A 57,671-nucleotide genomic window follows, 5' to 3' on the forward strand; every position below is an offset into this window, starting at 1 on the left:
AACGCGGGTGCGGTCAGTTTCCCTTTCATAGCCTTCGGCGATATTCGAGGGCACGGAAAGTGCCGCCCTCGTGATTTGATCCTTGAAGCTGTATTCCCGGCAGTCCGCCAGGGTCTGGTACAACCTGACTGACAGCCGGCAGGCCCGTTTCCAGACATCCAGGCTCTCGAGCGCATCCATGCCCCTTCCTCCTTGAAGTCCGTGCTTTTCCTCGTGACTCGTCCCTCGTCACTCGGCCCTGCGTAAAAAACGCCGCAGCGTTTTTAACGCTTGGAGTACTGAGGACGTTTACGCGCCTTGTGCAGACCGACTTTCTTGCGTTCGACTTCGCGGGCGTCGCGGGTGACGTAGCCGGCGCGGCGCAGCGTGGGACGCAGGGTCTCTTCGTATTTCATCAGGGCGCGGGTAATGCCGTGACGAATGGCGCCGGCCTGCCCGGTGTTGCCGCCGCCGCGAACGAAGACTTTGACATCGAAGGTACCGGTGTTCTCGGTCAGCTCGAGCGGCTGGCGAACCACCATGCGGGCGGTTTCACGGCCAAAATATTCGTCCAGGGGACGCTTGTTGACGCTGATGCTGCCGTTACCGGGGGTCAGGTAGACCCGTGCGGTGGAGTTCTTGCGACGGCCGGTGCTGTAGTAAGTATCTGCCATGATATTTCCTGCTTAGAGTTCCAGTGCCTTGGGCTGTTGAGCCGCATGGTTGTGTTCTGCGCCGCGATAGACCTTGAGTTTGCGGAACATGGCCCGGCCCAGCGGGTTTTTGGGCAGCATGCCGCGCACGGCGGATTCGATAATCCGTTCCGGATGCTTGGCGCGCTGCTTGTCCAGGGAGACGGACTTGATGCCACCCGGGTAACCGGTGTGGTGGTAGTACATCTTGTCCCACTCTTTCTGTCCGGTGACCGCGATCTTGTCGGCGTTAATGACAATAATATAGTCACCGGTGTCCACGTGCGGGGTGTATTCCGGCTTGTGCTTGCCGCGCAGGCGGCGGGCGATCTCGGTAGCGACGCGACCCAGAACTTTGTCTGTCGCATCAATCACATACCAGTCGCGTTTCACGGTTTCCGGCTTGGCGCTAAAGGTTTTCATCGACTCGAGCCTTAAGTTATTAAACTACTGCAAAAAAGAGGCGGAATCTTACAGAAATCGGGGGCCCCTGACAAGAGCCGCCGTGCGGACGGGCTATTTTTTACGGACAAAAAAAAGGCGCGGTAAAGGGGGGAACCGCGCCACAAATACCACCATAAGGAGGATGGAGGAGTCTAAAAACTGTATTTCAGTGTTTGCTAATATAACGGAACTCTAATCAGGGATCAAGCCCGATTTCTGATTTTTTTAGCCGGGAAATACCTCATAAATCATAGGGATGGGGGGGGCTGAGTTCTGAGTTCTGAGTTCTGAGTTCTGAGTTCTGAGTCAGATTGTCATTCCGGCGAACGCCGGAATCCAGGACGGCGAGTTGTGACCAGAGGGACTGGATCCCGGCTGTGCGCCGGGATGATTGCCTCAAAATTCAGGGATTCGGTGCATGGGACGTGCCCTGCGGTGACCTCCGGACATCAGGACAAGGAAAATATCTTAATCTTGCAGGGTACGTTTTACGCACCATCACTCTCTGGCACGGAACATTTTAATTCTTCGTGGCTTCGAGCCTTCGTGGTAAATATCTTCCTCGTCACTCGTCCCTCGTACCTCGGCCCTGAGCTGTCGCCGCTGGCGACAGCGCCGGCCATTCCTCAATCACCGCCTCCCGCACCTCATTCAATCGCCCGTGAAAGAAGTGGCTGGCGCCGTCGAGCCAGATGAGCCGGGGCGGGTTGTCGGTCTGGCGGGCGACCCAGTCTCGGACCCGGGCGGCGTCGATGACTTCATCCTCGCTGCCCTGGATGACCAGCCAGGGGATCGCGATCCCGGGCAGATCATCGGTGCCGTAAAGGGACAGGGGCGGCGCCGCGACCAGCAGCCGCTCGGCCCCCACCTGCGCGTGCATTTTGAGCGCGACCTGGGCGCCGAAGGAGAAGCCGCCCAGCCACAGCGGCGCGCCGGGATACTGTTCCCGCACCCACTCGACCACGGCGCGCAGGTCGTCGAGCTCGCCGATCATATTGTCGAACTCGCCCTGCGAGCGCCCCACGCCGCGGAAATTGAAGCGCACCGTTGTCGCGCCCAGGCGGTTCATGGTCGCGGCGAGAATATGCACCACCTTGTTGGTCAGCGTGCCACCGTGCAGCGGATGGGGATGGCAGAGTACCGCCACCGCACCGCCGGGGGCCGGGTTATCGGGTTCCTCGACCTTCACTTCCAGCTTTCCGACCGGACCTTCAATTAATTGATTTTGACTCATGAATAATCCTTACCCTTCGGGGAGTGACGAGGGACGAGTTACGAGGGACGAGGAAAAGCTTCATAACCGTAAACTACGGGAGCGCCTCCGGCGCGATAGACCGTACAGCCCGATAGATTGTCGCGGCTGGGTCACTCTCGGCTCACTGTAGAACCCCTTCGGGTTTCATTCAGTATTACTTCGCGTTGCTCAGGTCATCCTGCCTCCCGCGACATTAGTACATATATGGACGTCAAGCCCCTCCCACAATGACCTGGCTTTGTGGGAGGCGATTACATCGGCGACTGATCGTGCCGTACAGCGAGGCCTATCGCGGCGCAGCTGCTCCTGCCATCCCATTTCACGATTTTCGATTTTCGATTTCCGATTTCCGATTTCCGATTTCCGATTTCCGATTTCCGATTTCCGATTTCCGATTTCCGATTTCCGACTACGAACTGCCGACTGCCGACTTTGCTTTCTATATTTTTAACCGCTCCACGACTCTGCCGTTCAGCAGATGTTCCTCGATGATCTCGTCAATATCTTCCTCGTCGACGTAGGTGTACCAGATCTCGTCGGGATAGACGACGATCACCGGGCCTTCCTCGCAGCGGTCCAGGCAGCCGGCGTTGTTGATGCGGATCTCGCCCTTGCCGTGCAGGCCGAGATCCTTGACCCGCTGCTTGGCGTAGTCGCGCAGTTTCTGGGCGCCGAAGTTGGCGCAGCAGGTTTCGCCCTCTTCACGCTGATTGACGCAGAAAAAGACATGGTGCTTGTAAAAGGACATAAACAACTCCTCATCGCCAGGGGAATAGTTACGAGTTACGAGGAAAACCGTCATGGCCGAAAACGGCAGGAGCGCCTCCGGCGTGAAAGACCGTGCAGCCCGATCGAGTGTCGCGGCTGAAAGCCCCTCCCACAATACTAAAACAGCCCCTTGCTTTGTGGGAGGCGATTTCATCGGCGACGACCCTGCCCGCACGGCAAGGTCTATCGCGGCGCAGCCGCTCCAGCCGTGCAGGGAACCAGGATTTTGATCTTCCCCGTCTCTCGTAACCCGTCCCTGTTATTTAAGATTATGTCATACATCGGGCTGAAACCGGATGCCGGAACAGGGTAGACTTGCCGGACCATGCAGCCCGACGATTTTGACTCCCCGTCTCTTTCCCGACAGATCGATCAGCTGGCCGATCAGTGCGTCAAGTGCGGGCTGTGTCTGCCCCATTGCCCGACCTATCAGGCCGAACTGACCGAAAACGAGTCCCCGCGCGGGCGTATCGCCCTGCTGCAGGCGCTGGCCAACGGCCAGCTGGAGGCCGCACCCAGACTGCGTGCGCATATTGACCACTGCCTGCTGTGTCGCCGCTGTGAGCGGGTTTGTCCCTCGGGCGTGGAATATGGCCGGCTGTTCGACCTGGGCCAGCAACTGCTGGAACAGAATCGCCGCCCCGCACGCGCGGTACGGCTGGGACTGGCCCTGGTCACCCGTCCCGCCTGGTTGCGGACTCTTGCCCGACTGATCGTCTTGAGTCAGCGCAGCGGGCTGGCCGAGCTGGGCCGTCGCCTGGGACCGGGCCGGGGCCCGGTCCTGTTGCGCCGGGGACTGAGCCTGCCACGGCTGCCCTGGCCCCGCTCCCTCGCGTCCCACTACCCGGCTACAAGCCAAAAGCGAGGCCGGGTCGCCCTGTTCACAGGCTGCGTCAGCGCGGCCGTCGACAGCCGGACCCTGAGCGATACCATCGCGGTACTACGCTATTTCGGTTTTGAGGTGAGCGTTCCCGCCGCGCAACAATGCTGCGGCGCCCTGCACGCCCATGGCGGACAGCACGCACAGGCTGAACAGCTGGCGACGCTCAACCGTGGCGCTTTCGCCGGCGACTTCGAGGCGATCATCGTCACCGCCTCCGGCTGCGCCAGCCAGCTTCTGGAGGCGGCCCTGCCTGTACCGGTACGCGATGCGGTCAGCTTTATCGCGGAACAGCCCTGGCCCGACTCGCTGCGGATTCGCGCCGGGGATGAAACCGTGGCCGTGCATGAACCCTGCAGCGCGCAGAATGTGCTGCGTTCCAGTGGCGACATCTACCCGCTGCTGGCCCACATTCCCGGCCTGCAGGTCATGCCGTTGGGGGACAACACCACCTGCTGTGGCGCCGCCGGCAGTTATCTGCTGCGCTATCCCGCCTTTGCCGATCAACTGCGCGCAAACAAGCTGGCAAGCATTAAAGACCAGCCCCCCGATCGCATTGTCACGACCAACATCGGCTGTGCCCTGCATTTGCAATCGGGGCTGGTCGAACAGCACAATTTTATTCCGGTCATCCATCCACTCACCCTGTTACGGGAATATATCGAGGCCCCGACATGATTCATCGACGACAATACCTCTGGTTACTGTTACTGGTGGCCGTGACGACTTCGGCGACAGCCAGAGACAAAGACCATTTCTCGGTAAAACTCGGTACCCTGCAGCATGAGGACCCGGCTTATGATCCGGCAATGAACCTGGGATTGACCATAGGCGGCAGCCTGTTACGTGGCCAGTACGCCGATCTCGGACTGCAACTGGAGATCAATACCTCGGTGATCGAAGGCGACACTTCGACCATTCGCAAAGAGTGGGAGATGGACAACCACGCGCTCTACACCACCCTGCATCTCGGCCAGCGTCATTATCTCAAGCTCAAGGCCGGCTACATCGACTGGCAGGTACGCTACGACACCGAAGCCGAACGCAACGGCAATGGCCTGACCTGGGGCATCGGTTATGGCTATCCGCTGGACAACGGGCATACCCTGGAGCTGGAATACACCCTGCTCAGCGACAATGAAGACTACAACATCAGTTACATCAGCCTGGGTTACTATTTTTAAATTATTACTTCTCAACGCAGAGGCGCAAAGGCGCAGAGAACGCAAAACTTTTAAATAAAACTGTTCGTTCGGACTATGCTGTTACCTGCACCCTGTTTGTGAGCAAGACATATACAGCACAAGACTATTGAAGGTATAGAACCAAACATCACAACCGGAGCAAATCTGACCCAAATCGCCCGAGCCGTTTCCGCAAGCGCTACTATCTTGAATTAAAATTAATGCCTCTCTGCGACCTTTGCGTCTTTGCGCCTCTGCGGTGGGTTTTTATTCTCGTCAATCTGGGGTATCTTAATTAGTATGGAACAACGTCATTACAGCCCGGTGGATCATTTTCTGATGAATGTCGATCTCGGCCTGCGCACACTGGTTGGCCGGCCGATGGTGACCGAACGCGCCAATCCGGCTGAGGCGGTCGGGGAGGCGGAACAGGATGAGAAGCAGAAAGTTCTCGCTGCGCGGCTCATGCGGATCAACCATGCCGGCGAGGTCTCGGCCCAGGGGCTGTACCAGGGCCAGGCACTGACCGCCCGGCTGCCGGAAGTGCGCGACAAGATGGAGCGCGCCGCGCTGGAGGAAAACGATCACCTGGCCTGGTGCGAATCACGCATCAACCAGCTGGGCGGGCACAAGAGCTATCTCAACCCGCTGTGGTATGCCGGTTCGGTAAGTATCGGCGCCCTGGCCGGCCTGGCCGGTGACAAATGGAGCCTCGGCTTCGTTGCCGAAACCGAGCACCAGGTGGTGCGGCACCTCGACAGTCATCTTGAACAACTGGATGAGCGCGACGCCAAGTCCCGCGCCATTCTGGAACAAATGAAAGAAGACGAAGGCCACCACGCCACCACCGCCCTGCAGGCCGGCGGCGCCGAACTGCCCTTCCCCGTCAAAAAGCTCATGCAGCTGACCTCGAAGATCATGACCCGCACCACCTATTGGATTTAAAAGCAAAACACCAAGACGCCAAGACTCGAAGGATTAAAGACTAAAAACTTCGTGTCTTCGAGCCTTCGTGGTTAATTTATTTATATCGGAATTACGAATGAGGGGGGGCGGGTTTTGATCTTCCTCGTTACTCGTCCCTCGTACCTCGTCCCTTACTTGGAAAGTTTAGGCATGTTCTGGGCGTAGAAGATTTCCAGCATCTCTTTTTGCAGGCGCTGATGCAATTGTTTGCGTTTGTTTTCGGGCAGGTCTCTGGCGTTGACGTCAAACAGATAATTGTCCAGGTCGAACTCTTTGAGAATCATCTTGGTATGAAAGATGTTTTCCTGGTACATGTTCACGTCCACCATCTGGTAGAGGTTCTTGGTATCCTTGGCAAGGAAGTTCTGGATCGAGTTGATCTTATGATCGATGTAATGTTTCTTGCCGCGCACATCACGGGTGAAGCCACGCACGCGGTAATCCATGATCACGATGTCCGACTCGAAGCTGTGAATCAGATAGTTCAATGCGCGCAGAGGTGAGATGCGCCCGCAAGTGGAGACATCGATATCCGCACGAAAAGTGCTGATGCCGTTATCGGGGTGGCTCTCCGGATAGGTGTGCACGGTAATGTGGCTCTTGTCGAGATGCCCGACAACCGATTCGGGCAACGGACCCGGGGCCGCATTGGTGTCGAGATCTTCTTCCGGAATGACCGGCTCTTCGGAGATCAGCATGGTCACGCTGGCGCCCATCGGGTCATAGTCCTGACGCGCCACGTTGAGGACATTGGCACCAATGATGTTACTGACCTCGGTGAGGATACCGGTCAGGCGCTCGGCATTGTACTCTTCATCGATATACTCGATATAGGCCGCCTGTTGCTCGGCCGTATCGGCATAGTTGACATCGTAGATATTGAAACTCAGAGTTTTGGTGAGGTTATTAAACCCCATCAGACGAATCTTTCTGCTGTGTTTTTTATCCAACAGCTTACCTCTCATTACGCTTTTGCCAGTGGCGGGTGATAGATCATCTGTACCACGTTGCCGTCCGGATCATAGCAATAGAAACTGCGGGCACCGTCGCGGTGGGTCTTGGGTTTGGTGCGCATTAATACCTCATTGGCGAGCAGGAATGCGTACCATTCATCCACCGCTTCGGGCATATCGAGGATGAAACCGATGTGATCCAGGTGTTGCGGTCCATCGAAGTCCTCCTCGCTGCGATGCAAGGCGAGGTTATCGTTGCCCGAGGTGAGATAAAGGTTGGCGGGGTCCGGTCGCCACTCCTCGCGCATCCCGAGCAGCTCTACATAGAACCGCTCGCAGGCGTCGAATTCCCGGACATACAGGGCGACATGACGCAAACCGGCAGTGGCAACGGGACGTTTCATCACATTCTCCTTATGGGCGCGATCGGGAAAAACAACCATTTTAAACCAACCACACAGGGTCGTCAGGCGTTTTTGTCCCTGAGCCGATACGCCCCGGCTGCATCGATTATGGTGTCAAATCAGTCAGTAGCCAGCCGGCAACCGTTCAGACGTCCTTTTCGGTTGCCGGTTCGGTGAAGATACTGCGTTGGACGCTGTCCCAGACCGGCCTGCCGAACTGGCTGCGGATTACATACGGCAGACCGATGGACCCTTCCGCCAGCAGTCGATCGTGGAAGGATTTGAGCTCAAAGGGGCTCTCCAGCTGCGATAATCGATCGCGAGTCTCGTTAATCAGGGCCCAGCCGGTGGCGTATCCCATGGGCACGGTCGGTGCGTGGGTATACCAGCCCAGATCAGCCAGCGCCTGTTCGCGCGTGAAACCCAGCCACTGCTCCATCCGCTCTGCCGCTTGCGCGATCGAAAGACCCCGGGTGTGCAACTCCACATCCAGCATGATGCGCAATGCGCGCCACAGCCGGTCCTTGAGCAAAACGAAACGCGACTCCGGCGTGTCGAGGAAACCCTGTTCCTGCATTAACTGCTCGCAATAAAGCGCCCAGCCTTCATACAGTGTCGCTGATGGATTGACCAGGCGCGGCAAGCTACTCGAACGATAGCCCCGGTTGGCGGTGACAAATTGCAAGTGATGACCGGGCCAGGCTTCATGCACGCAGGTATGACGCAAACTGACCCGGTTGTGCTCACCCAGCGCCGGCAGATTCTCGACCGGGGTGACATAGTAATAGCCCTGTTGCTCCGGATCGTTAAACGGGGGTTCCATATAGGCAGCAAAGGGAATTTCATGACGCAAAAAGGTCGGCGTCTCAACCACCTTCAGCGATTCTTTGCCCGGCAGGCTGACCAGGTCTTGCTCGGCAACAAAGGTCTGTGCGGCCTGCATGTTCAGTCGGTATTGTTCCAACAGTTCTTCCGCTGCGGGGTGACTGGACTGAATCTTTTTCGTTAATTGCCGGATATCCTCGTCCCCCTGCAACTCGAGGGTTGTGGCCTTCAGTTCGGCTAACGTCTCGGCAAACAATCGCTCGCCCAGAGCGTGCAACTGCCGCGCACTCACCGGCAGGGCATGGCGATGATGTAACAGGCGTTCAAACCGGGCTGTACCACAGGCAAAATCCCCCGCCGCCTTCGACTGCAGTTCGTTCTCCATGAAATGGGCAAACTCGTCAACAGCATGCGCGGCCTGTTCCAGTTCCGCGTTGAGCCTGTGCTGGATAAAGACCGGGTGCTTGCGCAGGCTGCGCAGATAGCCCGCACCCTGCACGGCCTCGGTATGCGCGGCCTCCAGCCACAGGGACGGTATCGCCTCGGGTTCACTCTGCAGATTGGACTGTGCGTTACGCAAATGGCGCGGGATGGCCTGCAGCCGGTTTTGCAAGTGCTGTTTGTTTAATTTGAGGTCGTGCAGTGTTAATTGATAGATAGCATGGATCGGCAGATAACGCGCCGGATCCCGGTAACGCCAGTCATGCTCAATCAGTTCGGATGATTCGATAACAGCAGCGCCGTACATCACTTCCCGATCAATCACCTGTGCAGCAGTCAACGCCGAGATATTGATTTCATCGAGCGCGTCGATCAGTTTTTCATTCAACGCCTTCAGGGCACCGATATCATCGTCGGCAAACGGCATCAGTTGCGATTCAAAACCACGTACACCCAGGTCTACCGCGGTCTCGGGGTGAAAACGGAACCAGGCCTGATAATAACTGTGCACGAGGCCAGGGAAGTCAGCCATAAAAATTATTCCTTGGGGTTCAATTCAGTTAGCGTTGCGATCATTCATCTTCCGGTTCGAGTACTTCGTAGTCATGGCTGATTTCAACGCCACCGTTGGCAAGCATAATTGAAGCCGAGCAGTATTTCCCGGCCGACAGTTCCACGGCCCGTTTGACATGTTTCTCACTGAGTCCTTTGCCGGTAATAACAAAATGGACATGGATGTGAGTAAAAACCTTCGGTTCTGTTTCGGCCCGTTCGGCATACAGCTCGGCAAAGCAGTCGCGAACCGGCTGGCGGGATTTTTTCAGAATATTGATCACGTCAAAGCTGGTACAACCGCCCATGCCCAGCAGCAGCATTTCCATGGGGCGAATGCCGAGATTGCGACCGCCATGTTCCGGCGGACCATCCATCACCACCGCATGACCGCTGCCCGACTCCCCGACAAAAGTGGCATCCTGGACCCATTTAATCCGCGCTTTCATTTGGCTGTCATCCTCCCGAATCACACTGTGTAGAACCGGCCGGTATTGCCTGTAACCCGGTCGGCGACTGCAAAACCTCTGCCGCTTCAGCATCCCGGCAGGTGACGGCATTCTCAAATCGACGAGGAAAACCGCCGGCTCTATTGTAAATACCTTTTATTGGTATACCATAGGCGGGAACCGACGTCAGCAGACTATATAAGGAAAAGCATGGTTCAGGCCAAGGTTGAAAATACGGGCATTCCCACGCTGGATCGCTTCCTGGAGCATTGCCACCGGCGCCAGTACCCTGCCAAAAGCGTCATCATCTATGCCGAGGACGATTCTGAAGTTCTCTACTATATTGTGGACGGCTCGGTTTCGGTTCTGATTGAAGATGAGGAAGGCCGGGAGATCGTGTTGGCCTATCTCAACAAGGGCGATTTCTTCGGCGAAATGGGCCTGTTTGACGAGGAGCGCAACCGCAGCGCCTGGGTCCGCGCCCGCACTACCTGCGAAGTCGCCGAGATCAGCTATGCCAAATTCCGTCAGCTGTACCAGGAACACCCGGACATTCTGTTCGCCATGGCCCGCCAGATGGCCACCCGTCTGCGCGACACCAGTCGCAAGGTCAGCGACCTGGCCTTTATGGATGTCACCGGCCGCGTCGCCCGCACCCTGCTGGATCTGTGCAAGCAACCCGATGCCATGACCCACCCCGACGGCATGCAGATCCGCATCACCCGCCAGGAAGTCGGCCGCATCGTCGGCTGCTCCCGCGAAATGGTCGGTCGCGTACTCAAGACCATGGAAGAGCAGGGGCTAATCTACGTCAAGGGCAAGACTATCGTCGTCTTCGGCACCCGCTAAGTGCCACTTTTCAGGGTTGCTGGAAAATAACGCGGAGATCGCAGAGGCGCGGAGCCGCAGAGTTTTCTGTTTTATATTTCGATTTGATCGCAGTTAACTTTTTACTTCTACGTGACAGCGCGTATTGGTCCCGAAAATACCTTTATCCCAACAGCAAATCACTGCCCGATTTTTGAAACCAAAGCTGCGATACAGCTATAACTCCACAAAATTATTTTCTCCGCACCTCTGCGTTTTATTTCCACAGAACCATCTATTTACTCGAACAGGGCCTTGAGCCGGGCACCGGGATCGTCGACGACCATGAAGGCTTCGCCGACGAGGAAGGTATGGACGTGGTTATCGCGCAGGAGTTTGACGTCGTCCGGGGTGTGAACGCCGCTTTCGGTGACGACGAGACGATCGTCGGGGATCGAATCCAGCAGTTCAAGCGTCGTTTCCAGTCGCGTTCCGAAGGTCCGCAGATCGCGATTATTAATTCCGATCAGCGGTGTTTCAAGTTTCAGGGCCCGCTGTAGTTCTTTGGCATCATGCACTTCTACCAGTACAGCCATGCCCAGCTGGCGGGCCAGGTCATGCAGCGCGCGCATCTGTGTATCGTCAAGCACGGCAACAATCAGCAAGATGCAATCGGCACCGATCGCTCGTGCCTCATAGACCTGATACGGGTCGATCATGAAATCCTTGCGCAATACCGGCAGGGCACAGGCATTACGTGCCTGTTGCAGGTAGTCATCACTGCCCTGGAAAAAATCCACATCGGTCAACACCGACAGACAGGCCGCACCGCCCTGCTCGTAAGACCCGGCGATCTCGGCGGGCATGAACGGATCGCGCATCACGCCCTTGCTGGGCGAGGCTTTTTTAATCTCGGCGATCACCGCCGGCCGGTGGTTCGCCAGACGCTGTTCGATTGCCTGAACAAAGCCCCGTACCGGTGACCCGTCCCCCGCGCGCTGTTGCTGTTCCGACAACGGAATGATTGCCTGGCGTTCGGCCACCTCCTGCCGCTTGCGCTCGATGATTTTTTTCAGAATGTCGGGAGTATTTGTCACGATATTACAGGTTCCTGGAAATTCAGTTTTACCGCAGAGGAACAGACAACGAGAATATAATTTTGAATGTTAAGTTTTAAATGATGAATTAAGGCCATAGCTTTTTAATTCAAAATTAAAAACTCGAAATTAATCATTGCTTTATATCTCTGCGTTTCTCTGCGCCTCTGGGTTAAAGCTTTATCTCAAAATGATTTGGACAATTTCACCAGTTCGTCGAGCCTGGCGGCGGCAGACCCATCGGCAATCACTTCGGCCGCGCGTTTGACGCCGGCCTCCAGACTGGATACCAGATCGGCGGCATAGATCGCCGCGCCGGCGTTGAGCTGGACAATATCCCGGGCCGGGCCAGGCTGGTTGTTGAACAGGTTTTTGATTATCGCCAACGATTCTTCGGCAGTCGTCACTTTCAGCCTGGCCACATCCGTGCGCGGCAGGCCGAACTGTTCCGGGGTGATGCTATAGCTACTGATCTTCCCGTCTTTCAACTCCGCCACGTGGGTCGGTGCGCCAGTGCTGATCTCGTCCATGCCGTCTTCGGCGTGTACCACCAGCACATGTTTACTGCCCAGTTTCTTCAGTACCTCGGCCAGAGGTATCAGCAGTCGATCGGAGAAAACTCCGAGCACCTGACAAGGCGCCCCGGCCGGATTGGTCAATGGACCCAGGATATTGAAAATCGTGCGGACCCCCATTTCGCGGCGCGGCCCAATCGCATGCTTCATGGCACTGTGATGCAGGGGCGCGAACATGAAACCCACCCCGATGTCATCAACACAGCGTGCTACCTGCCCGGGGCTCAGTTCCAGATTCACCCCCGCCGTTTCCAGAACATCGGCGCTGCCGCAGCGGCTGGAAACCGAGCGATTACCGTGCTTGGCTACCTGCCCGCCGGCAGCCGCCACTACAAAAGCACTGGCGGTGGAGATATTAAAGGTACTGGCCGCATCACCGCCGGTCCCGCAGGTATCAACCAGATGCTCGCCCTGTACCGAAACCCGGGTTGCCAGCTCCCGCATCACACCGGCGGCCGCAGCGATCTCGTCTACCGTCTCGCCCTTCATGCGCAATCCCACCAGGAAGCCACCGATCTGTGCCTGGGTCGCCTCCCCGGTCATGATCTGCCGCATCACCTGGGTCATTTCCTCGCCGCTCAGATCGCGGTTCTCGGTCACCGCTTTGATTGCCGTTGGCATATCCATCTGATGCCTCCTGGTTTATTGTTTTCTTTTGCTTGTCTGGTTCGTTTACACCGTCGCGGGTAACCAGTAATTCAAGAGGAGCTAGATACCAGTGACTAGCAACTAGAACCTGTTAATCCAAGGATCAACCTTGAGTCTGTACACACCACGCTTACCGGTTCTTTTCCTGTGGGAGGCGATTCCATCGGCGACCGGCCTCTGCTAAAGGAATATATCGCAGCTAAAAGCCCCTTCCACAACAATCCTGTATCAGCCCGGCAGATTCTTGCTCTGGACTGCAGGCCACGCTTACCGGTTCTGTTCCAGAAAATTTCGCAACATATCATGACCGTGTTCGGTCAGAATTGATTCGGGGTGGAACTGAATCCCCTCGATGGTCATCTCTTTGTGTCGCACGCCCATGATCTCATCCAGCTCGCCATTGTCCTGCCGGGTCCAGGCGGTGATTTCAAGGCAATCGGGCAATGAGTTTTTATCGATAACCAGCGAATGATAGCGGGTCGCTTCCAGCGGATTGTCCAGCCCTTTGAAAACCCCGATATCGTGATGGTGGATCATCGAGGTCTTGCCGTGCATGATGCTGCCGGCATGCACCACCTTGCCCCCGAAAGCCTGGCCGATCGCCTGATGCCCCAGACAAACACCCAGGATAGGCAGCTTGCCGGCAAACCGGCAAATCGCCTCCACCGACACCCCGGCCTCGTTCGGCGTACAGGGGCCCGGGGAGATCACCAGGTATTCCGGTTTCAACTGGGCAATCTTGTCCAGCGCAATTTGATCATTACGATAAACCTGCACCTCCACACCCAGCTCCCCGAAATACTGGACCAGGTTGTAGGTAAACGAATCGTAATTGTCTATCATCAACAACATAAGATACTCCCTGCGAAAAACGCAGAGGACGCGGAGGCGCGGAGACGCGGAGAACTACAATTTATTTGCAACACGATATATACCGTTCTTAATCAATGACGTCCTGAAATTAATAAGCAACCCCAGTTTCCTGCCTGTCAGTCTTAAATAGGTTAGAACCTGAGATTTATGTATATCTTTAATTTCCTCTAGCGATTTCAATTCGATAACCACCTTGTTATCTACCATAAAGTCAGCTCTATAAACCTGATCAACCACGATACCCTTGTATACCAGGGGAATTGGAAGCTCCGACTCATATCCGATACCTCGAATCCGGAATTCATGTTTCAGGTATTCATGATACGCCGATTCCAGCAGTCCCGGGCCAAGTATCCGATGCACCTCTATTGCTGCACCGATTATTTCTCCAGCAAGGTCATTTTCGTGCATATGCAACTCCTTTGCATTACTGATTTTCTCCGCGACTCTGCGTCCTCCGCGTTAAATATACCAGCCTAACGGTGCGTACCGTCCAGGCCGGCTTCGGCCAGGGCCACGGCGCGGAATATGGCGCGGCCTTTGTTCATGGTTTCGTCCCATTCGTTGCGCGGGACAGAATCGTGGACGATGCCGGCGCCGGCCTGGATGTGCAGTTGTTTGTCCTTGATCACGGCAGTGCGGATGGCAATGGCAGTATCCATATTGCCGGACCAGGAAAGGTAGCCCACCGCGCCGGCGTAGACACCGCGCTTGACCGGTTCAAGTTCGTCGATGATCTCCATGGCGCGAATCTTGGGTGCACCGGAGACGGTGCCGGCCGGGAAGGTGGCGCGCAACACGTCCATGTTGGACATGCCCGCCTGGATCTTGCCGGTAACATTGGAGACGATATGCATGACGTGCGAATAACGTTCCACGGCCATGTTTTCGGTCACCTGGACGCTGCCGGTTTCGGCAATACGCCCGACATCGTTGCGCCCCAGATCGATCAACATCAGGTGTTCGGCCCGCTCCTTGGGATCGGCCAGCAATTCGGCTTCCAGGGCCCGATCTTCTTCGTCGCTCCTGCCCCGCGGCCGGGTGCCGGCAATCGGGCGCACGGTAACCGTCTCGTCTTCCACCCGCACCAGGATCTCCGGCGAGGAACCAACGATGTGAAAATCATCCAGATCCAGATAGAACATGTAGGGCGAGGGATTGAGGCTGCGCAGGGCACGATACAGATCCAGCGGCTGCGCCTCGTAGGGAATCGACAGGCGCTGCGACAGTACCACCTGCATCACATCCCCGTCGACAATGTACTGCTTGGCCCTCGTAACCGCTGACTCGAAGCCTTGCTGTGTGAAGCCGGAAACAAAATCGTCTTCATTGATCTTCAGCGAGCGCGTTTTCGGCGGCCGTGGCGGAGTTTCCTGCAAGCGGGCGATCAACTGATCCAGCCGTTCCTGTCCCTGTCGATAAGCATTATTCTGGTCCGGGTCGACGTAGATCACGACATATAACTTGCCGGAAAGATTATCAAACACCACGATCTCGTCGGAGACCATCAGCAGGATATCCGGCAGTTGCAGTGCATCGTCGTTGGGGCAGTTTGCCAGTCGCGGTTCGATGTAGCGAATCGTGTCGTAACCAAAGTAACCGACCAGGCCGCCATTGAAGCGCGGCAAGCGATCGTCTTCGAGGACCCGGTAGCGGGCATAAAAGGCTTCGATCCAGGCCAACGGATCGTCCGCCTGTTCCTGTTCAATGATCTCGCTGTTGTGGTAAAGACGAATGTCGTGGCCGTGAATACGCAGGACCGTCTGGCAGGGCAGACCAATGATGGAATAACGGCCCCATTTCTCGCCCCCCTGCACCGATTCGAACAGGTAGCTGTAGGGTCCGTCCGCCAGCTTGATATAGGTACTTAAGGGAGTGTCGAGATCGGCCAGCACCTCCCGCACCAGCGGGACGCGATTATAGCCCTGATTGGCGTACGCCTGAAATTGTGTCTCGTTCATATACTGTCACCTGAAGAGTTGCCATCATATACCAAAAACCGCTGTCACTACCTCACCAGTGGCGCCATCGGTTAGTGGTAATGTTTATCGGACGTTTCATCTTCAGGTCACAGTCAGAATCAGGCCGCGCCACGCGCCGCCTGTTTGAGCAAATCGGGCAGTTCAGCCATGGAGTCGATCACTGCGTCGGGATTGGCCTCGCGGATGTCGATGCCGTGGTTATAGCCATAGCTCATACAGACAATCTGAAAACCGGCGGCCCGCGCGGCAGTGACGTCGCTGATCGAATCGCCGATCATCAGTGACTGCTCCGGCTTGATGCCGAAAAACCCGGCCACGTGCAGCAGCGGCAGAGGATCCGGTTTTTTCTTCGCCAGAGTGTCACCGCTGACCACGATCTCGAAATCATCATAGACCCCGAGCGTTTTGAGCAGCGGTACGGTGAACTGTTCCGCCTTGTTGGTCACGCACCCCAGCCGGTAGCCGGCCTGCTTGAGCCAGGCCACCCCCTCTTTGACGCCGGGATACAGCTGGCTGCGCTTGCTGGTATTGTCGGCATACAGGTTTAGAAAAATCGGGTAGGCCTTTTCGAACAGGGCGTCATCCGGCTCACCCTCGAGCTGCCCCGTCAGGGCCCGACGAACCAGGCGCTCGACACCATTACCAACCCACTCGCGGACTTTCGCCTCACCATGCTCCGGCATGCCAAGCTGTTTCATCATCTCGTCCACGCACCAGGCCAGATCCGGCACACTGTCCACCAGCGTTCCATCCACATCGATCAAGACCATTTCCGGTTTTCGCAACATATAAAAGTCTCAACGCAAAGACGCGAAGGCGTCAGGTTTACTTACCCGCCCTGGCCAGCTCATCCCGCATTGTTTTGAGGATGGAGTCGTAGCGATTCGGATCGGAATCCTGGCCCTTGCCGAAGATGCCGGAACCGGAGACGAAGGTATCGGCGCCGGCGGCGGCGATTTCCTGGATATTATCGGCCTTCACACCGCCGTCGATTTCCAGGCGAATGTCACGTCCGGATTCGTCGATCAGTTTGCGCGCCTCGCGCAGCTTGTCGAGGGTGGCCGGGATGAAGGACTGGCCACCGAAGCCGGGGTTGACCGACATCAGCAGTATCATGTCGACCTTGTCCATAACGTATTGCAGATAGTCCAGCGGGGTGGCCGGGTTGAACACCAGGCCGGACTTGCAGCCGCTGTCACGCACCAGCTGCAGCGTGCGGTCGATATGATCGGACGCTTCCGGATGGAAGGTAATATAAGTGGCACCGGCCTCGGCGAAGTCGGGAATGATGCGATCCACCGGCTTGACCATCAGATGCACGTCGATAGGAGCGGTGACCCCATGCTTGCGCAGCGCCTCGCAAACCAGCGGGCCAATGGTCAGATTCGGCACATAGTGGTTATCCATGACATCGAAATGGACAATGTCCGCACCAGCTTTCAGTACGTTGTCTACTTCTTCGCCCAGGCGGGCAAAATCCGCGGACAGGATGGACGGGGCAATTTGATAATCGGCCATGGTTTCGCCTCTTCGCTTGGTTATATGTTGGGTTACAGGTAAAGTGTCGCCGGCCCTGCCGTGGCACGACCTGCTGAAAAATGAACCGCAGACTTTACCTGATCGGATCGGATTTTTCAGCCTTTTGTGGCAATATGAATGCGGATTTGAACTCCACCAGGCGTTGCCCCCTGGCGAGCGAGCGAACAAAAGCCTCTTTGATTACAAGGGATTACAATGCGCAACTTGTCTATCGCTTTATTCATCAGCCTCGCGCTGGCCGGCGCGCCCGTGGCAGCCTCCGACAAGGCCAAGGAACAGCGCTGGGCAGATCAGATCGTCGACTCCTTGATGGTGGGCGAGGCCCTCTGGCTGGAACCCGGCGGGGAGCCGATGCTGGCACTGGCCACCGAACACACCACCGAAGAAGCCCGGGGGGCCGCCATCGTGGTACACGGCATCGGCGCCCATCCCAACTGGCCGGAGGTCATCCATCCGCTGCGCAGCCGGCTGCCCGACCATGGCTGGACGACCCTCTCGATCCAGATGCCGATTCTCGAAAACCAGGCCGACGCCCGGGACTATGAACCGTTGTTCGAGGAGGTGACCCCGCGTTTTAACGCCGCCATCGACTATCTGCGGGAACAGGGGATCGAAAACATCGTCATTCTCGCCCATAGCATGGGCGCGGCGATGAGCACCCATTACCTGGCCGATAACCCTGACCATCCGATCCGGGCCTTTGTCGGCATCGGTATGAATCAGAGCAACGTGGATATCATGGACAACGCCAGTAATCTGGAAAAGATCACCATTCCGGTACTCGATCTGTATGGCAGCCAGGATCTGGACGGGGTCCTGGCCTCGGTGAAACAGCGCGCCACGGGCGCCGCCCGGTCCGGCAACGACAACTACCGCCAGGTGGAAATCGAAGGCGCGGATCATTTCTTCAACGGGCGAGCCGATACCCTGGTCAAGCGGGTCTATAGCTGGATCGACCGTCATGCACCGGGGGAGGAAGTGGCACGATAATTTTGAATGTTAAATTTTGAGTTTTGAATTAAATGCAATCCCATCATTTAAAATTCAACATTGTGCACTTTGCAGTGCCTCTGCACTAAAAAAATTTAAATAACGAGGTCTAAACGATGAATATGAACAGTATCCTGATCGCCCTGCACCTGCTCTCCGCCGTTATCTGGGTCGGCGGGATGTTCTTTGCCTACATGTGTCTGCGGCCAGTGGCCGCCACACAGCTGGAGCCGCCGATTCGGCTGACCCTGTGGGTCGGCACCTTTGGCAAATTTTTCCCCTGGGTCTGGGCATCTGTCATCCTGTTGCCGCTGACCGGCTACTGGATGCTGTTCAGCCTGTATGGCGGGTTTGCCAATGCCCCGATCTTTATCCATCTGATGAACGGTATCGGCATCATCATGATCCTGATCTACCTGCATGTCTTCTTTGCCCCTTACCGGCGACTGAAACAGGCTGTGCTCAGCCAGGACTGGCCGACTGGTGGCCAGAAGCTCGGACAAATCCGGATGCTGGTGGGGCTCAATACGCTACTGGGGATCATTACCGTGGCCATTGCCAGCGGCGGGCGCTACTTCGGCTGAACCTGAAACATTAAGGGCTTAACCACGAAGACACCAAGACACGAAGAAAATAAATATTTGAATACTTCGAGCCATCGAGTATTCGTGGTTAAGATGTTGATGTTTCTCGTTCAGCCGAAATAGCCAGGTAGGCCCGATGTAGCGCAGCGGTATCGGGCATCTCTGTTGTGCCGGACACCGCTACGCTCAGTCCGGCCTACTGGCCGGTCTGACCACAGAGGACGCAAAGGGCACAAAGAAGCCAAAGGTCTTAATAATTATTCTTCTTCGTGTCTTTGTGTCTTGGTGGTTTGCTTTTATTTCACAAACGTTATGCAGGCTTTTCAATTTTCACGTGATTTTTTGATCAACTCGTAGGCTTCCTTGATCTCCTGGGCCTTTTCATTGGCGATCTTGACCATCTCCTCCGGCATGCCCCGGGCCACGAGCTTGTCCGGGTGGTGCTGGTTCATCTGCCGTCGATAGGCCTTTTTGATCTCGCTGTCACTGGCACTGTCAGTCACGCCCAGCAGTTCATAGGCCTGCTTTAACTGCTCGGCCGATGAACGCCCTGCCCGGGCCCCACCACCTGCACCGGCATGCTGCTGATGGAACTGCCGCTGGGCCTGAACCAGGCCAAGCAATTGTTCGAACGCACTGCCGCTGAAGCCCAGCCGCTGGCCGATATGCCGCAACACGTTCTGTTCGGCAGGATGCATGACGCCATCAGCGTAGGCGGCATGGATCAGGATCTCCATGAACATCTGCAGTACCGTGCGACGCCGGCGGGCTTCCTGGCGGAACTGTTCCAGCACGCCATCCAGATCAAAGTCGGTCTGCTTGCCCTGATTGAACAGGTCGATCGCGGCGCGCTTCTGCTGTTCGTCGAGACGCATCTGCTGCATAACCCCGCGGGCCATTTCGATCTCGTTTTGGCTCACCCGCCCGTCGGCCTTGGCCACGTGGCCCATGGTAGAGAACAGTGCCGTGAAAAACGCCATCTGTACCCGTTCCTGATCACCCTGGCGAAACGGCCCGCCGAGCTGATCCTGCAGACGCAGCCCCTTGTCGAACTGATGACCCAGCACCGCTCCCAGTAATGCACCCAGCGGCCCGCCCAGCATGAAACCGAACGCCCCGCCAACGACCTTGCCCCACCAGCTCATAAGAACAGGACCGAGGGACGAGTTACGAGTGACGAGGAAAAATGCCTCGGGGAATAATATTTTTTCTGAAACATATTCATTTTCTGATGTGCCTGTATAAATATTTTAACCACGAAGACACGAAGCCTCGAAGTTATAAATAATATTTTCTTCGTGTCTTCGCGTCTTCGTGGTTTGTTTTTTCCTTATTTCACGCCCTGCTCGAGACTCCAGAATGACGGTGCGTGGAACGCACCCTACCCCTGGTCGCGCCGGAGCGCTCCTACAGTTAAAATGTTTTCCTCGTCACTCGTAACTTGGCCCTCGGCCCTTCGTCGTCATATGACGACGAGCGTACCACGGTACATTTGCATCTGGCAGGTGAAGTCGTATTCGCCTTGTTCCTGTGGCGTGAGGGTAACTTCCTTGTATTCATCCACCGGCAGTTCGGCACTGATGTCGAAGTCGGGAAAGATCACCTGTTCGGCGCAGGGGCTGGGGTCCTTGCGTAAAAAGCGCAGGGTGATCGGCTGCCTGGCGGGGACTTCGATGCGCGAGGGGGTATAAACGCCATCCTCGACCAGAATATCAACCCGGTCGCTGTCACCACGGCGTTGCACGCCGGGAGGTTTGGCCAGCCAGAACCACCAGACGATCGCCAGCATCAGTACCAGCCCCAGAAGATTCACCAGCCAGATCATGAGCGGGCTCCCGATTTGAACCAGCGCAGACGATTGGCATTACTCACCACGGTGACCGAGGACATGGCCATAGCCGCGCCGGCGATCATCGGATTAAGCATGACTCCCATGATTGGATAGAGAATCCCGGCGGCGATGGGAATGCCCAGGCTGTTATAGATAAAGGCACCGAACAGGTTCTGCTTGATATTGCGCAGGGTGGCATGAGAGATCGCGATGGCGTCAGCCACGCCGTGCAGGGAGCCGCGCATCAGGGTCACGTCGGCGCTTTCGATTGCCACGTCGGTGCCGCTGCCGATGGCAAAGCCCACATCGGCCTGGGCCAGCGCCGGGGCATCGTTGATGCCATCGCCGACCATGGCCACCACCTCGCCGCGTTGCTGCAGTTGTTCGATGTGCCGGTTCTTGTCCTGTGGCAGTACCCCGGCGATCACTTCATCGATCCCCACCTGGCGGGCGACCGCATGCGCTGTCGCCTCGCTGTCGCCGGTAAGCATGATCACCTTGAGTCCCAGCTGTTGCAGACGCCGAACCGCGGCACTCGAATCGTCTTTGACCGGATCGGCTACAGCGATGATGCCCACCAGCTGCTCTCCCCGGGCCAGGTACATGGGCGTTTGTGCCTGCCCGGCCAGTTGTTGCGCCCGCTCCTGCAGCTCGCTCATATCGATGCCCTGGCTTTGCATCAGACGCGCATTGCCCAGATAACACGGCACGTCGTCAAGCCGGGCGCTCACTCCCTGTCCGGTGATTGCCTCGAACTGCCGGACGTCGAACAAGGTGATCTCGCGCTGTTTTGCCGCCTCGACGATGGCATGGGCCAGCGGGTGTTCGGATCCCTGCTCCAGGCTGGCAGCCAGTTGCAGCAATTGCTCCTCACTGGTGTCGGATGCAGGCACCAGCTGGGTCACGCCCGGGCGCCCGACTGTCACGGTCCCGGTCTTGTCCAGGACAATCGCCTCCAGTTTGCCCGCCTGTTGCAGGGCCTCACCGTTGCGAATCAGGATGCCGTATTCGGCGGCCTTGCCCACGCCGACCATGATGGAAATGGGCGTGGCCAGACCCAGGGCGCAGGGACAGGCGATGATCAATACAGTCACGGTGGCGACGATGGCATGGCTCAACAGCACCTCGCCGCCAAGATTGAACCAGATCAGAAAGGTGGCCACCGCCACCAGCAGGACCGCCGGCACGAAGACCGCCGCGACTTTGTCGGCCAGGCGACCGATGGCCGGTTTGCTGGACTGGGCGCGGCGCACCATCTCGATAATCTGCGCCAGCACGGTATCGGCACCGATCCGTTTGGACTGGAACAGGAAGGTGCCACTGACGTTTATGGTGCCCGCCGCCACCTCGTCGCCCACCTTTTTGGACACGGGCAGCGGCTCGCCGGTAAGCATCGACTCGTCGACGCTGGAATGGCCATCGATAATGTCGCCGTCCACCGGGATGCGCTCGCCGGGGCGGATACGCAGCGTCTCGCCCAGACCAACCTCGTCGATGGCGATATCCTGCTCCTGGCCGTCGCGCACCACCCGTGCGGTCCTTGGCTGCAGGCCGATGAGCCGGCGAATCGCCTCGGAGGTCTTGCCCCGGGCACGCATCTCCAGCGCCCCGCCCAGATTCACCAGGGCGATGATGACCACCGCCGCCTCAAAATAGGCGTGCCGGGCGAGCGTCGGGACGGTATCGGGAAACAGCACCACCACCATGGAATAAACCCAGGCGGCACCCGTACCCAGGGCGATCAGGGTGTCCATGTTGGCGTTGTGCCCCCGAAAGGCTTTCCAGGCGCCGGTGAAAAAATGACCGCCGGCGTAGAGCATGACTCCGAGAGTAAGCAGGCCCAGCAGCAGCCAGATCGGCTGACCGAGCTCGGTGTCCAGCGCGGGCAGCAGTCCGCCCATATCGCCAATCACCAGCGGTACTCCGAGCACCGCCGCTACGGCGGTCTTGCGCAACAGGCGGCGATAGTGGGCCATCTCGGCCGCTTCCTTGTCGACCTCGGCATTCTGCCCTTTCATCTCGGCCGCGTCATAACCGGCCTGTTTTACCGCCTCTACCAGTTTGTCAGCACTTACATCTCCTTCAATCGTGGCGGTATGTTCGGCGAAATTGACCTCGGCCTGCTCGACACCGGGCACCGCCTGCAGTGCCTGTTCGACACTGGCGACGCAGCCGGCACAGCTCATGCCACTGATAGAAAGACGAGTTGCTGACATCGGTGGACTTTCTCCCGGGACTGTCGAATCCCTGTGACGGCCAATTTACCCTTACCAAACAAATGTGAACTCGTTCACATTTATATCTGGTTACGGTACCGGCGAAAAATCTATAATCAAGTTTGCGGTCTTTTGTGCCGACAGCAAACTACCAAATCCCACTAATTTCATCGCAGAGAACTCTCTCACTCATATGACGACGAGCACCCCACAGACGCTGATCCAGGAACACCGCGAGCTGGTCTCGCTGCCGGTCATCGTCACCCGTCTGAATGAAATGATCAACGATCCGGCCTGCTCGGCAGCCGATATCGCCGAAACACTCGGCCAGGATGCTGCTCTGGCGGCCCGACTGCTGAAAATTGTGAACAGTCCGTTTTACGGCTTCCCTTCCCGGATCGAGACCATCTCCATGGCGGTCACCATCGTCGGCACCCGCCAGCTACGGGACCTGACTATGGCAACACTGGTGGTCAACAAGTTCAACCGACTGCCTGAAGAGCTGGTTACACCGCAGCACTTCTGGCGCCACAATGTTGCGGTCGCCTGTGCCGCCCGGACCCTGGCCGAGCGGCTGCAGATTACCCATACCGAACGACTGTTTATCACTGGCCTGTTGCACGATATTGGCAAGCTGGTCATGTATCTGACCCGCCCCGAAACTTCGGCCCGCTTACTGACCCGTTCTCGCGAGGAAAACCAGGCTCTGGGTAAACTGGAGCATAACGAATTCGGTTTCGATCACGCCGAACTGGGTGCTGAACTGCTGCGCCAGTGGCATTTGCCCGAATCCCTCGTCGAACCGGTGGCCCGTCATCATCAGCCCGCTCTGGCAACACAATATCAGCGCGAGGCCGCCATCATCCATCTGGCCAATGCGATTGGCAATACCATTGAGTCCATTCTCACCGCTGACGACGATCTGCCGATTGATACGCGGGTCTGGCAAATGCTCGATCTCAGTCCGGGGGAGCTGGACGAGCTGACAGCCAAATCCGATCTCACCCTGAAACACGCCTTGCAGGTAATGTTTGTCGAAATTGCCGCCTAGCCCTTCGGGCCGGGGTTCTGAGTGCTGAGTGCTGAGTGCTGAGTGCTGGGTGCTGGGTGCTGGGTGCTGGGTGCTGGGTGCTGAGTGCTGAGTGCTGAGTCACGCAGGTTACGCTGGCGAAGCCTGCGTGACTTTGATGCCCCGACTTCCGACTTCCGACTCGCGACTTAGAACTCAGAACTCAGAACTCACAACAGGTCACCGCAGGCCAGGAATGTTATGATCGCGTTTTGGTTATCGTGAGCCTTGGTATAAATGGAAATCGCCCTGGTCAGTGCCTTTATCGTCGGTTTGTTCAGCGCGGTGCACTGTATCGGGATGTGTGGTGGCATTATCGGGGCGTTGACCTTCAGCCTGCCGGTGGAAATCCGTCAGCATCGCTGGCGTCTGCTGCCCTATATCTCGGCCTATAATCTCGGTCGCATTACCAGTTATACCGCCGCCGGTGCCTTGCTGGGCTGGCTGGGCGACAGCCTGTTCAATCTCATCAGCCCCGATTCGGGTCACCTGATTCTGCAGGGTGTTGCCAGCGCCATGATGGTCGGCATCGGCCTGTACCTGGCCGGCTGGTTTCCCCGTTTCGCCATGATCGAACATCTGGGCAAACCACTCTGGAACCGATTGCAACCCTGGGGACAGAAACTTATTCCGGTGCGCTCGCCCGGACAGGCCTGGCTGTTCGGCGTGGTCTGGGGCTGGCTGCCGTGCGGGCTGGTCTATTCCGCACTGATTATCTCAGGCACTGCAGGTGAGGCATTGTATGGCGCCCTGTTCATGCTGAGTTTTGGCGCCGGCACTTTGCCTTCGGTGATGGCTGCGGGTATATTAACCGGATGGATGGCAAGGTTGTCCCGCTTGAGCCAGATCAAAACGGCGGTGGGACTCCTGCTGATAGTATTGGCCGTAATCAGCTTTTACCTGACGTGGTCTCACGGCCATCAACATTTTGCTGCAGGGCAACACGTATGAACAACAGTGCATTCGACCATCTGCTGGGCCAGGCACCCGAATTTCTTGCCACCCTGCGCTCGGCGCAACTGATTGCCGCGACCGACGTTACAACTTTGATTACCGGCGAAACCGGCACCGGCAAAGAGCTGCTTGCCCAATCGATGCACGAAAGCAGTCGCCGACATGGCAGAGAGATGACCACGATCAACTGCGCTGCCCTGCCCGAGAATCTGGTCGAGGCCGAACTGTTCGGCTATCGACGGGGCGCCTTCACCGACGCCCGCCAGGATCAGCCGGGCAAATTCAAGGCCGCCGATGGAACAACCCTGTTCCTGGACGAAGTGGCTGAACTACCCCTGGCGGCCCAGGTCAAATTGCTGCGAGTACTCGAATCAGGGGAGATTCAACCCCTGGGACAGACAACGGCCGACAAGGTGGATGTTCGGGTCATTGCCGCGACCAACCGGGACCTGTACGAACTGGTTCAGCAAGGCCGTTTCCGTGAAGACCTCTATTATCGTCTGAATGTCGTGCCACTGCATCTGCCACCATTGCGTGAACGTTTTGCCGACATCGAGTTGTTACTGGGCAGACTGACGGCCCGACTGGCTATCTATCATCGTCTGGATGCGCCGCGCTATACGACTCTGGCACTTGAGGCCTTGCAGGCCTATGCCTGGCCCGGCAATGTCCGCGAACTACGCAACTTCTGTGAACGCATGCTGGTGCTGATGCCCGGCAAGTCGATCGACGTTAGCAATCTTCCTGCCGATATAACCCGCCAGCAACCACAGGGGGATGCATTACAATTGCCTTCCCGTGGCGTCCAACTCGACAAACTTGAGGCCTGCATGATTCGCCAGGCCCTGGAGCGGGTCAAAAGCAATCAGAGCAAGGCCGCCCGTCTGCTCGGCATCACCCGCAGCGCGCTGATCTATCGCATGAAAAAATACGCGATCGAATCCTAGTCACCAGGAACTAAATAGAGGTTCCGAATACCCGATCACTTTGTTCAAAAGATTGCTTCGCTTCGCTCGCAATGACCCAAAATAGAGAGGTCATTGCGAGGAACAACGTGACGAAGCAATCTCTCTGGACTGGTATTCGGAACCTCTATTTAGTCACCCGGTTAGAAGCGTAATTATCCTGTTGCCGCACTCCGTACTGCGGCAAAACATTCGATTTAGAATACAATATTCACCTTGGCCCAGTAGGAGCGCCCCGGCTCGTTGACCTGGATGACGGTGGTATCAAAGGCACTGGGCTTGTTCAGGTGTTCGGCATAGGTCTTGTCGGTGACGTTATCGATACCGAAGCTGACGGTTTTCTGCTTGGCAAATTGATAGTGGCCATACAGGTTATAAACAGCAAACCCCGGTGTCTGCCCGGCATCGAGACCGCTGCCGGTATTGATGTCATCGTCCACCCGGGTCTGCTGGGCAACAGCCCGAACTTCACCGCCGAACATCCAAACCGCCTCACGATATTCCAGGCTGACGGTACCTTCCAGCGGCGGTGTCTGGGCGATGGGACGTGAGTCGGTGGTATTGGTGGCATGCACATAAGCCACGTTAAGATCGCTCCTCCAACGTTTGTTCCACTGGTAAGTGCCTTCCAGGTCGATACCGTAAAGTTCCGCATCCACATTACGATAGATGGTAGCCAGATCCGATAGCAGTATCCCGCCCTGGCCCCGGGCCCGATCCCGCAAGATGTAATCGTTGACCTGATCGTAATAAACAGTCAGTGAACCACGGTATTGCTCTGCCTGATGTTCCAGACCGACATCCAGCTGATGATGAGCTTCAGGGTCCAGGGTTGGATTACCCACCCACCTCTTGCTGGCCGTACTGTTGGTTGCCGCCATAAACCGTTCGGTCGCATCGGCGGTCCGCATGGTCCGGCTCAGGCCGGCAAACAGGGTAGTGCTGTTGTTTGCCAATTGATGCTCAAAACGCAGCAGTGCACCCACATTGGTTTCATCCTGCGGCGTTGCCGTGGTCCCGTAGTAGTTATTGTAGAGGGTATTCGGACTGACGGCCCATGGCATTGAATTCATGGGATCCAGACTCGCCTTGCTGGCCGAGGCATCCACCTGATCGACCCGCAATCCCATAATGTAACGCTGTTGCGGTGTGATTTCCGCGGCATACTCGGCGACCACGCCCCATTGCTCGATACTGACGCCTGGCCACATGTAGGCACTGATCACAGTCGGCACCGTACCGGCAGAAGCCATATAGCGGGCCGCATCGCGGTCATTTTGCATGACATCCAGTCCCAGCGTGAGCAGGCCATCGCCCAGCACCAGATCACCTTTGATCTTGCCACCCGCGGTATCCGACGCGGAAGACACTCGCGCCCACATCATGGTATTGGTCCGCAATGAATAGTTATCCATTACATGTTCGATGGCCGAGCTGTACAGCTCGGTTTCGATACCGCTGAAACTTCCCGGTCCGGTTTGTGATTCGTAACCCAGCGTGATCAGGTCGTGGTCAGTGACAGGCGCATCCATCCCGGCACCGGCATAGAGAATATCCTCACCCCGGACCGCCTCGGCACTCAGCGACAATTTACTGACGGCATCGGGACGCCAGGCGAGTTCCACCAGGGCACTGTTTTCATCGTACCCGGAGCGCACTTCATTGCCGTCACCATCCTCATAGGGATCGGCGGATTTGCCGGCAATGATACCGCGCATATAGCCCTTTTCCCCTCCGCTGGCGACGTCGGCATGCGCGTTCCAGGCATCTCCATTGCTGACATACCCGGCGCCAAGTTCGATACGGCTGTTCTCGCCCGGTTCGAACTCGGGATCCTGGCGCTCGAATAACACCGTGCCGCCTGAACCACCGGCACCGTATAACAGGCTCTGGACTCCCCTGATGACCGTCAGTTGATCATACCTGGCCGTACCGGCATACGCCGAGGCCGGGTCCATGCGATTGGGACAGCCACCGAAGACATAGGCACCATCGAGCAACACGTTAAGCTGATTATGCTTATGTCCGCGGATTACCGGATCGATGCCGTGCCCGCCCATCTTGACGCCGGTAATACCGGGTATGGAGCTCAACCAGTCGCCACCATCGGCGGGACTGCGGCCGGAGATGTCGTCGGCCAAAAGCACACGAGTCCCCGGTGTAACTGTTCTTGATGCTTCAACAACCACTTCCGATACGCCCGTTGTTTCGGACAAAGCCACCCCTGTGTTGACGAACAGTGCGATAAATAAAATTTTTTTATACATCTTCACTCCTGCTGACTTGAATTATCATTCATCTCGTAATAAGAACCTCACCGGCACCTCGACCGAGGTCGAGACGGCATCGTCCTGACGCCGGGCAGGGCGAAACTTCCAGCGTTCCACAGCACGAATCGCGGAATTGTCGAGCACACGATAACCGGAACTTTGAGACACGCTGACACTGGACACCTCTCCTTTGGCCGTCACTTGCACAAGTAAAATGACCGTTCCTTCCATCCCTCGTCGACGTGCTGATATAGGGAAAACAGGTTTGGGGTTATGCATGGCGAAGGGTTTGCTATCCGCCTGTACGAAGGTATTTGCTGCCACGTGTTTCTTTTCAGGTTTGTCCTCGACGCTGGCATTTTCAGAATTGACGATATCAGCCTTCTTTTCGGTTTTCGTCTGTCGGGGTTCAGGTGTTACTTCTTTTTCTTCTCTGCTTTCTATGGCAGATTCCTTCTCGTGCTTTTTTTGATTTTGTGTCGTATCCGGTTCATGCTGGTTATCTTCCACTTGCGGTTTTTCGCTCTCTTCCAGCCCGGCAACCAGATTGACATTAAGCCAGCCCGGGAACTCGGGCGCCTGAACAGGTTTCAATGGCCACCAGTAAAGTAACACCAGCACATGAATCGCTATTGCCACCAAAAGAGCAATACTGATGCGAAAAATCGGCGGCGCGGAATAACTGTGAAAGCAGAGATTTGTTCCTAAATCCACTTCTTCCTCCACCATCTCATCAATCCTGTGACGACAAGAATGATGGCCAGGATGGCGAACAGATCATTGACCCATTTCCACTGCTTGTGGATTAAAACACCGCTATGCAAACCATCGACAATGTAATACCAGGGAACGTATTTCAGATCCGGAAAGTGTGGCGAAACACGTTCAAAGCTACCGCCAATAGTCCCTTTGCGTAACCCGTCTCGATTGAGGATCAGCCACGTTTGGTCATCGAGCCAGACAGCATCGCTTGGCATGTGTCCGGCGCCGCTAACGACACGCCACGCGCTGGTATGGTCTTCCCGATACAGATTAGGCCCGCCCATACCGCCCAGAAATAATCCTGCATCACTGCGGGTCAGGCTCCAGACAAACCATGATCTGCCCTCGGGGAAGCGTTCCCTTATCCAGGTCTCACCATTATCTTTACTGGTGAACATACCCAGGCGCGTACCAATACTGAGATGTTGCGCCTGATCCGGATAGGCGGTAACGCTGTATATTTCCTGATCAAGACTTCGAAGTGTATAGACCGGCGGCTGCCACGGGCGAGAGATCGTGGTTTGTTTCATCCAGCCGATCAAGGCATCGTTGTGGTCCAGAAAGATACCAGTAATCGATAAATAAATAATCGGAATAAAGGTTACCAGCCCCAGCAACGGCGCATGCAGGCGGAACAGCCAGCGGATCGTCTGTTTCTTATGCTGTCGTCCTACAGTGATTCCCTGTCGTTTTTTCTTGCGCCAGTACTTCGGCAAGAAGAAAAACAACACTCCGCTCAATGGGATCAAAAACATCGCCACTCCCGCGGCATCACTCCACCATAACGAGAATGGCGCAGTGAAAACACCCCGTCCATAGTGCAAGTCTCGGACAAAGCGGGATAACGTGATTGAATCTGGCAATTGTTTTTGGTCCGGCGCGACAGGGTCGATAAAGACGACATGACCATCGATTGCGTCGAATCGAAACAACTGTGAACGATTAACAACACCAATCAGTTCTGAAGCCTCACTTCCCAGGGCCAGGTCGGTGACACGCTGCCCGTTCAAAACGGAACGAGCTGCTGTCAATCCACAATCATCGGAACGCCACATCCCCGAGTCTGTTGCCAGCCATAATACGGCATCAGGTTCCTTCCCGATGAACTGCGCTGCATACAATTGCGGTTGTTCAGTTCTGCCGATAAAATCGGTCCGGTTCCAGATTTTCCCACCATCGCGACTTCCCCATGTCCCATGCTGGCCACCGGTGATATGACAATCATCGAGCTGCGGGTTAACCTGATAAATTTTGAATGGTGCGCTCCGGGCCCGCTCACGAATATTTTCCGGCAGTACAGTCGGATTGAGCCCCGATTGCCACAACCAGGCCCAGGTATCCCGGTGATCCAGCAGCAGACCGGTGATTCCGAGCACCGTCAGCCAGAGTGCCGCGAACAATCCCAGCCATTTGTGGATGCGATGCAGCGTCCACTTTTTCATTATCCTGCTGCCGGCATTCAAAAGCTATAGCTCATCCCGAGATACGCTGTGCGCGGCATACCAGGTGCAAACTCTCTGCCATCTCGACCGAGTGAAGCAGTTGTGGCATAACGCTCATCCAGCAAGTTCATGATGCGGCCGTACAGTTTCAGTTCATCATTTACCGGATAACTCGCACGCAGATTGAACAGGCTATGACCACTGTATTTCTCGGTGTTAGCATCGTCCAGCCAGTAACTACCCAGTCTCGTCCATTCCAGCTCGACTTTTCCACCATTGAGTACAGGTGCGACATAACCCAGTCGTGTATTGACTATCAGCCTGGGTGCATCTGATATTTCATTGCCGCTATAGTCGGTTGTCGAGTTCGGGCGCCATTCTTCATAACTGTGTTTGGCGTAGCTTGCGGCAATATTCAGACTCACATCCTTTGCAAGTTCTCCACTGAGGCCTGTCTCGATGCCCCGGTGCAGGGTCTCCCCGGCATTCATCGTTTCCCGGGTCTTATTCGGATATTCATACGTAACGATGTCGTCTCGCTTGCGCATATTGTACAGGGCAAGATCGTATTTCCATCCATTCCATTCACCCCGAATACCTGTTTCGATACTCTGTACCTTGACCGGCTTGAGATTCTCGCTGTTTATCGTCCTGCCGGGCCTAAAGAGCTGCCCCTCAGAAGGTACGCGAAACGCCTCGCGGTAGGCCGCAAACCCCGAGTGCTTTCGATTGAATCGATAAGTCAGGCCCAGCTTGGGACTCAGGCGACTGAAATCAACTGTTGTATCGGAAACGTGTTTATAAGTCAGTGGGAATGAGGTGCTCGCGGGGTTTATGACAATATCATCGTCCGACATCTTGTTGTTATAATCGTAACGAAGGTCATCATAGCGCAGTCCCAGCGTGACCCGGGTTTTCTCAGACGGCGAGAATTCGCCATGCACATAGGGTGATATTCCGGAAAAAGTGACATCATAGTCATACAGCTTGGTTGTCACTGTATAGCTGTCATAGATATCGCCGGTCTGCGTGGCATCAATACTGTAATCGACCCGGCTTCCGGGGCTGTAATCCAGGTCCGCACCAACAATCACACGCGTCTGCATCGGCGAAAAATCCATGCGGTGTTTTAACAGTAAACCGACCGAATCGTTTTTAGTATCCCAGATGGAGGGATCAAAAGAAAATGACCAGTTAGGCATCAACTCCATGCTGTTTGAACGAAAGTAGGGGATCACACTGGTCAGCGTATCGCTGCTTTCTTTGGAATAATCCATCGACAGACGTAATGCCTCTACGCGCCGATAGGATATCGGGGTGTAATTCTCGGTTGGATTGTTCAGGTAGTCTGTTTCCGAAAGACGGGACGACCCCGCTGTTTGCTGATCAATATTCGAATAGGCCAGAACGGTTTTCAGCGCGGCTCCACTTTCAAGGATTCGATCCCATCTACCGTTAACACTCTGCCGGTCATACTCGGTGTTTTCTCGCCAGCCGTCTGTATGGGTCAGATTGACGTCAGCACGGTAACCATCCATTTCCTTACCCGTACCGGCACTGAGCAGCAATCGACGCCAGCCGTGCTCACCGGCTTCCAGATCGACCGACACTTCCGGTTCCAGCGGGGTCGGCCGGGTTTCGATATTGATCACCCCCCCGATAGCATCGCTACCATACAGCGCCGAACCGGGTCCTTTCATAACCTCGATTTGTGACGCCTGGGGCAGATTCACCTCATACAGGGCATTGTGATTGAAAAATCCCGTGGAACGGATCGGTATGCCGTCCTCAAGATACAAATAGACAGGGCGAGTCGTCAGCGGCTGGCGAATCGCGCTCATGTGTCCCTCGCCCGAGGTGACATTTACATGCGCCCCCGGTATCCGGCCCATTACCTCGGAGGGATGCGCGGGCTTCACTTGCTGGACTTCATCACCATCAACCCGACCGCTGCTATGCGTTGAGTCGTGTATGGACTGTGCTTCTCGTGTAGCCGTAACGGTGACTTCATCAAGTTTATCCATGTTTATCTTTTCGTCAGCGGTGATCGGCGACAGTACGAGTGCCCCACAAACCCACCCCAGTATCGCTTTATACATCAGTTATCCTGTCTGGTTATATTTTGAAGTACAAGTTAAGGAGCAATTTCCAGACCATAAAAAAACAAATATTATTCAACCAGATAGCATTTCCGCACTGCAAGAAAATGTTCAAAATCAAACAAAGGTGTTTGATAATAGACAACACCATAGCTGGTAAACGCGACCAGGCAGAGAAAAACAGGCCAAATCCTGTGAGGAAGTATTGCCACGAACTAAACGGCAGTAACACCAGAAGATGGGGGATACCCGCAGCGGTGTAACGGGGAAGAGTCCTATAAGAGTCTTTTGTTGCGCCAGCTGGAGCGACACAAACATTATCCATTTATCGCGCCGCATCGACAGCTGGAAGGGAAGGCGTCGAGCCGCATCATACCGGGGAGCGACGGCCGACTGCAGGATATTGAATGCCTTATTGGCAACGACGTGTTTTGCGAAGCAGCCATCCATTCCGCCCGCGAAGCACAGCCACTTCCCCAACCGCCGACATCCCTGTCAGGTAAAGCGTTCGAATATGCTATGGAATATAAATTACGATAAGTATAACCAGTTGCCCTCCACCGGTCGCGGCTAAAAGCCCCTCCCACAAAGGCCAGGCCCAGCACTTAGTACTTAGTACTTAGTACTCACTCTTCAGGCCGAGATGCTATCGCATACCCGTTCCAGACGTGTTTTGACATCGCCGGCCAGCTCATGAATACCGGGTTGTTGCACCAGGTCCAGTACCGCCTGGGGATCCATGAATGCCACGGTGATTGAACCGTCGTCTTCTTCACGCACCACGACGTTACAGGGTAACAACAGACCGATATCCGGCTCGGCGGTCAGGGCCTGGTTGGCCAGCGTCGGGTTACACGCACCAAGAATCTTGTAGGGTTTTTTATCGATATCCAGTTTCTTTTTCATGACTGCCTTGACATCGATTTCGGTCAATACGCCGAACCCCTCTTCTTTCAGTGCTTCGGTAACTTTCTCAACGGCATCGTCAAAATTGCCTGAAACTTTTGTGTCGAATCCGTACATAATCCACTCCTTCTGTAAAAATATCCTCAGCGTCGCCAGTTTTACCTGACAACATAGAAATTGCTAGCAACAAACAGGTTCTAGTAACTAGTTCCTGGGGCCTGGTATATCAACCAGACGAGGGCCAGAATCACGACTATCCAGATCAGGATACCGAAGCCGCCATGGCCAAACAACCACCAACCACTTCCCCAGCCTTCACCATGCATATTCTTACCTCGCTGCTTGCCGGGCTTACTGCGCCCGCTGATCGATCCGATACCATCTGGCATAGATTTCATCGGGCCACTGTGCCTTGATCCAGGCCAGAACATCCTTGATATCCCGTTTACTGAGTACATCTTTCCAGGCCGGCATATTACCGCCTCGATCCAGGGTGCCGTTTTCAATAATCTCGATCAGCTGTGCAGTCGGGTGATGCCAGGTATGCGCCGAACCGTCCAGCGGCGGTGGCGGGAATTTTCCCTCCTCATCGCGCTGCCGCCAATTCGAAGTCCCCTGCGCCAGTCTGCCATGGCATACCGCGCAATTCTGCTGATAGAGACGTCCGCCACGCAGTATCTGCTGCATATCCTCGTTACGCGGCGGGACCGTAGCTTTTGTTGAGGCAGATTGGCTGGCTTGTGATTGATTGTTGGTACTCCCCGGGTTGTCACACCCGGTCAGTCCCAGACTACCAATAATACCAATCACTACGATGTTGTATATCGCTGACATCCTACCTCTCCGGTATTTTCCCTTGTTCAAGGTAACGCTTGACTTCATATTGCTTCCACAAAAAATAAACAGCCGGAATCACGACCAGGGTCAAAATAGTCGCGCTGACCATGCCACCCACCATGGGTGCTGCAATGCGGCGCATCACTTCCGAGCCGGTACCGGTTCCGAGCATGATGGGTAACAGCCCGATTATCACAGTCGAAACTGTCATAATGATTGGCCGAACCCGCATCAATGCTCCATCAATGACAGCCTGTCGCAGATTTTGCACATTCAGACTATTCTGATCCTCCAGCACACGATGTCGATAGGCCTGGTTGAGATAGACGAGCATCACAACACCAATTTCCACCGCTACGCCTGCCAGGGCAATAAACCCAACGCCAACGGCTACCGACATGTTGTAGCCCAACAGATAGAGCAGCCAGTAACCGCCCACCAGAGCCAGCGGTAGTGTTCCCATGATAATCACTACCTCAACAATATTTCGAAAACTCAAATACAGTAGAAGGATGATCACCGCCAGAGTGACCGGCACCACCAGCTTGAGCTGTTCCGTTGCCCGTTCCATATATTCGTATTGTCCCGACCAGGCAATGGAGTAGCCCGGGGGCAGTTGCACCTCGTCGTTGATAACATGGCGCGCTTCCTCGACAAAAGAACCGAGATCCCGCCCCTGGATATCGACAAACGTCCAGCCATTAGGCCGGGCGTTTTCACTTTTGATCATGGCAGGACCGGCTTCAATGCGTATTTCCGCTACATCTCCCAGTGGAATCCGTCCACCCTGTTCGGTAATCACCGGCAATTCTCTGATTTTTTCAATAGACTCCCGTACCTCCCTGGGATAACGCAAATTCACAGGGTAACGTTCCAGCCCTTCCACGCTCTGGGTTATATCCATGCCGCCCACGGCAGTACTGACCACGTTCTGAACATCCACAACATTCAGGCCGAAACGTGCTGCCTTCCTGCGATCGATATCCACGGTAATATATCGGCCTCCGACAGTGCGTTCGGAATAGGCGGAGACGACGCCGGGAACCTGCTGGATTACATCTTCGATATCCTTACCGATATTCTGTATCACTTCCAGATCCGGCCCGGACACCTTGATACCGACTGGCGTTTTGATGCCGGTAGATAACATGTCGATACGGGTTTTGATTGGCATAACCCAGGAGTTGGTCAAGCCAGGAAATTTAACCAACTCATTGAGCTCCTGCTTGAGTTTGTCCGTGGTCATACCCTCACGCCATTCACTGCGCGGCTTGAGCAGGATAGTGGTCTCGATCATGGTCAGTGGCGCCGGATCAGTCGCAGTCTCTGCACGGCCAATTTTACCAAATACCCGTTTGACCTCGGGGAGTGTCATAATCAGTTTGTCCGTCTGTTGCAACAACTCCTGTGCCTTGCCAATCGACAGACCCGGGAAGGTAGTGGGCATGTACATCAGGTCACCCTCATCAAGCTCGGGCATAAATTCGGAGCCAAGCTGGGTGACCGGCCAGGCGGTAATTAACACCAGCCCGAACGCGACAGCCAGTACCGTTTTCGGTATTTTCAATACTGTATTAACAAACGGTCTGTAAGCACCAATCAAAATCCGATTGAGCGGGTTTTTTTCTTCCGCACGGATGGTGCCACGAATGAAATATCCCATCAGTACCGGCACAAGGGTAATCGCCAGTCCTGCTGCCACGGCCATGGCGTAGGTTTTGGTAAAGGCCAGCGGCGAAAACATACGCCCTTCCTGGGCCTGCAAGGTGAACACAGGTAGAAAACTCAGGGTAATTATCAGCAGAGAAAAGAAGATAGGCGGGCCGACCTCCTTTGTCGCATCGCCAATAATGCGCCAGCGATTTTCCCGGGTTAACGGCTCGCGCTCGATGTGCTTGTGAACATTTTCGATCATTACTATCGCTGCATCGACCATTGTACCGATGGCAATAGCGATTCCCCCCAGGGACATGATGTTGGCATTAATTCCCTGATGGTACATGATAACAAAGGCACCCAGGATGCCGATTGGCAGACTGATCACCACTACCAGCGCCGAACGCAGATGAAACAGAAATATCAGGCAAACCAGCACTACCATTAAGAATTCTTGCAGCAGCTTGCCCTTGAGGTTATCCACGGCACGGGTAATCAGATCAGAACGATCATAGGTCTCGACAATTTCCACACCCTCGGGGAGTCCGTTTTGCAGTTGCTCCAGTTTGCGCTTCACGCCCTGGATGGTTGTGAGGGCGTTCTCACCGTAACGCATCACCACAATGCCGCCAACGACCTCGCCTTCGCCGTCCAGTTCCGCAATTCCGCGACGCATCTGCGGTCCCAGACGGATCTCGGCGATATCACCCAGCATCAATGGCATACCCTCGTCACTGACACCCAGTGGTATGTTTTTGAGATCCTCCCGGTTCTTGATGTAGCCGGTGGCCCGCACCATATATTCGGCTTCGGCCATCTCGATCACCGAGCCGCCGGCCTCCTGGTTGCCCTGCCGGATGGCCTGGCGAACATTCGCCAGTGGCAGATCGTAGGCGCGCAATTTGTCCGGATCGAGGACAACCTGGTATTGCTTGACCATGCCGCCGACGGTCGCCACCTCCGACACGCCGGACACCGTCTGCAATTCATACTTTAAAAACCAGTCCTGCAGGGAGCGCAGCTGCGAGAGATCATGCTCGCCAGTGCGATCCACCAGGGCGTATTCATAAATCCAGCCCACGCCGGTGGCATCGGGTCCCAGTGCCGTACGTGCCTGGTCGGGCAGCCGCGATTCGACCTGACTCAGATACTCCAGCACCCGCGATCGGGCCCAGTAGGGATCAGTCCCATCTTCGAACAGGATATAAACAAACGAATCACCGAACATGGAATACCCACGCACCGTCTTCGCCCCCGGCACGGAGAGCATCGCTGTACTCAGCGGGTAGGTCACCTGGTCCTCCACCACCCGCGGCGCCTGGCCCGGATAAGTGGTTTTGATAATCACCTGCACGTCGGACAGATCGGGGATCGCATCCAGCGGTGTGTTCTTGACCGCGTACCACCCCCAGCCACATAACACCACCGTCAGCAACAACACCAGAAAACGGTTGCGCAGCGACCAGTCAATAATTCGTTCAATCATGTTCTATCTCCAAAAATCTCACCACCAAGACGCCAAGGCACCAAGACAGCTATAAGATTTTCCGTCTGATTCCATCTTTTATGACAGGCACGTTGAAATTGATCAGCAGGCCCAGTCGTTTATTCGCCAGTTTCAGATAGCTCAATATCTGTGAGTCATGAACCGGCAATATTGCCTCTACCGCTTTCAATTCAACGATAATCTCATCCTCAACAAGCAAATCCAGCCGCAGTCCTGTATCTATTTTCAATTCGTCATAGACTATCTGCATGGCTTTCTGACTTTCCACTTTCATTCCACGTTTTTTAAGTTCATGTAACATACAAGCTTCATAAACTGACTCGAGCAGCCCCGGACCAAGCGCCTTATGGACGCAAAAAACACTGTCAACAACCTCCTTCGCAATCCTGTCAATCTCAGACGATACCTTTTTAAATTCCATTTTCCCTCCTTGGTGTCTTTGTGCCTTCGTGGTTATTCTTTTCTCTTACGCATGGCCTTGATGACATAGCCGTCGTCGCCTTTTTCGAGATCGAATTCGACTTTGTCATCGGGACTGAATGCTTCGAGTTCGACGTTGGGGTTGACCTTGAAGTCCATGGTCATTTCCGGCCAGTCTATTTCCGGGATCGGAGCGTGAGTCATGTTGACGCTGTTCTCATCCGGTTCCAGTTCATGCAACACACCGGTACCGGTAATGGCCGACGTGGACTCTTCACTTTCTGAGTTGGTCTCATTTTCCGGCGATGTCATCCGTTTCATACTGGCCTTGAGACTGGCTTCCGAGTCGATCAGGAACTGCCCCGATGTCACGACCCGCTCACCCGGTTGCAGCCCATGTTTGATCTCGACCCAGTCGCCCGAGGCCATGCCGGCGACTACGGTGCGGGGCCGGAACCGGCCTTCCTCCAGCGCCAGGATCACCCGATCTTCCTCACCACCGCGAATCAGGGCCTGTTGCGGAATCATCACGATATCCCGCTTCGGTCCGCCGTAAATGCTGACATCGGCAAACATGTTGGGTTTGAGGGTTTGATCGGGATTGTCGAAACTCAGACGTACTCGCAGGGTACGGGTTTGGGGGTTGAGAGCGGGATACACATACTCCACTTCCCCTTCCCAGGTGCGACCGGGGAAATAGGAAAGGCTGACGTCGGCCGGCTGGCCGGCCTCGACCCAGTCCACCTGGCTTTCGAAAACCTCGGCCTGAATCCAGACAGAGGAGAGATCGGCCAGCGCCATCACCTCGGCCTGTGGCATGACATACATGCCTTCGCGCACACCGAGATTGGCGACGATGCCATCCTGCACCGCATAGCCTTTGACATACTGGTTGACCTGGCGGGTTCTGCGCAGCTCATCAATCTGTTCGGCACCGATGTCCAGTGCCAGCAAGCGTTCACGGGAGGCGCGAGTCAGCGATTTACGGCCACTGGCCAGGGCCTGAACGTACTCTTCCTGCGCATTGACCAGCTCCGGGGCATACACCTCGTAAAGCAATTGTCCTTTCTCAACCCGCTCGCCCTCGGCTTCGACATAGAGTTTTTCTATCCAGCCCTGGGTACGCAGATGAATATGCGAGATCAGACTTTCGTCATAGGCGACATAACCGACAGTGTCGATCTTGCGCCACAGCGTATCGCGCTCGGCTTCGGCAGTACGCACGCCCATGTTGTTGATCACGGCCGGGGAAATTTTTACCGAACTGCCACCACCATCGTCGTACACCGGCACAAAGTCCATGCCCATTTCATCTTTTCTGGGTTCTTTTGAGGTAATCGAGGGATCGTGTGGATGGCGATAATAGAGGATCTCCTTCTCGCCCTGTGCTTGATCATCACTCTCCTGTTCTTTTTCGACCAGGTCCATACCACAGATCGGGCAGGTACCCGGCTCATCGCGCACAATCTGCGGATGCATGGGACAGACATAGTTCGGGTCGGTGTGCTTCTCGGCATGTTCCAGCGCGGTTTCCTGTTCTCCCGCTTTGTCCGCACCGTTGTCCATTGTTGTTTGTTCATTGCCGCAGGCGGCCAGGGCCAGCCCCAGCCCGAAAATAATTAACCCTGTTGTCAGTTTCATCGCGTGTCTCCTGCAAGATAGATTAGCTGTGCCTGCGTTCTGGCATAATCGATACGCAGACGCAGTGCCTTGAGTTCGGTATCCAGTTGCATGATGCGGGCCCGCATCAGCGCACTGAATTCCGCATCACGGCTTTGATAACCCTGCAAGGCACTTTTGGCGTTTTCCCGGGCCATGGGTAACAGCCGATCCTGGTATCGGGCCAGGCGCTCGGACAGATTGTTCCAGCGGGCGTGGCTCACTTCCCATTGCCGCGTCAGCTCGCGCTGGCGATCCCGGAGGCTGAAAAGCGCGCCCTGTAACTGCTGTTTACCGGCAGCCACCTCGCGGTCCTGGTAATTATCGGTAAACAGGGGAATATCCATCAGCACCATGGCAGAGAGAAAATCGCTGCGCCCGCTGCCATCAGGATTTTGACCCTCGCGTCCACCATAGGTCACATCCAGCATCCAGGACGGTTTGTAAGACTGGCGTGCCAGGGAGACTCCGTTCTGCTCCGCTGCCACTTCGGCGCGGGCGGCCTGAATCACGGGATGATTATCCAGCTGAGGCCGTTGCGGACGGGGCAATTCGGGAAACTGTTGCGGCGGGGTCATAACCCCGGAAGTCTCGCCCAGATAGCGCGCCAGTTTCGCCCAGGCTTCTTCCCTTTGATTACGGATATCCACCAGTCGGTCATCCAGCAGACCCAGTTCAAGCTCCGCCCGGATCACATCCTGCTGTTGTTGGCGTCCGGCGGCATACTGGGATTCGGTCACCTGCACCAGTTTGTAGTACAGATTACGATTTTCCTGCACTACCTTCTGTGCCCGATGCCAGTAATACCATTCCAGCCAGGCCTGCCGAACATCGCGAACCAGTTTTCGGCGTTGGTTTTCAGATTGATGATCCTGTGCCCGGGAATGGGACAGGGTGCGTTGTGATTGGTATTGGAGCGAATCGCCTGCCGGGAACATCTGCTGAATCCCCACCTGGACCTGGGTCATTGGTTCCTGATCCCGCTTGAACGTGTCGGTGGGGAAGTTCATTAACCCCAGTTTCAGCTTTGGATCGGGCAGGGCCTTGTCTGCGATCGCCTGTTCTTTGAGGGCCGCACTTTTGGCTTCGTTAATCCGAAAGCCGGGATCATTCTCCAGCGCCAGCCGGATCGACTCCTCCAGCGTCAGCGTCGAGGCTGCCAGTAATGGCTGGGTTGTCAATGTCGCTACTACGACACTGCACAACATAATTAGACGTAACATATGTATACCTCATCATCTGATTACGCACCGATATCTCGCATCGGCATCACAACAGCAAAGTACACCCGGGGCGGGTGTCAAGATCAGATGAGGTTTCGGGGAGGCCGGAATTGGCCGGCCAGGGTCAGACCGTCAGGGGTTACGTGCAAGGGAAGCGAATAGTGCAGTTCGGGGGTATCGATTTCGATGTTCAGCACGGAGGCAATTGCATTGAGACTCTGGGAATGAAAACAGTCCCGGCAATTCTGGTTGCAGTGGTCGGCATCCTGCTTGCAACAGTTCATGCCCTGCGAGGAATCCGTCTGTTCCAGCGACATATGCTCGCACACCTGATTCGGCGAGGGCACCTGCATCTCGGTTTGCGCATACAACGCCTGCACCGGCAATAACAGCATTGCCAGGGTCAGCAGGTGGACGAGTCCATATCGTAGTCGTGTCATGCGTAAATCGGCCTGAACGTGCATTCAATATACATTAACTGACCCCGGCAAACCCGACAGGTTCCCCGGGATCATTCCATATTAACAAAACCGATTCGGAAAATAACCTCAAAGATCAGGCTATTTTATCTTGCCGATTCAGAGATCCTTGATAATCGTAAAGGCACCGCGCAGATCCCCCTTGCTGTAGCCGGTCGCCCGATCTTCGGGATAGAGCTTCTCCAGTTTGGCGGAGACGGCCGGATCCAGATCACTGCCGTGGCACTTGAGGCAGAGCTCACCGGTCGGAATCGCCTTCATGTAACGAAAGACCTGCTGGCCGTTTTGCTCAACGATTTCATGCTTTTCCATTTTCTTCGGGTTCTCACCATTCGCTTTGCGCTGTTCGAACTCCTTGAGTACGGCCTTTTCCCATTGATCCGGAGCATTACCGGGATTGCGCGGCTTCAAACTGGTGCGGCCGATTTGCAGTCCCTTTTCCTTTGAGACATCGCGCGCAATCGCCGGGGCTTCCTCGCTGCACACTTCGATGGCATTAACCGGCCCGCCCGCTTTCATCGCCGATTGCAATTCACCCTTCAGTTGCCCGAAAAACTGTTTGACCGCCTGGCGGCTCTGCTTGACGTCGTCGGTCTTCTGCCCGGCGGCGGTTACACCGGTTAACATGGCCAACAGCACGATAGAGATAATCTGCTTCATTGTTTCGTTCTCCCATATTGACAAGATTAATAATAAAATCCAAAGCTACAGTGTCTGACCCCGGCTGAAAAACCTGAACAGGTCGATAAATTATAGATATAGGCAAGTAAACCAATTATGAGGCCAGGGCAGACAGGACTCAAGCCGATTGCAGGTGGAAACGGGACACTGTCATGCTGGCCAGGTTGCTCATCTCCAGGCCAGGGCTTACCTCTTTCACAGTAACCGATGACACAAGTCTGCGGACGCGAGACAAAGCCGTTGGCGCGACTGGTGAGGAAAATATCAGCGGACGGCGCTGTAATTTCCGCGACTCGATCACCTTCGCGGCCTCGTTCAGCTGTTGCGAAATGGCGCGAGAATAATGATATCTTTCCCGGCCTGCCGGTCACGGAGATCTGCTTGCTCCTCTGTTGGAACAGCGGCAGACCCACCGTTTTTTCCAACTGTCTGATTTAACTCAGGAATCGCTAATCAGGTCAGATGAGGCGCCGTGAGCGCCGGGGGTAATCCGATGCCAGGCCAGCCCTTCGGCGACTTTTCACACTATTGACGGGGATCCAGCCAGAGGCGAGAGCGTGGAAACGGCATGCCACACCTTTTTGTTAAATAATAAGGTAAAATCAGCCCAACCGGCTCGTGTAACGCGGTTCGGTTACCAGGCGACTCAACAAACCTGTTGCGATAACGCAAAAGCGAGAAGATCAGGGGAAACTGTGAATAAACACTCTCTCGTCATTGCGGTAAAAAACAGGGGCCGAATCACTCAATGACGGGATGGGTTTCTATTATTGTCAGGCTGACTTGTTGTGAAATTCCCGCCGGTTTATCTGCGCACCGTTGCACCCAAAAACTGGTATCAACGCTTCCACGTACTGCGTGTTAATGAAAAGACCATGAAAGATATCTCAATTGACAAGCTCCGTGAGGACATTGTCTTCAATGCAACTTTGCGCGGACAACCGCTGACCTTCCATTCCACCTGGGGCACCTTCTCGCCCCGCGAGGTGGACGAAGGCTCGCAGCTATTGCTGGATTACATCGAGATCAAGTCGAATGATCAGTGTCTGGATCTGGGTTGCGGCTACGGTCCCATTGGCCTGACCCTGGCCAGACTGGCGCCCGAAGGACATGCAACGCTGGTTGACAGGGATTACATGGCGATCGAGTACGCTCAGAAGAATATTGCGATCAACAAGATCGCCAATGCCGAGGCATTATTGAGTAACGGTTTCGACCGGATTCGCGATCGCCGGTTTGATGTAATCGCTTCCAATCTGCCCGCCAAGGTGGGCAACGAAATGCTGACCCTTTTTATGCACGATGCCCGGCAGCAGATGAATCCGGGCGGCCGGTTTTATGTGGTGACCATCACCGGATTGCGCAAATATATCGAGCGCAACTTCAAGGAGATATTCGGCAACTACAAGAAACTGAAACAGGGCAAGCACTATACCGTCGCGATGGCCAAAAAATAAGGATCTCATGAGCAAATTGATCGACAAGTTTTTCCCGTTTCTGCTCTGGTGGCCCATGGTGGGTCGGCATACGCTCAAGGCCGATCTCCTGGCCGGTCTGACCGGAGCAGTAATCGTATTGCCACAGGGTATTGCTTTTGCCACCATCGCCGGTCTGCCACCGCAATACGGCCTGTATACGGCCATGGTTACGCCGATCATCGCCGCGCTGTTCGGCTCTTCGCGGCACCTGGTATCAGGCCCCACCACAGCCATCTCCATTGTCGTGTTCAGCACCCTGAGCGGTCATGCTGAACCGGGCACGAGCGAATTCGTCCAGCTGGCCCTGACCCTGACCTTTCTGGCCGGAGTCTATCAATTTGCCTTTGGCCTGGCCCGTCTTGGGACGCTGGTCAACTTCGTCTCGCATACGGTGGTTATCGGCTTTACCGCCGGCGCCGCTATTTTGATCGCCACCAGCCAGATGCAACATGTGCTGGGAATCCCTGTCCCCACCGGCGAATCCTTTGCACATGTCTGGATGAATCTGTTCAGCCATCTCGAACAGCTGGACCCGCGTGTTCTGGGTGTGGCGATGTTTACCCTGATCGTCGCCGTGTTATTCAAGCGTTTTTTACCCGCCTGGCCCAATCTGCTACTGGGGATGGTCGCCGGCAGCCTGCTGGCATTCGGTCTGGGCGGTGAAGGCGCCGGACTGGCCATGATTGGAGAAATTCCCGGTCACTTGCCGCCGCTGTCGGCGCCGGACTTTTCGTTGACGACGATTCGCGAACTGGCCCCGCAGGCTTTTGCAGTAGCCCTGCTCGGCCTGATTGAGGCAGTCTCCATCTCCCGGGCTATTGCCGCCAAATCCCATCAGCAAATCGACGGCAACCAGGAATTCATCGGCCAGGGGCTGTCCAACATGGTTGGCAGCTTCTTCTCCAGCTACGCCGGTTCCGGGTCGTTTACCCGTTCCGGTATCAACTATGCCGCAGGGGCAAAAACACCTATGTCGGCGATCTTCGCCGCGATTGGTTTGATGATCATAGTGCTACTTGTTGCCCCATTAATGGCATATCTGCCAATCGCCGCTATGGGCGGAATCATTTTGCTGGTGGCTTACAATCTGATCGATTTTCATCATATCAAAAAGATCCTGCAGGTCAGTCGTTCCGAGACCGCCATTCTCCTCGTGACTTTTTTTGCCACACTGCTCCTGCATCTTGAGTTTGCCATTTATCTGGGTGTGCTACTGTCGCTGATCATCTTTTTGAGCCGCACTTCAACCCCGGAGGTGGTCACACTGGCCCCGGATCCGGCTACACCCAAACACAACCTGATCAACGTCAAGACAAAGCCGCTGGCCCAGTGTCCGCAGCTGAAGATCATTCGCATTGATATGTCGGTCTACTTTGGCTCGCTGACCAGCATTCAACGCCTGTTAAACAAGATATCCGATGAAGAAGGGATTAATCATATTCTCATAATCTCAACCGGTATCAATTTTATCGACATGGCTGGCGCCGAAATGCTGGTGCAGGAAGCGCAGCGCCTCAAACAACGCGGCGGCGGGTTGTACTTTACGGGTAATAAAAGCCGGGTCTGTGAGTTTCTGCGCAAGGGACACTTTTTACAGGAAATCGGTGAGGATCATTTCTTTGCTACCAAGCAGGAGGCCATCAGTCATATTTTTGGCAAGCTGAACCATACTCTCTGCGCACGTTGCGATAAACATATTTTCAAAGAGTGTGCAGCCGTGCCCCCGGAGGAACCGGTCACCTCGCTGCATCCTGAACCGAAAGATGGGTGAGTCCCTGCCTGTCAATTTTGAAAGAATATTTGCAGGAAGACAGTCTGAAACCCGAACAGGTTTGGAAGTCAATTTGCCGAAACACCGCCATATCCTGTTGTCGATGCCCGGCACAACCTGAATTTCTATCTGTGCACACTGTCAGGTCGGGACGTGTTTAATTAACCGTCGGCAGCCAATCATATGAAAGTAGCCCCATTAACCCGCCAGGCAAACAGCCAATCTCTGTTCCTTGCTACTATCATACACAGGCCATGCCGTTAGTCTCCGTTGCAGCAGCAAACGTGCAACAAGCGGCTATCGACGAACAGGATTCGCAAGACCCGCTTCATCGGCGCCACGACGCCAGGCTGGCATCGAGAACCCTGTACCAGGAGCCTCATGACCGGTTAACTGACAAGGGCCCCGACACCGACAACTATGTGAAGCGCATCTTTTCGGTCCAATAACCAGACCGTCATCAATCAAGCAGACGACTTGCCGGAGAAATTGCCGAGGCTGTTCGCCAACGTGACCCGCGACGACCACTCCTGGCAGGTCGGATTACGCTGGAAAACTCTCTGAGGAGTTCTCAATGGGGCACGTTTGTCAGTCAAACCGGGTAATTCTGGCCGGTCTCGGGTTACAATACGCAGCGCAATTCTGAACAACTGGTGACCAGCATGAAAAAACCCGTCGTCGGCGTCGTCATGGGCAGCAACAGTGACTGGAAAGTCATGAGTCAGGCCGTCGAAATCCTCAAGGAGTTCGGCGTCCCGCACGAGGCCAGGGTAGTCTCGGCACATCGCACGCCGGACCTTTTATATGATTACGCCGAACAGGCCGCCGAACGGGGCCTGCAGTGCATCATCGCCGGCGCCGGCGGTGCCGCCCACCTGCCCGGCATGCTGGCGGCCAAGACCATCGTGCCGGTGCTGGGCGTGCCGGTCACCTCGCGGGCCCTGAAGGGACTTGACTCGTTGCTGTCCATCGTACAGATGCCCAAAGGCATTCCGGTGGCCACCTTCGCCATCGGCGAGGCCGGGGCGGCCAACGCCGGACTGTTTGCGGTCTCCATGCTGGCCCGCCAGGAGGACAGGTACGCCCGCAAGCTGGAAACCTTCCGCAAGAAGCAGCGCACCAAAGTGCGCGCCATGAAACTGCCGAAGGTCTGAGATGCTGTTACCCGGTTCGACTCTCGGCATGCTTGGCGGCGGTCAATTGGGCCGCATGTTCACCATCGCCGCGCGCAACATGGGTTACGAGGTAGTCGTGCTGGACCCCGATCCCGACAGCCCGGCCGGCATGCTGGCCAGCGATCACCTCTGTGCCGATTATCTCGATATCCCCGCCCTCCAGTACCTGGGCGAGACCTGTGACGCGGTCACGACGGAATTCGAAAATGTGCCCGCCGAAAGTCTGGAATATCTGGCCCGGCACTGCGAAGTGCGTCCCGGCGCCCACGCCGTAACCCTGACCCAGGATCGGATTAGTGAAAAGACCTTTTTACACGACAACGGTTTTGCTACTGCGCCCTTTGCGGTGATCCGGGATCCCGCGGATCTCGATGCGGCAGCCCGGCAGGTGACCACTCCGGCGATCCTGAAAATTGCCCGCTTCGGTTACGACGGCAAGGGACAGTATCCGATCGCCTCCAGCGAGGAACTGGCCGACGCCTGGCAGGAACTGGGAAACAACCCCTGCGTGCTGGAACAGCGGGTTACCCTCGACATGGAAATCTCGGTGCTCGTGGCGCGCGGAAGCAATGGCGAGAGCCGTTGCTATCCAGTGGCCGAAAATATTCACCGCCATGGCATCCTCGACGTGAGTGTGGTGCCGGCACGTATCGACACCGTTCTGGAACAACAGGTGCTCCGGTCGGCCACCGGCATCGCCGCTGCCCTGGATTACGTTGGCGTACTGGCCGTGGAGTTCTTTGTCTCACACGGCGATCTGCTGGTCAATGAAATCGCACCGCGCCCGCACAACAGCGGCCACTATACTCTGGATGCGACACTCACTTCCCAGTTCGAACAGCAAGTCCGCGCGGTATGCGGCCTGCCACCGGGCGATCCCCGACTGCTCTGTCCGGTGGTAATGATCAACCTGCTCGGTGATCTGTGGCAGGGTCAGACCCCGCCCGACTGGGGCAAGCTGTTTGCCCGACCCAACGCCAAACTGCATCTGTACGGCAAGCGTGAAGCACGCGCCGGACGCAAGATGGGACACTACAACGTACTGGCCCCTACTCTGGATGAAGCACTGCATACCGCGCAGGAAATCCAGCAACAACTTGCTGATACCGAAAGCCGCGATACGTAAGGCGGCGCAGGTTTCCTCCTGTGTCCACGTCCCGGACACCGATAAGATTATCGCGCTGCCCCCTGCCTTGCTCTATACTGACCGCGACGCAACCGAAATCCCCGACAACCCCTGTGGAACAAAATCCTGATGAGGCACCGCAATTCAGCACACCCCAAAAAATACGTCGGCATTTATAACGATATAAATGGCGGCATGACCGATACCGGCAAGATTATTCGTGATGCCTGGGTATTTGATCTGATCCCCGAGTCTGAAACCTGCGAAGGCTGGCTGTTGCAAGGCATTGATGATTTGTGGGGCAAGGTGAATATGGAATGGGAAAAATACGGTTTCCAGGTGTCCAGACTCCCGGATGACTTGCGGGAAAAGTTCATGCGTATTCAGAACGAGGCTATCCAGCGAGCGCGTGAGGCAGACTGGGATCCAGACAAGGATTTGCAAGACGAACGATGAGTTTCGATCGGGAGTAATCCGGCCCGCGCAAAAGCTATCCTGTATCGTCAACTGGCCAGTCGTGCCGGTATTGGAATATTGCAACCCTGAACTGCCTGCCCGTTACTATGACGAGGCGCAGACTGCATCCGAACGCCCGGACAGGACCGGCGCGTTGTCTCCCTGTCTGAAACACCTGGCTTATCGTCGACCATCTTCTGAACGCCGGGCCGCCGGTAGTCCGGGCCGATTTCCAGGCCGTCCACCACAACAACCTGCCTGAACCGATTCCCTGCCAGATTCGCCTCTCACACAGGCACGGGCCGCTAATTACGCTTCCCGTCCTGGGGGAACCCCGATTGGCCCCACTTAGTCTGACGGGCGTTACGATCGGGCGGAGTTTTATTTGCCAGCCAAAATCAATCAGTTAAAATAGATTCATAATCAGAACGATATCCAACTTCCAACCCGGACAGGCCCTTGAGCGACACTTCCCAGTTACCCCTGGCAGTCGATATGGACGGCACGCTGGTGCACAGCGATACCCTGTGGGAAGCATGCCTGCGGTTGCTGGCCGTGCGCCCCTGGCTGGGGCTGTTATTGCCCCTCTGGCTGCTGGGCGGCAAGACGGCGTTCAAGCAGCGGCTCAGCGAACACGTTCGCCTGGATCCCCAAACCCTGCCCTATAATCAGCCTCTGCTGGAGTTTCTGCAGGCTGAAAAACAGCGCGGCCGGCCCCTGTGGCTGGTGACCGCCTCCCATCAACAGACCGCCAACGCAGTGGCGGACTATATCGGGCTGTTCGATGGCGTGCTGGCCAGCGACGCCCGCTGCAATCTGTCGGGATCGCGCAAGGCCAGGCAGCTAATTGAACAATTCGGGGAACGGGGCTTTGTCTATGCAGCCAATGCGACAGTGGATCTGAAAATCTGGCGCCAGGCGGCGGCCGCCATCGTGGTCAACGCCGGCCCGGGACTGACCCGGAGGGCCGCCTCCACCACTGCGCTGGAGCGTGTCTTCCCCCGTCCGGGCGCTGTCGACGCACTAAAAACCCTGCTGCGGGCCATGCGTCTGCACCAGTGGAGTAAAAACGGGCTGATCTTTGTGCCCCTGGTGCTGTCTCACAGCTGGGAAGCGACGGATCTGGTGGTGCATACCCTGCTGGCGTTTGTCGCCTTCGGCTGTGCCGCCTCGGCCATCTACCTGGTTAATGATCTGATCGATCTGGAAGCCGACCGGCTGCACGATGAAAAACGTCACCGGCCCTTCGCGGCCGGGTTGTTACCCCTGACCTGGGGAATCGCCATGATTCCGGTATTGCTGGTGATAGCCTTCGCCATTGCCTCAACCGTCAACAGCAACTTTATGCTGGTGCTGGTGGTCTATCTGTTGTTAACCACTGTCTATTCGCTGTTTCTCAAACCGGTGGCGTTGCTCGATGTGCTGGCCCTGACCAGCCTGTATACCCTGCGTATTATCGCCGGCGCTCTTGCCATTGATGTGCCGCTCTCTTACTGGTTGCTGGCCTTTTCCATGTTTATCTTCTTCAGCCTGGCACTGAGCAAACGCTTTTCCGAGCTCTACAACCTGAAACAGAAACCTGAAGGCAAGCAGACCGCACGCGGCTATCACACAGAGGATTTGCCTGTCGTCAGTCTGTTCGGCATCAGCAGTGGTTATCTGTCGGTACTGATCATGGTGCTGTATATCCACGATCTGCAGGCTGACAGTCTGTATAATCAGCCGCTCTGGCTCTGGCCGGTAGCCATCGCCGTACTCTACTGGATCAGCCGTATCTGGTTACTGGCCCACCGCGGGGTGTTGCACGAGGATCCGGTACTGTTTGCCATTCATGATCGCACCAGTTATATCGTGGCCCTGCTGGTCGCCGTCTGCCTGTTACTGGCGCTCTAGTCTCATGACGCGGGAATATTCCTGGGGTCGCTATCCCGATGTGGAACAACCACTTTATCCTTTGCGCTGGGAAGTCGATGCCTGGCCGCCCACAACCGGGGTTACGTCGATGCTGGCACATGGCCAGGGCCGCAGTTACGGCGACGTTGCACTGAACCCCGATGGGGTTTTACTGATGACCGACGGACTCGATCGCTTTATCGAGTTGGATACACAAAACGGCATATTGCGTTGTGAAGCCGGGGTGACACTGGCCGACATTCTTAACCTGGTTGTTTCTCATGGCTGGTTTTTGCCGGTCACCCCAGGCACCAAATTTGTCTCCGTTGGCGGTGCCATCGCCAACGACGTACATGGCAAAAATCACCACCGCGCCGGCACTTTTGGTTGTCACATCAATCGCCTCGGCCTGCGCCGTTCAGACGGGCAATTGCATGAATGCAGTGCGGCTGAAAATACCAGACTGTTTGCCGCCACCGTCGGCGGGCTGGGACTGACCGGCCTGATCGTCTGGGCCGAGATCCAGCTCAAAAAGATCAAAAGCTCCGCCATCGAACAACAGGCGCTGCGTTTCGCCAGCCTGGACGAATTTTTTACCCTGAGTGATGAATCGGATCAGCACTGGGAATATACTGTTGCCTGGATCGACTGCCTGGCCCGGGGTAACCAACTCGGGCGGGGCATTTTCTATCGTGGCAATCACGCCGATACGCAGCTTGAACAACCCGGACCCGATGATTATCGCAAAACCCGTTTCACACTGCCGGTCAGCCCGCCAGGCTTTTTACTTAACCGGGCCACGGTAAAACTGTTTAACCAGTGGTATTATCGAAAGCCGTTGAAAAGCGAAGCGCTGGTCCATTTCGATCCCTTCTTTTATCCGCTGGACAAGATCGGCCACTGGAATCGCCTGTATGGCAAGCGCGGGTTTTTCCAGTATCAATGCGTCATTCCGCGAGACAGAGCCCGCGATGCGCTGCCGCAACTGCTGCAGGCTATTGCCGAAAGTGGTCAGGGCTCCTTTCTCAGTGTCCTGAAACAGTTCGGCGATGTCCCTTCGCCAGGCATGCTTTCCTTTCCACGGCCCGGTGTCACACTGGCACTCGATTTTGCCAACCGGGGGCGCAAAACCCTGGACCTGCTCGACCGGCTGGACGGAATCACGGTCGCCAGCGAAGGAGCCGTCTACCCGGCCAAGGATGCGCGCATGTCCGCCGATGCATTTCAGCATTACTATCCTCGCTGGGAAACTTTTCAACACTATATTGATCCGGCGTTCTCTTCCCGTTTCTGGCGCCGGGTCACGCAACAGGGAGTTTCCGCATGAAAAAGATCCTGATTCTCGGGGCCACCTCGGCCATCGCCGAACAGACCGCCCGGCTGTATGCTGATCGGGGTGCACAGCTGATGCTGGTGGCACGCGACGAGGATAAACTCCGGCGACTGGCCGACGATCTGAGCATTCGTGGCGCCGAACAGGTCAAATGGCAGTCGTGCAATCTCAATGACACTGCCGGACATGAAAACCTGTTGAGCGAAAGCGTAAACCAACTCGGTGATCTGGACATGGTATTGATCGCCTACGGCACACTCGGCGAACAGGTCGCCGGTGAACAGGACTACCACGTCGCGCTCGCAGAGCTGCAAACCAACTGCCTGAGTGTTCTGTCGTTGCTGACCCTGCTGGCCAATTATTTCGAAAGCCAACAATCCGGTACCATCGCCGTGATTTCCTCGGTGGCCGGCGATCGCGGCCGGCAGAGCAATTATATCTATGGCACCGCCAAAGGGGCACTGAGCCTGTTTCTGCAGGGGCTGCGCAATCGCCTGCACAAAGCCGGTGTGCACGTGTTGACCATCAAACCGGGGTTTGTCGATACGCCCATGACCCGGGAATTTAAAAAAGGGCTATTGTGGGTCCAGCCACAAGCGATCGCCGCCGGTATCGTCAAAGCCGTCGACCGACGCCAGGACGTGGTCTATCTGCCGTTTTTCTGGCGCTATATTATGTTGTTCATCAAACTGATCCCGGAATTTATCTTCAAGAGGCTGTCACTGTAGTGGACAAGCAAAGCAAAATCGTCATCCCTGGCGCGGCCGGCCTGGTGGGTCAGAACCTGATCGTGTTTCTGACACAGGCCGGCTATACCAATCTGGTCGGCATCGACAAACATCCGCATAACACCCGCATGCTGGCCGAACTGCATCCGGATATTACCGTGGTCGAAGCGGACCTGGCCGAAAGCGGTCCTTGGCAACAGCACTTTGAGGGTGCCGAAGTGGTGATCATGCTGCAGGCCCAGATCGGTGCACTTACCGAAGAACCATTCATTCGTAACAACATCCACTCGACCCGGCATGTTATCGATGCCTGCAAGCGTTATTCAGTACCCTATATCGTGCATATCAGTTCCTCGGTGGTTGAATCCGTCGCAAGTGACTTTTATACCAACAGCAAGAAGGCACAGGAACAGCTGGTCGAAGAGTGCGGCATCCCGCATATTATCCTGCGCCCCACCCTGATGTTCGGCTGGTTCGATCGCAAACACCTCGGCTGGCTGTCACGCTTTATGAAAAAGTCCCCGATCTTCCCTATTCCCTCGCACGGCCGTTTCATGCGCCAGCCGCTGTACGTTAAGGACTTCTGCAACATCATCATCAGCGCCATGCAGCAGCGCCGGCATAATGAAATCTTTAACATCACCGGGCGCGAAAAAGTCGATTACGTGGATATCATCCGTACCATCAAACAGGTACAGGGGCTGCGCACCTGGATCGTCCATATTCCGTATCGGCTGTTCTGGTTCCTGCTCTGGTTTTATGCCCTGTTTGATCGCGATCCGCCTTTCACCACGCAACAACTGGGCGCGCTGGTCGCACACGACGAATTCGAGCTGATACCATGGTGGGAAAATTTCGGGGTGTCAGCGACGCCGTTCGAAGCCGCGATTCGGGAGACCTATACCGATCCAACTTACAGCGCGTATATACTGGATTTCTAGTTGGCAATTGATAGGTTGCATCGGCAGGAACATTCTGTTGCAGGAGGGGCTTACAGCCGCGACTTGTCGAACCTGACAGGCCGGTCGCCGATGGAATCGCCTCCTACAGAAAGAAATTAGCAGCAGAGAAAGTTGGCAGTTGGCAGTTGGCAGTTGGCAGTTGGCAGTTGGCAGTTGGCAGTTGGCAGTTGACAGTTGGCAGTTGGCAGTTGGCAGCGACAGTGTAGCTCAGATTGCGCGCAGCGCTACCTGACATCTATCGGGAAATTTCATTTTCTGCCAACTGCCCGTTGCTAACTGATGACTGCCAACTTTATTAACAGGATTATGTTATGAGTAAAATCGCCGTCATCGGCGCCGGCCCCATGGGTCTGGCCACGGCCTACGAGCTGACCAAACACAACCACCAGGTCGATCTGTACGAGTTCGACGATCGCCTGGGTGGCATGTCGGCCCATTTTGATTTTGACGGCCTGAGCATCGAGCGCTATTACCATTTTGTCTGCCGGCCCGACGAGCCGCTGTTTGAGCTACTTCACGAGCTGGGCATGGCTGACAAACTGCACTGGGTGGATACGAAGATGGGCTACTATTATCATGGCCACTTGCACCGCTGGGGGGATCCGATCTCGCTATTGACCTTTCCCCATCTCAACCTCATTTCGCGCCTGCGCTATGGCGCCCATATGTTCTTCGCCTCCAAACGGGACAAGGACAACTGGCGGGATCTGGACGGAATTGATGCGGTCACCTGGCTGAAGAAAGGCAGCGGTAAAAAAGCTTACGACGTGTTGTGGGATCGGCTGTTCCGGCTCAAATTTCACGACTATACCGATAACCTCTCGGCCGCCTGGATCTGGGCGCGGATTCGACGGATCGGTCAGTCTCGTCGCAGTATTTTTCAGGAGTCGCTGGGTTACATCCAGGGCGGTTCACAAACCCTGCTCAACGAACTCGCCAGACGCATCGGACAACAAGGCGGCCATATCCATCTATCCACACCGGTGCAAAATGTCCGCATCGAAAATGATCGGGTTACCGGCATCGAGCTCAACAACGGGGTCAGGAAATACGACCAGGTCATCAGTACCATACCCCTGCAGTACATTCCACGCCTGATGCCCGACCTTCCCCAGGAGCAGCTGGAACGCTATCGACAGGTGCAGAACATTGGTGTGGTTTGTCTGATCTATAAACTGAAAAAGCCGGTCACTGATAACTTCTGGCTCAATATCAGCGATCCCGACTTCGATATTCCGGGCATCATCGAAATGAGCAATCTGCGTCCTCTGCCCGACAATATCGTCTATGTGCCTTATTACATGCCACAATCACACCCCAAATTCAGCTGGAATGATGAAGCGATTATCAATGAAGCCACCGGCTATCTGAAAAAACTTAACCCTGAACTCGGCGATGAGGACATACTTTCAGTCAATGCCTCGCGCTACGCCTATGCGCAACCCATTTGTCAGCCGGGCTTTGCCAGTCTGTTGCCACCGATTCGCGGCAAGGTCGAGAACCTGCTGATTGCCGATACGTCCTATTACTATCCCGAAGATCGTTCTATCGCCGAAAGCGTCCAGCTCGGCAAGCAACTTGCCATGATGGCACAATCATGAAAGCAGTCATGAGAAACCGGCCATGAGCAAGCCCCTGCGTACCGAGTTCATGCAGTTTCTGGTCGTCGGCGGCTTCGCCGCGCTGGTGAACTTTGTCTCGCGGATTATTATTAACGAGTGGGTCGGTTATCGACTGGCGGTGATTCTCGCCTATCTGGTGGGTATGCTGACCGCGTTTATCCTCTCGAAGCTCTACGTATTCGAAAAAAGCGGCCGCCATCACTGGCACGAGTTGCGCGATTTCACCCTGGTCAACCTGCTGGCCGTAGTGCAGGTCTGGCTGATCAGCGTCGGCCTGGCTGAATACCTGTTCCCCGCCGCGGGCTACACCTTCTATGCCCCCGAGGTCGCCCACCTGATCGGCCTGGCCATCCCCGCCGTCACCAGCTACCTCGGACACAAGTACTATTCCTTCCGCAAATCGCCCTGATCGATCTCCCGCTTTTCCTCGTTCCTCGCACCTCGCCCCTTTGCAACCCACCACATTACGGCGTGTTACTCAACGGTCCTAATGATCCGAGCCGCCTTCTAGCAAGGATGGGAATCGATGGGTTGCAAATTGCCTGTGGCAGGCGACGCAACTCTCCACCATCTTTGAATAATAGAACAGACTCAGTTCGGCATCCTGCGACTCGGCGGCGTATTGCAGCTTTTTCGCCTGTTGATGAAATGCCTTGTCCTGACGGATAAAATCTTCCGGCAGGGCCTGGTGCAGGGTCTTGCGATCTTCGGCAGTCAGCTTCTGCTGAAAAATAAAGCTGTCATGGACCTGGCCGGCCGTTTCCGCCACAGCATGCCACTCCCCTCGTGGCAGGGACGTACCTATAGTAGCCAGCGCTTTTTCCAGGGCCTGCATCTCCTGTTGCAATAATTTGAGTAGTTTTGGCTCACCATCCAGTGGACCCGCCTCCCCCTGGGCCAGTACATGCCCGCTGCCCGCAATGACAAGCAGGCTTCCGAGGACAACGCGTTTTAGCACCAGTAACATAATTCTCTCCTTTATCGATCAGACCAGACAGGCCGAACGTGGGTACATCTATTGAAGCCTACCGACCCCGCTCCGTCTGTCCCTTGATGCGTATCAAGGCGAGCCGGGCTTGCCGGGGCAATAATTGTTGACTAATCTACTTATGTATAGACCTACATGACAACTGTCTCGGCAGGTGAAACCGATGCCCGGCACAATCCAGATGGAAAATAATCATCAGGGTGTTTTGCTCAAGATGAGCGGTCTGGTCAGCGGCCGGGAAATCATCGATCTCAACCGGGAAATTTACGCCCGGGATCCGGAAGAAAAGCTGCGCTACCAGATCTGGGATTTTACCGGGGCTAACCGGATGGAGGTTTCACCCGAGGAGCTTCACATCATTACCCTCGAAGACAAGGAAGAGGCCGCCAGAAACCCAAACCAGCTTGTCGCCCTGGTCGGCTCACCCCGCCAGCTCAACGGTGTGGATGTCACCTACCAGGTATTCTCCCAGACCTGGATCGGCGATGGATTTCAAAGTGAATCTTTCCGCAACCTGCACGAGGCTCGCCAGTGGATTGAACACGTGTTGTCCTCACGGTTTGAGACACAAAGCCACCAGGTTAAAAACTCTCGCGCTCGATCTCAAGATAAGCCCGGTTGATATTGACGCCCATCTGCCCCTCGAACTCCTTCATCTTTTTCCACTCTGACAAATCCAGTGTCTTGCGGATCTCGCTGTCCATCATACCCTGGTTGTATCCTGCCTCGACTCCGGCATAGAGGTCCGCCATCCGTTGATGCATAGCTTTAACATCGGCCATTGTCATCAACGACCCGTGGCCGGGAACTACCGTTTCGATGTTTCGCTCTTGAATCTTCGCCAGCGTGTCAATCCAGCTGCTGACGTGGGCATCAACAAAACTGGGAATCATCTTCTGAACCAGAATGTCGCCGCTGATCAGTAACTTGTCCTGTGGCAGGTAAATCATCATATCGCCCGGTGTATGTGAGCCGGCCGGGACCCAGAATTCCATGGGGATTTCCTGCAGGGTCACGTTGGTATGCGATTCCTGTGGATATACTGTTTTTGCGGGTATCGGTCGGGTATCGGGATGCTCCTTACCGGTCATGTTCTTCAGAATACCGATCCAGTTATACCCCTCTTTCTCAACCAGTTCCCGGCATTGCTTCGAACTGATCACTTCGGCATCCGGAAAGGCAGAGTTGCCCAGGATATGATCACCATGATGGTGGGTATTGATGACATGGGTCACCGGCTTGTCCGTGATTCCCGCAATGGTCTTTTTCAGATGCTGGCCGATTTCGTCGCTGAAGCCGGTATCGACAAGGACAACCCCGTCATCTCCGATCAATACAGCGCTGTTGACCATATAGCCCTGATTTTCTTTCGAGGGAAAACCGATCGGCCCAAGCAGAGCATAGACCCGCTCATTGATTTTTTTGACCTCCGGTTCAGGCAGTTCTTCGCCCGCCTGTAAACTGGCCATGGGTAACAACAATAGCAGAGTCAGAAAACCTGTCTGATTTTTCAGTAACCGATACACACTATTGAACATGGGCTTTTCTCCTTATAGTTTGCGAATATAATAATACTTGTCATGGTTGACGTAAATCACCAAATACCTGCTCCCCGACCCTTATGCGCTTTTACCAGGGATTCTGACAGGGGCGAATATTCAAAGCCTGTATCTCTGAAAAAAATCAAATATCAGCCCGAATCGCGACGACACACCAGGCCTGTTGTCACAGTTCAAAAAAACACTAAACTGACTTTAGACATTCAATCCGGATCGTCTGGCATGACAGAGGCTCTGAACAACATATTGACCGAAGCGATCGAGGACGAATACAAGGCCCGGGCCACCTATCGCCGGGTCCTGGAAGAGTTTGGTGACGTGCGTCCGTTCAGCAATATCGTCGAAGCTGAACAACGCCATATCGATGCCTTGCTGGTGCTGTTCGAAGAGTATGGACTGCACATCCCCGGGGATAGCTGGGCGGATCGTGTTGAGACACCGACGACCCTGCTGGCCGCTTGCCAGGCTGGCGTAGCTGCCGAGATCGATAATGCCGCGATGTATGATCGTCTGCTTGCTGCCAGCAGCGACTATCCGGCTGTCCAGCGCGTGCTTTGTAACCTGCAACGTGCCTCCCGGGAGAACCACCTGCCGGCCTTTCAACGTTGCGTGGAAAGAGAAAACCGCCAACTAAAATAGTGTTATAAATAACCCCTTGCCTTCGCAGGCCAAGAACCACCACAATGATCAACCAATAATAATGCCGGAGTGGCAGGA

The 57,671-nt window shown here is 55.6% G+C and carries 56 protein-coding genes (1 of these 56 running past the window's edge); 23 read left to right on the plus strand and 33 right to left on the minus strand.

Going from position 1 to position 57,671, the window contains the following annotated elements:
• The 5 genes from R6U90_RS04275 to R6U90_RS04295 all read right to left on the minus strand — a co-directional run.
• The coding region (locus tag R6U90_RS04275) for a four helix bundle protein (protein WP_410351431.1) at positions 1-180 on the minus strand (180 nt) is incomplete at its 3' end.
• An 83-nt stretch (positions 181-263) separates the two neighbouring features.
• Entirely contained in the window at positions 264-653 is a 390-nt protein-coding gene (gene rpsI / locus R6U90_RS04280; RefSeq protein WP_410351432.1) for a 30S ribosomal protein S9, read from the minus strand.
• Positions 654-665: 12 nt separating this feature from the next.
• Complete coding sequence (gene rplM, locus R6U90_RS04285; RefSeq protein ID WP_410351433.1) at positions 666-1,094, minus strand: 50S ribosomal protein L13; 429 nt, start codon at positions 1,092-1,094, stop codon at positions 666-668.
• Between the two features lie 586 nt (positions 1,095-1,680).
• Positions 1,681-2,349, minus strand: coding sequence for an alpha/beta hydrolase (locus tag R6U90_RS04290; RefSeq protein WP_410351434.1), 669 nt, complete (start codon positions 2,347-2,349; stop codon positions 1,681-1,683).
• 460 nt (positions 2,350-2,809) lie between these two features.
• Positions 2,810-3,118: a (2Fe-2S) ferredoxin domain-containing protein gene (locus R6U90_RS04295; RefSeq protein ID WP_410351435.1), complete on the minus strand. Its 309-nt coding sequence runs from the start codon at positions 3,116-3,118 to the stop codon at positions 2,810-2,812.
• Positions 3,119-3,463: 345 nt separating this feature from the next.
• Here R6U90_RS04295 and R6U90_RS04300 point away from each other — a divergent pair, with 345 nt between their 5' ends.
• From R6U90_RS04300 to coq7, 3 genes are all read left to right on the plus strand, one after another.
• A complete protein-coding gene (locus R6U90_RS04300) occupies positions 3,464-4,696 on the plus strand; it encodes a (Fe-S)-binding protein (protein ID WP_410351436.1) in 1,233 nt (410 codons plus the stop codon).
• A complete protein-coding gene (locus tag R6U90_RS04305; protein WP_410351437.1) occupies positions 4,693-5,202 on the plus strand; it encodes an outer membrane beta-barrel protein in 510 nt (169 codons plus the stop codon). Before R6U90_RS04300 ends, R6U90_RS04305 begins: the two co-directional genes overlap by 4 nt.
• Positions 5,203-5,502: 300 nt before the next feature.
• Entirely contained in the window at positions 5,503-6,147 is a 645-nt protein-coding gene (gene coq7 / locus R6U90_RS04310; protein WP_410351438.1) for a 2-polyprenyl-3-methyl-6-methoxy-1,4-benzoquinone monooxygenase, read from the plus strand.
• A gap of 152 nt (positions 6,148-6,299) precedes the next feature.
• Here coq7 and speD read toward each other — a convergent pair whose 3' ends face one another.
• From speD to R6U90_RS04330, 4 genes are all read right to left on the minus strand, one after another.
• Complete coding sequence (gene speD, locus R6U90_RS04315; RefSeq protein WP_410351440.1) at positions 6,300-7,085, minus strand: adenosylmethionine decarboxylase; 786 nt, start codon at positions 7,083-7,085, stop codon at positions 6,300-6,302.
• A 47-nt stretch (positions 7,086-7,132) separates the two neighbouring features.
• Positions 7,133-7,525: a VOC family protein gene (locus R6U90_RS04320; RefSeq protein ID WP_410351441.1), complete on the minus strand. Its 393-nt coding sequence runs from the start codon at positions 7,523-7,525 to the stop codon at positions 7,133-7,135.
• A gap of 145 nt (positions 7,526-7,670) precedes the next feature.
• Positions 7,671-9,323: a DUF885 domain-containing protein gene (locus R6U90_RS04325; protein ID WP_410351442.1), complete on the minus strand. Its 1,653-nt coding sequence runs from the start codon at positions 9,321-9,323 to the stop codon at positions 7,671-7,673.
• 40 nt (positions 9,324-9,363) lie between these two features.
• Positions 9,364-9,792 carry an OsmC family protein gene (locus R6U90_RS04330; protein ID WP_410351443.1) on the minus strand — a complete coding sequence of 143 codons (429 nt, stop codon included), beginning with the start codon at positions 9,790-9,792 and terminating at the stop codon, positions 9,364-9,366.
• 210 nt (positions 9,793-10,002) lie between these two features.
• On the opposite strand from R6U90_RS04330, the gene crp reads away from it, so the two are divergent.
• A complete protein-coding gene (gene crp / locus R6U90_RS04335) occupies positions 10,003-10,641 on the plus strand; it encodes a cAMP-activated global transcriptional regulator CRP (RefSeq protein ID WP_410351444.1) in 639 nt (212 codons plus the stop codon).
• 257 nt (positions 10,642-10,898) lie between these two features.
• Here the strand turns inward: crp and trpC are convergent, their stop codons facing one another.
• From trpC to rpe, 7 genes are all read right to left on the minus strand, one after another.
• Positions 10,899-11,696 carry an indole-3-glycerol phosphate synthase TrpC gene (gene trpC, locus R6U90_RS04340; protein WP_410351445.1) on the minus strand — a complete coding sequence of 266 codons (798 nt, stop codon included), beginning with the start codon at positions 11,694-11,696 and terminating at the stop codon, positions 10,899-10,901.
• Between the two features lie 185 nt (positions 11,697-11,881).
• On the minus strand, positions 11,882-12,898 hold the full coding sequence (trpD, locus tag R6U90_RS04345) for an anthranilate phosphoribosyltransferase (RefSeq protein ID WP_410351446.1): 1,017 nt from the start codon (positions 12,896-12,898) through the stop codon (positions 11,882-11,884).
• Between the two features lie 288 nt (positions 12,899-13,186).
• The gene (locus R6U90_RS04350; protein WP_410351447.1) at positions 13,187-13,771 is read right to left on the minus strand and encodes an aminodeoxychorismate/anthranilate synthase component II; all 585 of its coding nucleotides are present in this window, start codon (positions 13,769-13,771) and stop codon (positions 13,187-13,189) included.
• A 54-nt stretch (positions 13,772-13,825) separates the two neighbouring features.
• Positions 13,826-14,203, minus strand: a complete 378-nt coding sequence (locus R6U90_RS04355; RefSeq protein ID WP_410351448.1) for a GxxExxY protein — start codon at positions 14,201-14,203, stop codon at positions 13,826-13,828.
• Positions 14,204-14,268: 65 nt separating this feature from the next.
• On the minus strand, positions 14,269-15,753 hold the full coding sequence (gene trpE, locus R6U90_RS04360; protein WP_410351449.1) for an anthranilate synthase component I: 1,485 nt from the start codon (positions 15,751-15,753) through the stop codon (positions 14,269-14,271).
• Between the two features lie 119 nt (positions 15,754-15,872).
• On the minus strand, positions 15,873-16,562 hold the full coding sequence (locus tag R6U90_RS04365; protein ID WP_410351450.1) for a phosphoglycolate phosphatase: 690 nt from the start codon (positions 16,560-16,562) through the stop codon (positions 15,873-15,875).
• A gap of 37 nt (positions 16,563-16,599) precedes the next feature.
• Complete coding sequence (rpe, locus tag R6U90_RS04370; RefSeq protein ID WP_410351451.1) at positions 16,600-17,292, minus strand: ribulose-phosphate 3-epimerase; 693 nt, start codon at positions 17,290-17,292, stop codon at positions 16,600-16,602.
• A 216-nt stretch (positions 17,293-17,508) separates the two neighbouring features.
• Here rpe and R6U90_RS04375 point away from each other — a divergent pair, with 216 nt between their 5' ends.
• Both R6U90_RS04375 and R6U90_RS04380 read left to right on the plus strand, forming a co-directional pair.
• Positions 17,509-18,303 (plus strand): alpha/beta fold hydrolase, encoded by a 795-nt coding sequence (locus R6U90_RS04375; protein WP_410351453.1) that lies wholly within the window; start codon positions 17,509-17,511, stop codon positions 18,301-18,303.
• A 116-nt stretch (positions 18,304-18,419) separates the two neighbouring features.
• Positions 18,420-18,887, plus strand: a complete 468-nt coding sequence (locus R6U90_RS04380) for a CopD family protein (protein WP_410351454.1) — start codon at positions 18,420-18,422, stop codon at positions 18,885-18,887.
• A 323-nt stretch (positions 18,888-19,210) separates the two neighbouring features.
• Here R6U90_RS04380 and djlA read toward each other — a convergent pair whose 3' ends face one another.
• The 3 genes from djlA to R6U90_RS04395 form a co-directional block, all read right to left on the minus strand.
• A complete protein-coding gene (djlA, locus tag R6U90_RS04385) occupies positions 19,211-20,032 on the minus strand; it encodes a co-chaperone DjlA (protein ID WP_410351455.1) in 822 nt (273 codons plus the stop codon).
• Positions 20,033-20,349: 317 nt separating this feature from the next.
• Entirely contained in the window at positions 20,350-20,712 is a 363-nt protein-coding gene (locus R6U90_RS04390; protein ID WP_410351456.1) for a cupredoxin domain-containing protein, read from the minus strand.
• Positions 20,709-22,934: a heavy metal translocating P-type ATPase gene (locus R6U90_RS04395; protein WP_410351457.1), complete on the minus strand. Its 2,226-nt coding sequence runs from the start codon at positions 22,932-22,934 to the stop codon at positions 20,709-20,711. The genes R6U90_RS04390 and R6U90_RS04395 overlap by 4 nt, the downstream gene beginning before the upstream one ends.
• A 193-nt stretch (positions 22,935-23,127) precedes the next feature.
• Between R6U90_RS04395 and R6U90_RS04400 the strand changes: the two genes are divergently transcribed.
• From R6U90_RS04400 to R6U90_RS04410, 3 genes are all read left to right on the plus strand, one after another.
• The gene (locus tag R6U90_RS04400; RefSeq protein WP_410351458.1) at positions 23,128-23,985 is read left to right on the plus strand and encodes an HDOD domain-containing protein; all 858 of its coding nucleotides are present in this window, start codon (positions 23,128-23,130) and stop codon (positions 23,983-23,985) included.
• A 255-nt stretch (positions 23,986-24,240) separates the two neighbouring features.
• On the plus strand, positions 24,241-24,954 hold the full coding sequence (locus R6U90_RS04405; RefSeq protein ID WP_410351459.1) for a sulfite exporter TauE/SafE family protein: 714 nt from the start codon (positions 24,241-24,243) through the stop codon (positions 24,952-24,954).
• Positions 24,951-25,904, plus strand: a complete 954-nt coding sequence (locus R6U90_RS04410; RefSeq protein WP_410351460.1) for a sigma-54 interaction domain-containing protein — start codon at positions 24,951-24,953, stop codon at positions 25,902-25,904. Before R6U90_RS04405 ends, R6U90_RS04410 begins: the two co-directional genes overlap by 4 nt.
• Before the next feature lie 215 nt (positions 25,905-26,119).
• Here R6U90_RS04410 and R6U90_RS04415 read toward each other — a convergent pair whose 3' ends face one another.
• The 12 genes from R6U90_RS04415 to R6U90_RS04470 all read right to left on the minus strand — a co-directional run bounded on the left by R6U90_RS04415 (position 26,120) and on the right by R6U90_RS04470 (position 41,842).
• The gene (locus tag R6U90_RS04415) at positions 26,120-28,069 is read right to left on the minus strand and encodes a TonB-dependent copper receptor (protein WP_410351461.1); all 1,950 of its coding nucleotides are present in this window, start codon (positions 28,067-28,069) and stop codon (positions 26,120-26,122) included.
• 144 nt (positions 28,070-28,213) lie between these two features.
• Entirely contained in the window at positions 28,214-28,921 is a 708-nt protein-coding gene (locus R6U90_RS04420; RefSeq protein WP_410351462.1) for an energy transducer TonB, read from the minus strand.
• Entirely contained in the window at positions 28,897-30,396 is a 1,500-nt protein-coding gene (locus R6U90_RS04425) for a PepSY domain-containing protein (protein WP_410351463.1), read from the minus strand. The genes R6U90_RS04420 and R6U90_RS04425 overlap by 25 nt, the downstream gene beginning before the upstream one ends.
• Positions 30,397-30,413: 17 nt before the next feature.
• A complete protein-coding gene (locus tag R6U90_RS04430; protein WP_410351464.1) occupies positions 30,414-32,420 on the minus strand; it encodes a TonB-dependent receptor in 2,007 nt (668 codons plus the stop codon).
• 708 nt (positions 32,421-33,128) lie between these two features.
• Positions 33,129-33,518 (minus strand): DUF302 domain-containing protein, encoded by a 390-nt coding sequence (locus tag R6U90_RS04435; RefSeq protein WP_410351465.1) that lies wholly within the window; start codon positions 33,516-33,518, stop codon positions 33,129-33,131.
• A gap of 234 nt (positions 33,519-33,752) precedes the next feature.
• Entirely contained in the window at positions 33,753-34,235 is a 483-nt protein-coding gene (locus R6U90_RS04440; protein WP_410351466.1) for a c-type cytochrome, read from the minus strand.
• 1 nt (position 34,236) lies between these two features.
• Positions 34,237-37,380, minus strand: coding sequence for an efflux RND transporter permease subunit (locus tag R6U90_RS04445; protein WP_410351467.1), 3,144 nt, complete (start codon positions 37,378-37,380; stop codon positions 34,237-34,239).
• A 49-nt stretch (positions 37,381-37,429) separates the two neighbouring features.
• On the minus strand, positions 37,430-37,822 hold the full coding sequence (locus tag R6U90_RS04450; protein WP_410351468.1) for a GxxExxY protein: 393 nt from the start codon (positions 37,820-37,822) through the stop codon (positions 37,430-37,432).
• Between the two features lie 32 nt (positions 37,823-37,854).
• Positions 37,855-39,462: an efflux RND transporter periplasmic adaptor subunit gene (locus tag R6U90_RS04455; RefSeq protein WP_410351469.1), complete on the minus strand. Its 1,608-nt coding sequence runs from the start codon at positions 39,460-39,462 to the stop codon at positions 37,855-37,857.
• Positions 39,459-40,703, minus strand: a complete 1,245-nt coding sequence (locus R6U90_RS04460; protein ID WP_410351470.1) for a TolC family protein — start codon at positions 40,701-40,703, stop codon at positions 39,459-39,461. The genes R6U90_RS04455 and R6U90_RS04460 overlap by 4 nt, the downstream gene beginning before the upstream one ends.
• Positions 40,704-40,786: 83 nt before the next feature.
• Positions 40,787-41,143 carry a hypothetical protein gene (locus tag R6U90_RS04465; protein WP_410351471.1) on the minus strand — a complete coding sequence of 119 codons (357 nt, stop codon included), beginning with the start codon at positions 41,141-41,143 and terminating at the stop codon, positions 40,787-40,789.
• Positions 41,144-41,281: 138 nt separating this feature from the next.
• Positions 41,282-41,842: a DUF3365 domain-containing protein gene (locus tag R6U90_RS04470; RefSeq protein WP_410351472.1), complete on the minus strand. Its 561-nt coding sequence runs from the start codon at positions 41,840-41,842 to the stop codon at positions 41,282-41,284.
• 896 nt (positions 41,843-42,738) lie between these two features.
• Here R6U90_RS04470 and R6U90_RS04475 point away from each other — a divergent pair.
• The 11 genes from R6U90_RS04475 (at position 42,739) to R6U90_RS04525 (ending at position 54,816) form a co-directional block, all read left to right on the plus strand.
• Entirely contained in the window at positions 42,739-43,320 is a 582-nt protein-coding gene (locus R6U90_RS04475; RefSeq protein WP_410351503.1) for a class I SAM-dependent methyltransferase, read from the plus strand.
• 7 nt (positions 43,321-43,327) lie between these two features.
• Positions 43,328-45,112: a SulP family inorganic anion transporter gene (locus tag R6U90_RS04480; protein ID WP_410351473.1), complete on the plus strand. Its 1,785-nt coding sequence runs from the start codon at positions 43,328-43,330 to the stop codon at positions 45,110-45,112.
• Between the two features lie 662 nt (positions 45,113-45,774).
• A complete protein-coding gene (purE, locus tag R6U90_RS04485; RefSeq protein ID WP_410351474.1) occupies positions 45,775-46,266 on the plus strand; it encodes a 5-(carboxyamino)imidazole ribonucleotide mutase in 492 nt (163 codons plus the stop codon).
• Between the two features lies 1 nt (position 46,267).
• Positions 46,268-47,413: a 5-(carboxyamino)imidazole ribonucleotide synthase gene (locus R6U90_RS04490; RefSeq protein WP_410351475.1), complete on the plus strand. Its 1,146-nt coding sequence runs from the start codon at positions 46,268-46,270 to the stop codon at positions 47,411-47,413.
• Positions 47,414-47,542: 129 nt separating this feature from the next.
• Positions 47,543-47,869: a hypothetical protein gene (locus R6U90_RS04495; protein WP_410351476.1), complete on the plus strand. Its 327-nt coding sequence runs from the start codon at positions 47,543-47,545 to the stop codon at positions 47,867-47,869.
• A 459-nt stretch (positions 47,870-48,328) separates the two neighbouring features.
• Entirely contained in the window at positions 48,329-49,762 is a 1,434-nt protein-coding gene (locus R6U90_RS04500; RefSeq protein WP_410351477.1) for a UbiA family prenyltransferase, read from the plus strand.
• A 4-nt stretch (positions 49,763-49,766) separates the two neighbouring features.
• Positions 49,767-51,089 carry an FAD-dependent oxidoreductase gene (locus R6U90_RS04505; RefSeq protein WP_410351478.1) on the plus strand — a complete coding sequence of 441 codons (1,323 nt, stop codon included), beginning with the start codon at positions 49,767-49,769 and terminating at the stop codon, positions 51,087-51,089.
• Positions 51,086-51,823, plus strand: a complete 738-nt coding sequence (locus R6U90_RS04510; protein ID WP_410351479.1) for an SDR family oxidoreductase — start codon at positions 51,086-51,088, stop codon at positions 51,821-51,823. Before R6U90_RS04505 ends, R6U90_RS04510 begins: the two co-directional genes overlap by 4 nt.
• Positions 51,823-52,764, plus strand: a complete 942-nt coding sequence (locus tag R6U90_RS04515) for an NAD-dependent epimerase/dehydratase family protein (RefSeq protein WP_410351480.1) — start codon at positions 51,823-51,825, stop codon at positions 52,762-52,764. Before R6U90_RS04510 ends, R6U90_RS04515 begins: the two co-directional genes overlap by 1 nt.
• A gap of 332 nt (positions 52,765-53,096) precedes the next feature.
• The gene (locus R6U90_RS04520) at positions 53,097-54,386 is read left to right on the plus strand and encodes an NAD(P)/FAD-dependent oxidoreductase (RefSeq protein WP_410351481.1); all 1,290 of its coding nucleotides are present in this window, start codon (positions 53,097-53,099) and stop codon (positions 54,384-54,386) included.
• A 22-nt stretch (positions 54,387-54,408) separates the two neighbouring features.
• Positions 54,409-54,816, plus strand: coding sequence for a GtrA family protein (locus R6U90_RS04525; RefSeq protein WP_410351482.1), 408 nt, complete (start codon positions 54,409-54,411; stop codon positions 54,814-54,816).
• Between the two features lie 78 nt (positions 54,817-54,894).
• Here the strand turns inward: R6U90_RS04525 and R6U90_RS04530 are convergent, their stop codons facing one another.
• The gene (locus tag R6U90_RS04530; RefSeq protein ID WP_410351483.1) at positions 54,895-55,374 is read right to left on the minus strand and encodes a hypothetical protein; all 480 of its coding nucleotides are present in this window, start codon (positions 55,372-55,374) and stop codon (positions 54,895-54,897) included.
• 184 nt (positions 55,375-55,558) lie between these two features.
• On the opposite strand from R6U90_RS04530, the gene R6U90_RS04535 reads away from it, so the two are divergent.
• Positions 55,559-56,017, plus strand: coding sequence for a hypothetical protein (locus tag R6U90_RS04535; RefSeq protein WP_410351484.1), 459 nt, complete (start codon positions 55,559-55,561; stop codon positions 56,015-56,017).
• Here R6U90_RS04535 and R6U90_RS04540 read toward each other — a convergent pair.
• Positions 55,977-56,933: an MBL fold metallo-hydrolase gene (locus tag R6U90_RS04540; RefSeq protein ID WP_410351485.1), complete on the minus strand. Its 957-nt coding sequence runs from the start codon at positions 56,931-56,933 to the stop codon at positions 55,977-55,979. The genes R6U90_RS04535 and R6U90_RS04540 overlap by 41 nt on opposite strands.
• Positions 56,934-57,176: 243 nt before the next feature.
• On the opposite strand from R6U90_RS04540, the gene R6U90_RS04545 reads away from it, so the two are divergent.
• Positions 57,177-57,593: a ferritin-like domain-containing protein gene (locus R6U90_RS04545; RefSeq protein ID WP_410351486.1), complete on the plus strand. Its 417-nt coding sequence runs from the start codon at positions 57,177-57,179 to the stop codon at positions 57,591-57,593.
• 77 nt (positions 57,594-57,670) lie between these two features.
• A protein-coding gene (locus R6U90_RS04550) for an acetyl-CoA carboxylase biotin carboxylase subunit family protein (protein WP_410351487.1) crosses the window boundary here: on the plus strand, position 57,671 shows a 1-nt sliver of it. It continues 1,289 nt past the right edge of the window; a 1-nt sliver of its 1,290-nt coding sequence is all that appears in the window; its start codon straddles the right edge of the window (only 1 of its three bases is visible, at position 57,671); its stop codon lies beyond the right edge, outside the window.

This window comes from Thiohalophilus sp. (genome assembly GCF_046483665.1).
Lineage (GTDB): Bacteria > Pseudomonadota > Gammaproteobacteria > UBA6429 > Thiohalophilaceae > Thiohalophilus.

Coding starts and splice junctions, on each gene's coding strand:
- rpsI (WP_410351432.1), bottom strand. CDS start 653: ATGGCAGATACTTACTACAGCACCGGCCGTCGCAAGAACTCCACCGCA.
- rplM (WP_410351433.1), bottom strand. CDS start 1,094: ATGAAAACCTTTAGCGCCAAGCCGGAAACCGTGAAACGCGACTGGTAT.
- R6U90_RS04290 (WP_410351434.1), bottom strand. CDS start 2,349: ATGAGTCAAAATCAATTAATTGAAGGTCCGGTCGGAAAGCTGGAAGTG.
- R6U90_RS04295 (WP_410351435.1), bottom strand. CDS start 3,118: ATGTCCTTTTACAAGCACCATGTCTTTTTCTGCGTCAATCAGCGTGAA.
- R6U90_RS04300 (WP_410351436.1), top strand. CDS start 3,464: ATGCAGCCCGACGATTTTGACTCCCCGTCTCTTTCCCGACAGATCGAT.
- R6U90_RS04305 (WP_410351437.1), top strand. CDS start 4,693: ATGATTCATCGACGACAATACCTCTGGTTACTGTTACTGGTGGCCGTG.
- coq7 (WP_410351438.1), top strand. CDS start 5,503: ATGGAACAACGTCATTACAGCCCGGTGGATCATTTTCTGATGAATGTC.
- speD (WP_410351440.1), bottom strand. CDS start 7,085: ATGGGGTTTAATAACCTCACCAAAACTCTGAGTTTCAATATCTACGAT.
- R6U90_RS04320 (WP_410351441.1), bottom strand. CDS start 7,525: ATGAAACGTCCCGTTGCCACTGCCGGTTTGCGTCATGTCGCCCTGTAT.
- R6U90_RS04325 (WP_410351442.1), bottom strand. CDS start 9,323: ATGGCTGACTTCCCTGGCCTCGTGCACAGTTATTATCAGGCCTGGTTC.
- R6U90_RS04330 (WP_410351443.1), bottom strand. CDS start 9,792: ATGAAAGCGCGGATTAAATGGGTCCAGGATGCCACTTTTGTCGGGGAG.
- crp (WP_410351444.1), top strand. CDS start 10,003: ATGGTTCAGGCCAAGGTTGAAAATACGGGCATTCCCACGCTGGATCGC.
- trpD (WP_410351446.1), bottom strand. CDS start 12,898: ATGGATATGCCAACGGCAATCAAAGCGGTGACCGAGAACCGCGATCTG.
- R6U90_RS04350 (WP_410351447.1), bottom strand. CDS start 13,771: ATGTTGTTGATGATAGACAATTACGATTCGTTTACCTACAACCTGGTC.
- R6U90_RS04355 (WP_410351448.1), bottom strand. CDS start 14,203: ATGCACGAAAATGACCTTGCTGGAGAAATAATCGGTGCAGCAATAGAG.
- trpE (WP_410351449.1), bottom strand. CDS start 15,753: ATGAACGAGACACAATTTCAGGCGTACGCCAATCAGGGCTATAATCGC.
- R6U90_RS04365 (WP_410351450.1), bottom strand. CDS start 16,562: ATGTTGCGAAAACCGGAAATGGTCTTGATCGATGTGGATGGAACGCTG.
- rpe (WP_410351451.1), bottom strand. CDS start 17,292: ATGGCCGATTATCAAATTGCCCCGTCCATCCTGTCCGCGGATTTTGCC.
- R6U90_RS04375 (WP_410351453.1), top strand. CDS start 17,509: ATGCGCAACTTGTCTATCGCTTTATTCATCAGCCTCGCGCTGGCCGGC.
- R6U90_RS04380 (WP_410351454.1), top strand. CDS start 18,420: ATGAATATGAACAGTATCCTGATCGCCCTGCACCTGCTCTCCGCCGTT.
- djlA (WP_410351455.1), bottom strand. CDS start 20,032: ATGAGCTGGTGGGGCAAGGTCGTTGGCGGGGCGTTCGGTTTCATGCTG.
- R6U90_RS04390 (WP_410351456.1), bottom strand. CDS start 20,712: ATGATCTGGCTGGTGAATCTTCTGGGGCTGGTACTGATGCTGGCGATC.
- R6U90_RS04395 (WP_410351457.1), bottom strand. CDS start 22,934: ATGTCAGCAACTCGTCTTTCTATCAGTGGCATGAGCTGTGCCGGCTGC.
- R6U90_RS04400 (WP_410351458.1), top strand. CDS start 23,128: ATGACGACGAGCACCCCACAGACGCTGATCCAGGAACACCGCGAGCTG.
- R6U90_RS04405 (WP_410351459.1), top strand. CDS start 24,241: ATGGAAATCGCCCTGGTCAGTGCCTTTATCGTCGGTTTGTTCAGCGCG.
- R6U90_RS04410 (WP_410351460.1), top strand. CDS start 24,951: ATGAACAACAGTGCATTCGACCATCTGCTGGGCCAGGCACCCGAATTT.
- R6U90_RS04420 (WP_410351462.1), bottom strand. CDS start 28,921: ATGGTGGAGGAAGAAGTGGATTTAGGAACAAATCTCTGCTTTCACAGT.
- R6U90_RS04425 (WP_410351463.1), bottom strand. CDS start 30,396: ATGAAAAAGTGGACGCTGCATCGCATCCACAAATGGCTGGGATTGTTC.
- R6U90_RS04430 (WP_410351464.1), bottom strand. CDS start 32,420: ATGGATAAACTTGATGAAGTCACCGTTACGGCTACACGAGAAGCACAG.
- R6U90_RS04435 (WP_410351465.1), bottom strand. CDS start 33,518: ATGTACGGATTCGACACAAAAGTTTCAGGCAATTTTGACGATGCCGTT.
- R6U90_RS04440 (WP_410351466.1), bottom strand. CDS start 34,235: ATGTCAGCGATATACAACATCGTAGTGATTGGTATTATTGGTAGTCTG.
- R6U90_RS04445 (WP_410351467.1), bottom strand. CDS start 37,380: ATGATTGAACGAATTATTGACTGGTCGCTGCGCAACCGTTTTCTGGTG.
- R6U90_RS04450 (WP_410351468.1), bottom strand. CDS start 37,822: ATGGAATTTAAAAAGGTATCGTCTGAGATTGACAGGATTGCGAAGGAG.
- R6U90_RS04455 (WP_410351469.1), bottom strand. CDS start 39,462: ATGAAACTGACAACAGGGTTAATTATTTTCGGGCTGGGGCTGGCCCTG.
- R6U90_RS04460 (WP_410351470.1), bottom strand. CDS start 40,703: ATGTTACGTCTAATTATGTTGTGCAGTGTCGTAGTAGCGACATTGACA.
- R6U90_RS04465 (WP_410351471.1), bottom strand. CDS start 41,143: ATGACACGACTACGATATGGACTCGTCCACCTGCTGACCCTGGCAATG.
- R6U90_RS04470 (WP_410351472.1), bottom strand. CDS start 41,842: ATGAAGCAGATTATCTCTATCGTGCTGTTGGCCATGTTAACCGGTGTA.
- R6U90_RS04475 (WP_410351503.1), top strand. CDS start 42,739: ATGAAAGATATCTCAATTGACAAGCTCCGTGAGGACATTGTCTTCAAT.
- R6U90_RS04480 (WP_410351473.1), top strand. CDS start 43,328: ATGAGCAAATTGATCGACAAGTTTTTCCCGTTTCTGCTCTGGTGGCCC.
- purE (WP_410351474.1), top strand. CDS start 45,775: ATGAAAAAACCCGTCGTCGGCGTCGTCATGGGCAGCAACAGTGACTGG.
- R6U90_RS04490 (WP_410351475.1), top strand. CDS start 46,268: ATGCTGTTACCCGGTTCGACTCTCGGCATGCTTGGCGGCGGTCAATTG.
- R6U90_RS04495 (WP_410351476.1), top strand. CDS start 47,543: ATGAGGCACCGCAATTCAGCACACCCCAAAAAATACGTCGGCATTTAT.
- R6U90_RS04505 (WP_410351478.1), top strand. CDS start 49,767: ATGACGCGGGAATATTCCTGGGGTCGCTATCCCGATGTGGAACAACCA.
- R6U90_RS04510 (WP_410351479.1), top strand. CDS start 51,086: ATGAAAAAGATCCTGATTCTCGGGGCCACCTCGGCCATCGCCGAACAG.
- R6U90_RS04520 (WP_410351481.1), top strand. CDS start 53,097: ATGAGTAAAATCGCCGTCATCGGCGCCGGCCCCATGGGTCTGGCCACG.
- R6U90_RS04525 (WP_410351482.1), top strand. CDS start 54,409: ATGAGCAAGCCCCTGCGTACCGAGTTCATGCAGTTTCTGGTCGTCGGC.
- R6U90_RS04530 (WP_410351483.1), bottom strand. CDS start 55,374: ATGTTACTGGTGCTAAAACGCGTTGTCCTCGGAAGCCTGCTTGTCATT.
- R6U90_RS04535 (WP_410351484.1), top strand. CDS start 55,559: ATGCCCGGCACAATCCAGATGGAAAATAATCATCAGGGTGTTTTGCTC.
- R6U90_RS04540 (WP_410351485.1), bottom strand. CDS start 56,933: ATGTTCAATAGTGTGTATCGGTTACTGAAAAATCAGACAGGTTTTCTG.
- R6U90_RS04545 (WP_410351486.1), top strand. CDS start 57,177: ATGACAGAGGCTCTGAACAACATATTGACCGAAGCGATCGAGGACGAA.